General features: G+C 68.4%; 37 protein-coding genes and 6 pseudogenes. 23 read left to right on the top strand and 20 right to left on the bottom strand.

Translation table 11 applies throughout. The features are described 5' to 3' along the window. The coding region (locus ACFWSK_RS30585; protein WP_383793177.1) for an aminoglycoside phosphotransferase family protein at positions 1–418 on the bottom strand (418 nt) is incomplete at its 3' end. A gap of 746 nt (positions 419–1,164) precedes the next feature. Here ACFWSK_RS30585 and ACFWSK_RS30580 point away from each other — a divergent pair. The 3 genes from ACFWSK_RS30580 to ACFWSK_RS30570 all read left to right on the top strand — a co-directional run bounded on the left by ACFWSK_RS30580 (position 1,165) and on the right by ACFWSK_RS30570 (position 4,497). Then, positions 1,165–2,205, top strand: coding sequence for a transposase family protein (locus ACFWSK_RS30580; protein ID WP_383793174.1), 1,041 nt, complete (start codon positions 1,165–1,167; stop codon positions 2,203–2,205). A 245-nt stretch (positions 2,206–2,450) separates the two neighbouring features. Continuing rightward, positions 2,451–3,449, top strand: coding sequence for a hypothetical protein (locus tag ACFWSK_RS30575; RefSeq protein WP_383793171.1), 999 nt, complete (start codon positions 2,451–2,453; stop codon positions 3,447–3,449). Between the two features lie 43 nt (positions 3,450–3,492). After that, positions 3,493–4,497, top strand: coding sequence for a TauD/TfdA family dioxygenase (locus tag ACFWSK_RS30570; protein WP_383793169.1), 1,005 nt, complete (start codon positions 3,493–3,495; stop codon positions 4,495–4,497). A gap of 343 nt (positions 4,498–4,840) precedes the next feature. On the opposite strand, the gene ACFWSK_RS30565 is transcribed toward ACFWSK_RS30570, so the two are convergent. After that, positions 4,841–7,027 carry an IPT/TIG domain-containing protein gene (locus ACFWSK_RS30565; RefSeq protein WP_383793166.1) on the bottom strand — a complete coding sequence of 729 codons (2,187 nt, stop codon included), beginning with the start codon at positions 7,025–7,027 and terminating at the stop codon, positions 4,841–4,843. Positions 7,028–7,437: 410 nt separating this feature from the next. On the opposite strand from ACFWSK_RS30565, the gene ACFWSK_RS30560 reads away from it, so the two are divergent. From ACFWSK_RS30560 to ACFWSK_RS30550, 3 genes are all read left to right on the top strand, one after another. Continuing rightward, the gene (locus ACFWSK_RS30560; protein ID WP_383793163.1) at positions 7,438–7,710 is read left to right on the top strand and encodes a hypothetical protein; all 273 of its coding nucleotides are present in this window, start codon (positions 7,438–7,440) and stop codon (positions 7,708–7,710) included. A gap of 521 nt (positions 7,711–8,231) precedes the next feature. Continuing rightward, entirely contained in the window at positions 8,232–8,615 is a 384-nt protein-coding gene (locus tag ACFWSK_RS30555; protein WP_383793160.1) for a hypothetical protein, read from the top strand. 362 nt (positions 8,616–8,977) lie between these two features. Continuing rightward, on the top strand, positions 8,978–9,748 hold the full coding sequence (locus tag ACFWSK_RS30550; protein WP_383793159.1) for an ATP-grasp domain-containing protein: 771 nt from the start codon (positions 8,978–8,980) through the stop codon (positions 9,746–9,748). 139 nt (positions 9,749–9,887) lie between these two features. Here the strand turns inward: ACFWSK_RS30550 and ACFWSK_RS30545 are convergent, their stop codons facing one another. Both ACFWSK_RS30545 and ACFWSK_RS30540 read right to left on the bottom strand, forming a co-directional pair. Continuing rightward, positions 9,888–10,082 carry a hypothetical protein gene (locus tag ACFWSK_RS30545; RefSeq protein WP_383793191.1) on the bottom strand — a complete coding sequence of 65 codons (195 nt, stop codon included), beginning with the start codon at positions 10,080–10,082 and terminating at the stop codon, positions 9,888–9,890. Positions 10,083–10,100: 18 nt separating this feature from the next. Further along, a pseudogene (locus tag ACFWSK_RS30540) lies at positions 10,101–10,204 on the bottom strand (transposase); the annotation flags it as partial. A gap of 9 nt (positions 10,205–10,213) precedes the next feature. Between ACFWSK_RS30540 and ACFWSK_RS30535 the strand changes: the two are divergent. Then, positions 10,214–10,348: pseudogene (locus ACFWSK_RS30535) on the top strand (Tn3 family transposase); the annotation flags it as partial. A gap of 990 nt (positions 10,349–11,338) precedes the next feature. On the opposite strand, the gene ACFWSK_RS30530 reads toward ACFWSK_RS30535, so the two are convergent. The 3 genes and pseudogenes from ACFWSK_RS30530 to ACFWSK_RS30520 form a co-directional block, all read right to left on the bottom strand. Beyond that, complete coding sequence (locus ACFWSK_RS30530; RefSeq protein WP_383793156.1) at positions 11,339–12,034, bottom strand: transcriptional regulator; 696 nt, start codon at positions 12,032–12,034, stop codon at positions 11,339–11,341. Next, a complete protein-coding gene (locus ACFWSK_RS30525; RefSeq protein ID WP_383793153.1) occupies positions 12,031–13,209 on the bottom strand; it encodes a pyridoxal-phosphate dependent enzyme in 1,179 nt (392 codons plus the stop codon). The genes ACFWSK_RS30530 and ACFWSK_RS30525 overlap by 4 nt, the downstream gene beginning before the upstream one ends. Positions 13,210–13,587: 378 nt before the next feature. After that, positions 13,588–13,713 (bottom strand): annotated as a pseudogene (locus ACFWSK_RS30520) (IS5/IS1182 family transposase); the annotation flags it as partial. A 38-nt stretch (positions 13,714–13,751) separates the two neighbouring features. Here ACFWSK_RS30520 and ACFWSK_RS30515 point away from each other — a divergent pair. Then, positions 13,752–14,138 carry a transposase gene (locus ACFWSK_RS30515; protein ID WP_383793189.1) on the top strand — a complete coding sequence of 129 codons (387 nt, stop codon included), beginning with the start codon at positions 13,752–13,754 and terminating at the stop codon, positions 14,136–14,138. Positions 14,139–14,159: 21 nt separating this feature from the next. Here ACFWSK_RS30515 and ACFWSK_RS30510 read toward each other — a convergent pair whose 3' ends face one another. Continuing rightward, positions 14,160–14,609 (bottom strand): nuclear transport factor 2 family protein, encoded by a 450-nt coding sequence (locus ACFWSK_RS30510; protein ID WP_383793151.1) that lies wholly within the window; start codon positions 14,607–14,609, stop codon positions 14,160–14,162. Positions 14,610–14,721: 112 nt separating this feature from the next. Next, a protein-coding gene (locus ACFWSK_RS30505) for an IS5 family transposase (protein ID WP_383793186.1) occupies positions 14,722–15,592 on the bottom strand; the annotation gives its coding sequence in 2 pieces (ribosomal slippage) (positions 14,722–15,253 and positions 15,252–15,592; 873 coding nt in all). 577 nt (positions 15,593–16,169) lie between these two features. Between ACFWSK_RS30505 and ACFWSK_RS30500 the strand changes: the two genes are divergently transcribed. From ACFWSK_RS30500 to ACFWSK_RS30485, 4 genes are all read left to right on the top strand, one after another. Next, complete coding sequence (locus ACFWSK_RS30500) at positions 16,170–17,348, top strand: acetyl-CoA carboxylase biotin carboxylase subunit family protein (RefSeq protein ID WP_383793149.1); 1,179 nt, start codon at positions 16,170–16,172, stop codon at positions 17,346–17,348. Between the two features lie 15 nt (positions 17,349–17,363). Next, positions 17,364–18,605, top strand: a complete 1,242-nt coding sequence (locus ACFWSK_RS30495; protein WP_383793146.1) for an ATP-grasp domain-containing protein — start codon at positions 17,364–17,366, stop codon at positions 18,603–18,605. A 97-nt stretch (positions 18,606–18,702) separates the two neighbouring features. Next, positions 18,703–19,911, top strand: coding sequence for an MFS transporter (locus ACFWSK_RS30490; RefSeq protein WP_383793143.1), 1,209 nt, complete (start codon positions 18,703–18,705; stop codon positions 19,909–19,911). 153 nt (positions 19,912–20,064) lie between these two features. Continuing rightward, a complete protein-coding gene (locus tag ACFWSK_RS30485; RefSeq protein WP_383793141.1) occupies positions 20,065–21,144 on the top strand; it encodes a glycerophosphodiester phosphodiesterase family protein in 1,080 nt (359 codons plus the stop codon). Positions 21,145–21,299: 155 nt separating this feature from the next. On the opposite strand, the pseudogene ACFWSK_RS30480 reads toward ACFWSK_RS30485, so the two are convergent. After that, positions 21,300–21,518, bottom strand: a pseudogene (locus ACFWSK_RS30480) (2'-5' RNA ligase family protein); the annotation flags it as partial. A 703-nt stretch (positions 21,519–22,221) separates the two neighbouring features. On the opposite strand from ACFWSK_RS30480, the gene ACFWSK_RS30475 reads away from it, so the two are divergent. Together ACFWSK_RS30475 and ACFWSK_RS30470 are read left to right on the top strand one after the other, a co-directional pair. Continuing rightward, positions 22,222–24,282, top strand: coding sequence for a discoidin domain-containing protein (locus ACFWSK_RS30475; RefSeq protein WP_383793138.1), 2,061 nt, complete (start codon positions 22,222–22,224; stop codon positions 24,280–24,282). A gap of 67 nt (positions 24,283–24,349) precedes the next feature. After that, positions 24,350–24,634, top strand: a complete 285-nt coding sequence (locus tag ACFWSK_RS30470) for a hypothetical protein (RefSeq protein WP_383793135.1) — start codon at positions 24,350–24,352, stop codon at positions 24,632–24,634. 436 nt (positions 24,635–25,070) lie between these two features. On the opposite strand, the pseudogene ACFWSK_RS30465 reads toward ACFWSK_RS30470, so the two are convergent. Next, a pseudogene (locus ACFWSK_RS30465) lies at positions 25,071–25,487 on the bottom strand (transposase); the annotation flags it as partial. A gap of 621 nt (positions 25,488–26,108) precedes the next feature. On the opposite strand from ACFWSK_RS30465, the gene ACFWSK_RS30460 reads away from it, so the two are divergent. Both ACFWSK_RS30460 and ACFWSK_RS30455 read left to right on the top strand, forming a co-directional pair. Next, positions 26,109–27,167, top strand: coding sequence for a polyprenyl synthetase family protein (locus ACFWSK_RS30460; protein WP_383793133.1), 1,059 nt, complete (start codon positions 26,109–26,111; stop codon positions 27,165–27,167). A 117-nt stretch (positions 27,168–27,284) separates the two neighbouring features. Beyond that, a complete protein-coding gene (locus ACFWSK_RS30455; RefSeq protein ID WP_383793130.1) occupies positions 27,285–28,373 on the top strand; it encodes a polyprenyl synthetase family protein in 1,089 nt (362 codons plus the stop codon). Here ACFWSK_RS30455 and ACFWSK_RS30450 read toward each other — a convergent pair whose 3' ends face one another. From ACFWSK_RS30450 to ACFWSK_RS30435, 4 genes are all read right to left on the bottom strand, one after another. Next, positions 28,374–29,702: a wax ester/triacylglycerol synthase domain-containing protein gene (locus ACFWSK_RS30450; RefSeq protein WP_383793127.1), complete on the bottom strand. Its 1,329-nt coding sequence runs from the start codon at positions 29,700–29,702 to the stop codon at positions 28,374–28,376. It lies immediately after the preceding gene. Beyond that, on the bottom strand, positions 29,699–30,226 hold the full coding sequence (locus tag ACFWSK_RS30445; protein WP_383793124.1) for a hypothetical protein: 528 nt from the start codon (positions 30,224–30,226) through the stop codon (positions 29,699–29,701). Before ACFWSK_RS30445 ends, ACFWSK_RS30450 begins: the two co-directional genes overlap by 4 nt. 197 nt (positions 30,227–30,423) lie before the next feature. After that, positions 30,424–31,230 carry an ABC transporter permease gene (locus tag ACFWSK_RS30440; protein WP_383793121.1) on the bottom strand — a complete coding sequence of 269 codons (807 nt, stop codon included), beginning with the start codon at positions 31,228–31,230 and terminating at the stop codon, positions 30,424–30,426. Next, positions 31,227–31,865, bottom strand: a complete 639-nt coding sequence (locus ACFWSK_RS30435) for an ABC transporter ATP-binding protein (protein WP_383793183.1) — start codon at positions 31,863–31,865, stop codon at positions 31,227–31,229. Before ACFWSK_RS30435 ends, ACFWSK_RS30440 begins: the two co-directional genes overlap by 4 nt. A 188-nt stretch (positions 31,866–32,053) precedes the next feature. Between ACFWSK_RS30435 and ACFWSK_RS30430 the strand changes: the two genes are divergently transcribed. Continuing rightward, the gene (locus ACFWSK_RS30430) at positions 32,054–32,266 is read left to right on the top strand and encodes a hypothetical protein (protein WP_383793119.1); all 213 of its coding nucleotides are present in this window, start codon (positions 32,054–32,056) and stop codon (positions 32,264–32,266) included. 638 nt (positions 32,267–32,904) lie between these two features. On the opposite strand, the gene ACFWSK_RS30425 is transcribed toward ACFWSK_RS30430, so the two are convergent. The 3 genes from ACFWSK_RS30425 to ACFWSK_RS30415 form a co-directional block, all read right to left on the bottom strand. Beyond that, positions 32,905–33,312 carry a transposase gene (locus ACFWSK_RS30425; RefSeq protein WP_383793117.1) on the bottom strand — a complete coding sequence of 136 codons (408 nt, stop codon included), beginning with the start codon at positions 33,310–33,312 and terminating at the stop codon, positions 32,905–32,907. A 207-nt stretch (positions 33,313–33,519) separates the two neighbouring features. Further along, complete coding sequence (locus ACFWSK_RS30420; protein WP_383793180.1) at positions 33,520–34,233, bottom strand: class E sortase; 714 nt, start codon at positions 34,231–34,233, stop codon at positions 33,520–33,522. 231 nt (positions 34,234–34,464) lie between these two features. Beyond that, positions 34,465–34,689: a hypothetical protein gene (locus ACFWSK_RS30415; RefSeq protein WP_267047436.1), complete on the bottom strand. Its 225-nt coding sequence runs from the start codon at positions 34,687–34,689 to the stop codon at positions 34,465–34,467. Positions 34,690–35,106: 417 nt separating this feature from the next. Here ACFWSK_RS30415 and ACFWSK_RS30410 point away from each other — a divergent pair, with 417 nt between their 5' ends. From ACFWSK_RS30410 to ACFWSK_RS30395, 4 genes are all read left to right on the top strand, one after another. Continuing rightward, positions 35,107–35,784 carry a hypothetical protein gene (locus ACFWSK_RS30410; RefSeq protein ID WP_383793114.1) on the top strand — a complete coding sequence of 226 codons (678 nt, stop codon included), beginning with the start codon at positions 35,107–35,109 and terminating at the stop codon, positions 35,782–35,784. Positions 35,785–36,415: 631 nt separating this feature from the next. Further along, entirely contained in the window at positions 36,416–36,583 is a 168-nt protein-coding gene (locus ACFWSK_RS30405; protein ID WP_383793112.1) for a hypothetical protein, read from the top strand. 5 nt (positions 36,584–36,588) lie between these two features. After that, positions 36,589–37,221: a hypothetical protein gene (locus tag ACFWSK_RS30400; protein WP_383793110.1), complete on the top strand. Its 633-nt coding sequence runs from the start codon at positions 36,589–36,591 to the stop codon at positions 37,219–37,221. Next, positions 37,212–37,376: a hypothetical protein gene (locus ACFWSK_RS30395; RefSeq protein WP_383793107.1), complete on the top strand. Its 165-nt coding sequence runs from the start codon at positions 37,212–37,214 to the stop codon at positions 37,374–37,376. The genes ACFWSK_RS30400 and ACFWSK_RS30395 overlap by 10 nt, the downstream gene beginning before the upstream one ends. A gap of 17 nt (positions 37,377–37,393) precedes the next feature. Here ACFWSK_RS30395 and ACFWSK_RS30390 read toward each other — a convergent pair whose 3' ends face one another. Further along, on the bottom strand, positions 37,394–37,657 hold the full coding sequence (locus ACFWSK_RS30390; protein ID WP_383793105.1) for a DUF6225 family protein: 264 nt from the start codon (positions 37,655–37,657) through the stop codon (positions 37,394–37,396). 278 nt (positions 37,658–37,935) lie between these two features. Further along, positions 37,936–38,769 (bottom strand): annotated as a pseudogene (locus tag ACFWSK_RS30385) (IS5 family transposase). A 283-nt stretch (positions 38,770–39,052) separates the two neighbouring features. Here ACFWSK_RS30385 and ACFWSK_RS30380 point away from each other — a divergent pair. Next, on the top strand, positions 39,053–41,515 hold the full coding sequence (locus ACFWSK_RS30380) for a SpoIIE family protein phosphatase (protein WP_383793103.1): 2,463 nt from the start codon (positions 39,053–39,055) through the stop codon (positions 41,513–41,515). A gap of 371 nt (positions 41,516–41,886) precedes the next feature. Then, positions 41,887–42,147: a hypothetical protein gene (locus ACFWSK_RS30375; protein ID WP_383793100.1), complete on the top strand. Its 261-nt coding sequence runs from the start codon at positions 41,887–41,889 to the stop codon at positions 42,145–42,147. Positions 42,148–42,340: the final 193 nt, after the last annotated feature.

The following is a 42,340-nucleotide window of genomic DNA, read 5'->3' as shown; positions in this document are numbered from 1 at the left end:
GCCGCGCGTGAAGCTCGGCGAGGATGCTCAGCGCCACGTCGTCGTCGTTGATCGAGGCCAGCGTGCGGGCTCCGTCCAGGCGCTCCAGGAGCATGGTGCTGCTCACAGGGTCGTGATCGAGCAGCCGTACCATCCCCTTACCGTTCCAGGTACGAAGGCCGATCAGTGCGGCGGTGGTCTCCTGTCTCGGCATCTGGAGTCTGAGGACCGCGGGCGTGCCATCGGGGCGCAGCACCGGCAGTACCAGTGAGGCTTCTCCGGCTCCTGCAGTGCCGTCCCGTTCCAGCTCCCAGCGTTCCAGAATTTCCGCCGCGAGAGCCGGCAGTCCGGCGATCCAGGCTCTCCCTTCCTCACCGAAGCCCGTGGCGTACGACGCCGCCAGGTGTTGCGGGACCTCGTCTGCTTCTAACGTGCTCACATCGGATCTCCTTCACGGGGAATCGGGTTCGCGCCGCAACCTACCGGAGGTCAACGGACAGCCTGCCGTCGCGGCGCACCGCCGTACGGCGGGAGCCCCGGTAGCGGGCGCACAGGTTGCCGTTGTCCATCAGATCAGGCGGCCGGGGACCGATGGAGGCGATGAGCTGACCGTCGCGGCGGTGGGCGGTGGGCGGTGATCGTGTAGGAGTGACCGCCGGGCTCGGTGATGTACACCGTGGCGCGCGTGCGGTCACGGGGCGGGTTGGTCCAGGAGGTCCACACCGTGCCGGGAACCGCTGACGCGGTCGCCGGCGGGGCCTTGCTGGGGCGGCGGTGCCGGCGGGTCGCGCAGCCGCTGTGAGCGCAGCGCATGCTCTGGCGGCCAGCACACACACGATGTCCCACCGCCTGAGGGGAGCTGACATGGAGGACGGTGATGCTGGCCGGGCAGCTGGCGGGCTGCCCGTGGCGTCGAGGACGGCACGGCGTGGCCCTGCGGTGCGGCTGCTGCTCGCCCTGCGGGCCGGGGAAAGCTGACAGCAGGTCATGTACGGTCGGCTGCGGACGCGCTGGGGGGCGTCGGAGCGCACGGTGTGGCGCCGGCTGACGGCTGCTCACAGCGAGATGACCGCAGCTGCATACCCTGGCGCACGGTCCCAAGGCAGTGCGAGGTTCACGATCACGCCCGAAGTCCGTGGCCTGCTGGCGTTGTGGAAGGGCAGTGTGCGGGCGGTCCATCGTGAGATGGTCCTCCGTGCCGCTCGGCAGTCTCCGCTTGCAGACGCACCGTCGCTGACGACGCTGCACCGCGCGATCCGCCGGTACCTGACGCCGGGGGAGCGGGCCGGGCTTTCGGGAGGGGAGCGGGCGGCGCGTAAGCACGATGTGTTCCTGGCCCGGCCACGGGGCTGGCGTAACCAGGTGTGGGAGACCGACCACATGCAGGCCCCCGTCCTGGTCGATGTCGAGGGCACGGCCCGCAGGCCGTGGATCACGTGGTTCACCGATTGCGCGACGAACGCGATCACCGGTCTCGCCGTCACGCCCGTGCATCCGTCGCGGGAGTCGGTGCTGGCCGCGCTGCGCTCCGCGGTCCTGCGCGAGGAACCCTACGGTCCGTTCGGCGGTCTGCCCGAGAAGGTACGGGTGGACCGCGGCAAGGACTTCTTGTCCCGGACGGTGACCGCCGCCTTCGATCTTCTGGACGTGACGGTGGAGGATCTGCCCGCCTACACCCCCCACCTCAAGGGCGCCGTGGAGGGCCTGAACCGGGCGGTGGAGAGCACGTTCCTGGCCGCGCTGCCCGGCTATTCCCGTCAGCCGCGCCCCGGCAAACGGGCCTCCCGCCCGAAGGCCGAGGTGCTGCTCGCCTTCGAGGCCGCCCGGCTGCTGTCCTGGACGCTGTGGTGGAACACCGAGCATTGCCCCGCACCGCTGCGGGGCAAGACTCCGCTTGAGGCGTGGCAGGACGATCCCACCCTGCTGCGGGACGTGCCCGCAACAGATCTGTGGACGTTCACCCTGGAAGACGCCGGTACCCGCACGCTGACCACCCGCGGTGTCCGCTTCAGGAAACGCGAACTCGTCCGTCCAGCCGGTCACCTCGATCAGCTGCCCGTCCAGCGGCCCGCCGGTCAGCTCGCGATACGTGTGGCCGGGCTGCGGCCCGGTCGCAGGACTGTCGTGCAGGTGCAGTTCCCGCCCTCGTACAGCTCCTCGTCGCACTCCTCCTCATGTTCCCGTACTTCGGCGCCGGCAGGGAGCTGGGCGCGATGCGCACGATGAAGTGCGGGTTACCTCGTCGCCGTCCCCGGGCGTCCGGGCAATCCGCACGTCCTCCCGTGCGCTGCACGGGATTGGTCTCCTAGACCAGGGTTTCGGGTGGAGCGTTCTTGGCGAAGTACCTGTCCATGGGCTTATCACCGGTTGCCGGTCATCCCGCTGTCGCTGTCTTCCGTGAGCCCCGAGGCGGGCGCCCCGTCCCAGGGCTGGGCCCGCGGGTTGAGGCTGAGGCGCAGCGAACCGCACGCGTGCTGGCCGGGGTGGCGTCGCATGCCAGACCTTCCGAGCGGACCTTCACGCTGCGGCAGTCCGCCGCAGTCGCTGACGAGCTGGTGGCCTCGCTGTCGGATCTGGCGCCGGCCGTGGCCGGAGAGAAACTGCCGGCGGAGTCGATCAGCCAGTCCTACTTCCGGGTCCGTGAGGGAGAGCTGTCAGATCAGCAGGCCGCCCTGCACGGCCTCCTGGTCATCTATCGCGGCCTGGAAGACCTGTGTGAGGCGCCGCTATCGGGCGCCGACCTCGCACTGGAGGTGGCCGGGATGCGTCAGTCGGTGCTCGACCTCACCGGCGCAGCGTCGGGCGCCGACCGTGACGTGGTCCCGTCGGCAACGGTCCCCGAGCCTGGGGCGGGGGTGTCGTTGGAGGACGTGTGGAGTGCTCGGTGGCTGATCGGTCACCAGGTCCATGTCCTGTTCAACGTCTGCGCCGCGGTCGCCGTGGCCGATGCTGTCGGTCGTCTGCGGCACGGTGACAGTGATGCCGCGCTGGTGCGGCTGGCGGATGCGACGGTGTATGTGCGTGGTTTTCCGGCGGCCATGACGCATGCCAGTACGATCCCAGCCGATTACTACATGGCGGCGATACGCCAGACCATGGCGCCTCCGTCGGTGGACGTCCCGTTGAGCGGGCGCCAGCATCGCGGATACAAGCTGTTCCGGGCGGCGATGAAGGACCTCCTGGCGGTCGTTCCCGACTCCTACGAGCACCTGGCGGCCCGCGCCCCGGAGCTGGCCGAGGCGCGGGGCGCTCTCCTGGAAGCCGACATCATCGACGGTGAACGCCACGTCACCCTCGCGTACTCGATGGTGCATCTGCATCGCTCCATTGCCCAGAAACCCGAAGGCCCTGACAATGCCGTCGCCGAACTGCGGCTCATGCGCCACCGCCGGGCTGCCCAGTACGCCCCCCTGATCCGATTCGGGGACCACTACATCGCCGACGCCGTGGCCGGCCTGCGCCACTCGTGAATCCGCGCGACCGCCGCCCACACCACCCCGGCAGGAGACACTGATGCCCGAGACGACGCCCGACACCGCCCAGAGCACCTTCGTCGACCGGGAACTGGATCCGACCGATGCCGCCGCGTGCGAGCGGGTGGCACACGCCCTGTGCACCGGCGGGGAGGACCAGGTCAACAGTCCCGAGTGGGTGGCACAGGCCCGGGACGCCTGGGAGGACCTTCCGCTCCTGCTGCGCCGCGAGATACGCCGGTTTCGAAGGCATTCCGGCCCGCACGGCACGTTGGTGATCGGCGGCCTGCCGGTCGACCAGGCGGCCCTGCCCCCGACCCCGGCCGTCCCCGGCTCGGTCCAGCGCCAGGCCACCATCCCGGCCGCGGTGCTCACCATGGTGGCCTGCGGGCTCGGGGAGCCTCTCGCCTACCTGGCTGAGAAATCCGGCGCCCTCGTGCAGGACGTCGTGCCCGTGCCCGGACAGGAGACCTTCCACGGCAACGCCGGATCAGTACGGCTGTCCTTCCACACCGAGAACGGCTTTCACCCCCACCCACCCGACTACGTGGTCTTCCTGTGCCTGCGCGCCGACCACGACCAGATCGCCGGGATGCGCGTCGCCGGCATCCGCCAAGCTCTACCGCACCTCACCCCAGAGGCCTGCCAGACCCTGTTCGCACCGGAGTTCCTCACCACACCACCCCCCTCCTTCGCCTCCGAGACCGGTGCGAGTCAGCCGGATGCCGAGCCCCGGCCGGTGCTGTCCGGAGCTGTCGAGGACCCCGACATACGCATGGCCCAACTCGTCACCACCCCGCTCACCCCCCGGGCCACCACCGCCCTTGCGGAATTCGGCCGCGCCTGCGAGGCGAGTGCCCGCACCCTGCACCTGACACCAGGCGACCTCGTCATCATCGACAACCGCGTCACCGTCCACGGCCGCACCGCCTTCCACCCCCGATACGACGGAGCAGACCGCTGGCTCCAACGCACCTACGTCACCACCGACCTGCGTCGCTCCCGCGACCACCGCCCCCACGACGGCCACATACTCACCCGCTGACCAGCCCGCGAGAAGAGCCGGATCCGCTGCCGCCGCCCGTTCACGCCGTCGCGCTCATCCCGGCCGAACACGCGGAGCTTGGCCGGGCCCGGCCAGTCGGGACGGGCCACGCGAGCGTTGAACGAGGCGGTGGGGGGCGACCCCGGTCACCCAGCAACAGCCCGGTACCGGACCCAACCAGCAGTGGAGCCTCACCGGGCCCCTGCAGCCATCGCCGAAGATCCAAGAGGAACCCCCTGAGCGAGCTCCTCAGCACGTGGCGGAGGCCGACGTACACGCCGCCCCCGGCCCCTGTGAAAGGGGGCCGGGGGCGGCGTGTTCAGAGTGGTGGGTCAGCTGGTGGTCAGCAGCTGGTGGTGGTGTCGCCGGTGTCGGCGGTGCAGGTGTCGGAGCCCAGGCCGCCTGCTGCGGTGTCGCCGCCGGCGCCGTCCGACACGTTGATACTGTCGTTGCCCAGGGCGCCGCTCATGGTGTCGGTGCCGGAGGTGTCGGACAGGACGTCGTTGCCGTTCTGCCCGTCCAGGTCGTCGTTCCCGGGACCGCCGTAGATGTGGTCGTTGCCGTTGTCGAACAGGTACAACAGGCTGCCCAGGAGCGTCTCGCCGTAGTTCGTGTCGTTCCCGGCTTCGCCGTAGAGGTAGTCGGCGCCGTTTCCGCCGCCCATGATGTCGTCACCGGCACCTCCGTAGAGGGTGTCGTCGGCGTTCCCGCCGTCCACGTTGTCGTTGCCCGTGCCGGCATAGACGGTGTCCTCACCGCCGTTGCCCTTGATCGTGTCGGCGCCGCCCAGCCCGCAGATGACGTCCGGGCCGTTGGTGCCGGTCAGGGTGTCGTTGCCGGGGGTGCCGGTGATGGTGCAGCCGAGGGAGTTGGTGACGGTGGTGGTCTCGGTGGCGTCGGTGTTGCCGGCCACCGGGTCGCTCTGGGTGGCGTTGGTGGTGGCGGAGGCGGTGACGGAGCCCGCCGCCTGGGGTTCGGCGGTGATGCCGACGGTGGCGGAGGCGCCGTTCGCGATCGAGCCGAGCGCGCAGGTGACCGCGGTCCCGCTGGTGGAGCACGTGCCCTGGCTGGTGGTCACGCCCTGCACGGAGAGAGCGCTGCCGGTGAAGGCTACGACGGTGGTCGTGGATGTGGCGGTGGTGGGCCCGTTGTTGGTGACGGTGACGGTGTCGGTGAACGTCTCGCCCAGGGCGACCGGATCAGGCGAATCGGTGATCGTGGTGGCCAGATCCGCGCCGGGGGCTATGTAGGTGTACTGGCCGGCCGGGGTGGCGGGGCTGGTGCCGCCGGGGGTGGTGACCTTGACGTCAACGGTGCCCGCGGCGTGTGCGGGGGAGGTGGCGGTGCAGGATGTCGCGGTGCAGGAGACTCCGGTTGCCGGGGTGCCGCCGAAGGTGATCGCGGTGGTGCTGTTCAGGTCGGTGCCGGTGATGGTCACTGCGGTGCCGCCCGCGACGGGACCGCTGTTCGGTGTGACGGCGGTGATCTCAGGTGCGGGGACGGTGTGCAGGGAGAGGCGGCTGGGGCTGTTCAGGCCGGTGGCGGCGGTGGTCACCGTGTTGGTGGCGGTGTCGATGGCGTAGAGGTTGCCGGGCACCGTCCCGCTGGGGCTGACCGGGTCGACGGCGTAGGCGGTGGTGCCGGTGGAGTTGACCTGGACGTCCTGGATGTTGCCGAGGCCGCCGACGAACGTGGTGACCGTATTGGTGGCGGTGTCGACGACGTAGACGCCGTGGTTGCCAGGGCTGCTGCCGTACAGGGTGCCGCCGTCGGGGCTGATCGACAGGGCCGTGGTGTTGGCGGCGGTGATGCTCGCGGTGAGGGTGTTGGTGGCGGTGTCGATCTTGGCAATGGTGCTGCCGCTGCCGAGGGCGACGTAGGCGGCGGTGCCCGCCGGGTTGACGACGGCGCCGTACGGCGTGCCGGCGACCGGCACGGTGGCGGTCACCGCGGCGGTCGCGGTGTCGATCACGACCAGGGCGTTCGGATTGAACGTGGTGACGTAGGCGGTGGCGCCGGACGGGGAGAGAGCCAGGCTCGTGTGGTTGCCCGCCACCGGCACGCTCGCGCTGATGGTGTTGGTGGCGGTGTCGATGATCTCGACGGCGTGCGCGCCGCTGTCGGCGACGTAGACGGCGGTGCCGGCGTTGTTCACGGCGACCGCGACGGGGGTCCCGGCCAGCGGGACCGTCGCGGCGACGGTGCTGGTGGCGGTGTCGATTACCGCGACGGTGTTCGCGAACGCGGTCGCCGCGTACGCGGTGGTGCCCGCCCGGTTGACGACCACGTCCTGGGCGTAGCCGGCGACCGGGATCGACGCGGTGGTCGCGCCGGTGGTGGTGCCGACCACCGAGACGGCCTGGCCGACATTGTTGGTGACGTAGGCGGTGGTGCGGCCGGGCTGGACCGCGTGCGCGGACGGCGCGGCCACGGCGACCAGACCGGTCGTGATCAGCAGGGACGCTGCGGTGGCCGTGACCCGGCGCCGCAGGCGGGCACGCGACGGGCGTAACAGGGTGTTCGAGGGCATCGCGGAGGTTCCTCCTTGGATCACGCGGCTCGGCGGAAGGAGCTGGCAGCCCCCGCGGGCCGCCGACGCGGACACGCAAAGACCCCCACCAGCCCTGCGGACACGGTCGCCGAGAGCTGGTGGGGCGTCAGGGAAACCGTGGCCGACCAGAACCACCTCAGCTGCCGGAAAGGGCGGGCGCGTCCGGAAAGACCCCGTCAACGTCCGGATCCGGACACGACACGTCCCCCACCCGGCCAGGCCCTGCGGGCGGGCCGCAGCGTCGCATGCACCTCATCCCGCTCGCCACCGGCCAAGATCATGTGGCAATCGGTCAAGATTGCTGTCAGAGGACACTCGTGCACGGCTTGGGCGAAAGCCCTCCCACCTCTGCGGCTGCAGGCCCGGTGGGAGATGGAAGGCTCGTCGGCATGAACGGCGACGAGGCGGAGCAGCGGCGCGCCCGGGTCTACGGCGCCGACCCCTACGATCCCGGCCCACGCGAGGGGCGCATCTACGCCGAGCTGACCGGCGGGCCGCTGGACGGGCTGCTCCTGGACGTCACAGGCTGGACGCGGGAAGAGATCGACACCGGGGCTGCCCTGATCACCGGGCTGGGGCGTTTCGGGCCCGGCGGGCGGGCGCTGTACGACCTGCGCCCCGGCGATCCGGGGCACTTCGACTGGGTCTCCGACATGCCATGAGCTCACCCGCTCCGGGTGAGGCATCGCCGGGGGATGGGTTCGTGGGGTGGGGCGTGGCCCACGAGCCTCCCCAGGCGCGCCATCGGACCCAGCCCGACCCCTGCCCCCGTACAGAGGGGACTCGCCATGATCACACCTGGTCGGTGACACGTACAGGGCGCCTGCCCGGCCCACCTGCCGGAGCCTGCGGGTGACCAGGAGCCGGGCAGGGGCCGCGGCTGGTTCCGTCGGCCGCCCTGACGAAGGAGTGCACGAAACTGCGGCCTCGACCGGGAGTGCCGGTGGGCGGGACGGGTTCCGAACTCACCGTGCGGCCGGGCGGGACATCGCGGCCGGGGCGAGGGTTCATGCCCCGGCCGCGGCGTAGACAAGACCCCTCACGGAAGTGTCATCGACCGAAAGAGGATCCGTCTTGAGGCGCAGCAAGCAGGAGAACAGGGAAGTGCCGGCCGAGTTCGTCGGCCGGCCGGGGAGAGATGTGGCAGGCCATGGCGAGCCTCCACGCTTCTCATCGTGAACCGGTGGGCCACGGCCTCCCCTTCCAGGAGCCGCGGGCGCTGCTGTCCTTCGTCGAGCCGAGGGATGTCGCCTTCACCGCCCGGGTGGAGGTGGACGGGCGCGAGACGGTCGAGGAGGTCCACCGGCTGGTCCAGGACGTCATGGGCTTCATGGACGTGCAACTGGGGGAACGCGAGGCGGGCACCGCCCTGGAGATCACGCTCGGCCGACGACACCAACTGGCCCTGCACTCCGATCACGTCCTAGGCCTCACCCGGCTGCTGTACGACGCCACGCACGTCATCGACTCCGCCGGCCCGCCCGGAGAGGGCCGATGCCTCCACTGCCACGGCACGGGAACCGCCCGCCCGCTGTGGGAACCGAGAAGCACGAACCTCCCGGGATGACCGGAGGCCGGGGGTGGTGCAGGCGTGCTTCTGTGCGCCTGCACCACCTCACGGCGCGAGCCGGATGCCCGGTCCTCGCCCTGTGACTGTCACAGGGCATATCCGCAGGTGAAACGACAGACGGCCGGAAGCGAGGCTGAGACAGTCACAGCCTGCTCATCGGGGACCCAGTGCCCTCTGGCAGGCGATCTTGACCGTTTGCCAAGTGATCTTGACCAATGCCGGGTTTCTACCACTTGATCTTGAGCTGTGGCTCACCGTTCCCGGCTCGCCTTGGGGCCTGCGGCGGGGGATTCTCGGCGGCGGTGGTGGGCACGGTGGGGCTAGCGTGGCGGTTTTGCGGAGTGCGGGAGGGATTCGCGATGCTGGTCATGCCTGGGCGGCGGACGTCGACGATGGAACTGTTGGCCGTCGAGGCGGCGGGCCGAGGGATGTCGGTCAGAGCGGCGGAGGAGCCCGGCCTGGCAGGCCCTGCGTACTGGTACGGCGGACCGGTCGTGGGTGCGCGGCTGGCAGGCCGGCTCGGGTTCGCGTTGCTGGAGCCGGCAGACGGCTGGCTCGCCGAGTTGCCGGAAGAGTTCACCGGCCGCCAGGTACGGATGGGGACCATCGCGGACGCATGGGCGATCGACCAGCCGACGTTCGTCAAGCCGCCCCGTGACAAGTCCTTCCCGGCCGATGTGTACACCGACGGCTCCCGGCTGCCCTCCGCCCTGGACCCGGCAACGCCGGTGCTGCTGTCCGCCGTGGTGACCTTCGCGGCCGAGTACCGGCTGTTCCTGCTGGACGGCCGGATCGCCACGGCGAGCCGGTACGCGGTGTTCGGCCGGCTCGACCCCCGCCCGCTCGGTACGGACCGCGCGGACCGGGCCACCGCCGCGCAGATCACGGAGTTCGCCGACCGGCTGGCCGCCGCAGCCGGGCACGCGCTGCCGAGTGCCGTCGTCGTGGACGTCGGGCAACTGCTAGACCCATACCGCCCAGGCCACCGCTGGGCCGTGGTGGAGGCCAACATGGCGTGGTTCTCGCATGCCTACGCGGCCGACCCGGCACGGATGCTGGACGTGGTTCTGCGGGCGGCGGGGCCACGCGAGCACGTGCGGCCGCGAGATCTGGCGTTCGAACGGCACTGATCCGCACTGCGCGAACCGGGCTTCCCGGCGGCCGGCCTGGCCCGGCCGCAATCCAAGAACTGACGCTGCCAGTTCGGTCAAGATCACCTGTCAATCGGTCAAGATCGCGTGTCAGGGGACGCCGGGCACCGTCCGCACATCAACTGTGTTCGGCGGCCATGGCGTCGAAGGTCTCCCGCATCATCCGGTCGATGGCGCCGGGCCGTTCGGCCATGGAGTCGAAGAGATCGGCGAGCAGCCACAGCACGAAGCTGTGCACCAGGGCCTCGTTCGGCGGGATCTGTCCGAACTGGTCGCGCCACGCCACGGTGTCCATACCCATCGCCGCGGCCATGAGGACGCCACTCAGGAATATCCCGAAGCACGGCGGCAGTGCCCGCCAGGCGCATCCGCTGGCCAGCACGTAGATGCCGCGAACAGCGTCTCATCAGGCGTGTCCTGCGTCCCGCCGCTTTCGGCCGCGAGGGCCATCCCACCCCACTGCGGCAGGCGTTCGCCGAGTACGGGCGGATCGCCAAGACCGAGCACCTGCTGCGGATGGTCGACCCGGTCGACCACACCTACCGCCGGCAGATGAACCGCCAGCTCACCGTGCAGGAGCAACTGGGCTGCACCACCGCCGTCGCCGTCGCAACCGCTCTGTTCCTCACCGGAACCTTTCCGGCGGAACGCGCCCTGCAGCTCTACGTCATCTACAGCGCCGCCCTGCTTCTCAACATGGTGCGGACACTGACCTCACACCGCTGGACCGGGCAGGGGCAGCCGGTGAGCCTGGTCGAGCAGATGACCGACAGCGTCAATCATCCGCGTCGCCCGCACCTGACCGAGCTGTAGGCCCCGTCGGCTTTCGCCTGCATGCGCTGCACCACCTGTTCCAGGGCCTTCCCTACCACGCCCTGCCCGAGGCACACCGCCGCCTGACCACTGCCCTTCCCCCTGACTCGATCTACCACCTGACCGCCAGCAACGGCCTGCTCGCCTCCCTGACCGTCTTCTGGAAATCGGCCAGCGAAACGCAAGGAAATTCCTCCGCGGTGAACAGCCAAGTTGGGCCAGCAGACCGGGCCCGCCCAGGTTCGTATGACTCGCCACCAGCAGGGTGAATGCGTGCCGCTCCCTACACAGTGCGGATGGGATGGGCGCGTCCTAGGTGCCCTCGACGCGTCCGCCCAGGCCCCGGGACCGCTGCACACGAGACACGCTGGTCAAACCTCAGTCCCAAGTGTTCCGACCGGAACACTTGCGTTCGTTAGGACTGGAAACGATTCGGCCGAAGCGTTTGGTACTCCGTTCGCTGTTTGTTGGCGCATCCATGAAGCGGTCAGCTGAATCACACCCTCGGGCACCCTGCGCGCGGCTCCATGCCCTGCTGAGCGTCAAGGAGGTGGCTACAGGGGCGGGAGCGGGTTCCGGTCGCGGCGTCCGCTCAGGTCCGTGTAGCTGGGGCTGGCACAGACCTCATGTGCCGAATGTGCCTCAAAACCCCTCAGACATTCGTGAGGCACGTACCGATTCCGGGCCGTGCCTTATGTGCCTCATGGTCTCCAAGCCGCCCTAGATAACCGCGGCGTCGAGCACGTGACGGTACGGCTACTTCGTGTAGTTGTAGACGGTCGCCCGGGAGACGCCGAGCTGGTCGGCGATGAGTTGTGCGGAACTCCGGGTCTCGAAGAAGCCCTCGCGATGCAGCCGCCGCACCAGCTCGCGCTTCTGGTCACGGTTGAGACCACGCGGGGTGCTGGAGCGCTCCGCCGCGAAGGAGTCGATGGCCGACCGGAGTTCGCGTCCCGTGCGGTCGCGCAGCGTCTCCAGGGCCTCACCTTGGTGTTCGGCATCTGTGGCGACGAGGTTGGCCAGGGCGAGGGCTAGCGGGGACAGCGTACTGACGTCCAGGTTCAGGCACAGGGCCGCGACGTAACGTCCCTCGGCGTTCTTGATGCCGATCGAGGTGCTCTTGGCCGGGCGTCCGTCGGGGAACTGGTTGCTGTAGTTCTGGATGACGCTGGGGTAGTCGGGGTCCGCGATGCGGCGCAGGCCCAGTTCGGTAGCGGAGTCGCCGACCTGCCGTCCGGACAGGTTGTTCTCGATGGTGCGGATGGCGCTGTCGGGTCGGCGCAGATCGTGCAGGACGACCTCGCACAGACCTGGGAACATGCGCCCGACGGCGACAGCGATGCGCTCGGCTTCCCGTACGAGGTGCTCGTCATCCGATACGTAGCGCTCGTCGTCCGGTACGGCGGGCTGGTCGGCGCGTTTGTCATCCGGTCGGCTGACGGGGTGTGTCATCGGGCGCCGCTCGATTCCTGAGCGCCGTTACAGTGCCTGGCGAACACCGAGGCCATCTTCTCGGCGGACTTCAGCCCCGCACCGGTGAGCACGACCACGGTCGTCTCATCCGGAGCGATCTCTCCGGTCGCGATGAAGTGATCGAAGGTCGCCGCGGCGACGCTGCTGGTCGGCTCGGCGTACAAGCCTCTCGCGCTCAGTGCGCGGACCGCGGCGTGGATCTCCGCCTCGGGGACGGCGTAGGCGGCGCCGTCGGCGCGGCGGATGGCCTCCACTGCCTCGGGCAGCCGGACCGGGTGGGCGATGGACGCGCCCTCGGCGATCGTCGGCACCCGCTCGCCGCGGCCGGCCGGGTCGATGCCGTTGAACGTGTCGGCGATGGTCGCCCAGTGCTCGGGCTGCCCGACGAACAGGCGCGGGCGCCTGTCGATCTGGCCGGCGTCGAGTAGTTCACCGAACGCGAGGTCGCACCCGATGATGTTGCTGCCGGCCCCGGCCACGAGGACTACGTTGTCGGGCGCGGTGAAGCCGAGGGACTCCCACATCTCGTAGGCGATGGTCTTGGTGCCCTGGATGAACATGGGGTGCCAGTTGTGGCTGGCGTAGGGGATCTGCTCCGACTGCCGGATCGCCTCGTCCGAGACCTCGTCGCGGGTGCCGCCCACGAGCTCGATCTCGGCTCCGTAGGCGCGGGCCTGGAGGATCTTGGCTGCCGAGGTGGCGGCGGGAACGATGATCTTGGCGCGGATACCGGCGGCGGCGGCGTAGGCGGCCACCGCGGAACCGCCGTTGCCCGAACTGTCCTCGAGTACGCGCTCGACGCCGTGCGCCGCAAGGTGGGACATCATCACCGATACGCCCCGGTCCTTGAAGCTGGAGGTCGGGTTGAACCACTCCAGCTTGAAGTGGACGCGTCGGCCGGCCCAGTCGACCGGGACCATCGGCGTACACCCTTCGCCCAGGCTCACCCGGCTGGCGGCCGGGACGGGCAGGGCCGCGTGATAGCGCCACAGGGACCGTTCGGCGGTGTCGATCTGCTCGGGACGCAGGCCCGGCAGTGCACTGACGGCGAGGGGGCTGCCGTCCTCGCCCCGCCAGCGGGGGTCGTCCAGGGAGTAGCGCTTTCCCGACCGGTCATAGAGGTCGGCGACGGCTGAGTGATGTTCGGCGTTCACGGGCGGTTCCGGCTTCTACTCGCTCGACGTGCTGTCGCTGCGGTCTCGCGGCCAGCGGGCACCCTGCTATCCCCATGTTAGATGTCTTATCCAGATTTGAACAGCAAGTCTAATCGCTAGTCGATGCGCCGCAATGCGCCGACCGGGCGCCGGCCCGGCGCAGACCGAAGCGGCGAGGCCAGCAGAGTGATCCAGGCTGGGGTGGTGAGCAGCTCCGACTGTGCTGGCTGCGGGGCCCCTCCCGTGTGCCAACCTCCTTGGGGTCGGCCATCCGCATCAGCTCGACCGGCGGCGTCATGCGCAGCCCGAGGAATTGAAGCGAATCGCCGACGCCATCGTCGTCGGCGAGCTCACCGTGGCGCGCACTATGACCGTGTCCTATGTGGTGAGTCGGGCGAGTCGTTTGTAGCAGCAGATGGCGGCGGCGAGTCCGAGGAAGGCCAGGTAGTTGCGGGGTTGACGTTCGTATCGGTGGTTGAGGCGGCGGTATCCGGTCAGCCAGGATCCACCTGGCAGTCGGGCAAGGGCAGAAGCCCCTGTTGGTGGTGATCACGGCCGGTCAGCGGGGTGATTCCCCGCAGTTCGAATCGGTCCTGGTAGCAATCCGGGTCCCGCGGTTGGGCCTGGGACGGCCGCGCAAGCGCCCGTACCGAGTGCGTGCCGACAAGGCGTACGACTCTCGTAGCAACCGGGCCTACCTGCGCAGACGCGGGATCAAGGCGACGACCCCAGTGCCCTCGGACCGGGTCCGCAACCGCCAGAAACTCGGCTCCCGGGGCGGCCGGCCACCGAAGTTCGACAAGACCGACTACCGCGAGCGGCATGCCGTGGAGTGCGGAAGAATCAACCGTCTCAAGCGCCACAGGGCCATGGCGACGAGGTACGACAAACCTGCCGTCCGCTACGAGGCGACTGACGAGTGGTTGTGACCAGCAGGTTTGCGGGCGTTCTCAGTCTGTCGGCGCGGACGCGGCGCAGGCGTCGGCGATAGCTTGAGTGTCCCAGTAGAACGGACGGACCTCGGTGATCTGTCCGTCCTTGACCGTGATCGTTTGCAGGATTGGGAAGCTGAGTTCACGGCCAGTCGCACGAACGCGAGCACGGACCTGAGTGAGCACGACCGCAGTCTCACCGGTGGCGAGAAACTCCTGCTCCACCATGTCGAACATCTCCCAGACCTGTCCCATCGCAAGGAAGAACTGCGTCATTCCGTTGTGCCCACGCCAAGTACCTCCGTATGGCAGAGCATCCGCTTGATGTAGCTCGACATTCGGCGCGAAGAAGGGGGCGAGCAAGTCGAACGAAGCCTCGCCAGGGCCTCCGGCCGCCAGGTACTCCGCCTCGGCTGCATACATGCCGGTGAGCACTGTCACTGAGTCTGTAGTGGATGACATCGTCATGCCGCCAGCATGATCAGCAACGACGCGTCTTGCTCGCGGAAATCAGACGTCGTTGTGCGGCACGGTCAGCCCTTAGCGGCCTTTCGGTAACCCTCCGGTTCTACACGGCGGATCATCGTCGGAGCCAGAGTCGGATCGATGCGACGGTGACGGTGCCGTGGAAACCGTAGGCGCGCTTGTCGTATCTAGTGGCGGCGGCTCGGAAGCCCTTGAGCCGGTGGATCGTGCGCTCGACTTCGTTACGGCGTTTGTAGGTCTCTTTGTCGAAGCCGGTGGGTCGGCTGCCTTGGCTGCCTCGTCTCAGGCGGTTGGCCCGCTGGTTGCGGGGTTCCGGGATGGCGTGGCTGATCCCGCGTCCACGCAGGTAGAAGCGGATCCGCTGCGTGCTGTGGGCCTTGTCCGCGCTCACGTGGTCCGGCCTGGTGCGTGGTCGGCCGCTGCCCGGTCGCGGGACCCTTATCCGCTCCATGACGGCCTCGAACTGGGTGGAGTCGCCGGCCTGGCCCGGCGTGATGAGCAGCGCAAGTGGGTGGCGGCTGCCCTCGCAGGCCAGATGGATCTTGCTGGTCAGTCCTCCGCGCGAGCGGCCGAGGCCTTCGTCAGTCCAGTGCTGCTTCGGGATCCCCCTATTTCGGCGGATCCTTGCGAGCTCCAGCGGCGTGCTGGTGGGCCCGGCAGGATGTCGAGTCGATGCTCGCCAGGCTCCAGTCGAGGCGAACCTCGGCGTCGGCCGCGGCCTGTGGAACTGTCAGGATCCGGTCCCAAGTGCCGTCAGCACACCAGCGTCGGTGCCGGTCGTAGACCGTCGTCCATGGCCCGAAACGCGTCGGGAGGTCCCGCCACGGAACCCCCGCGCGCGCCCGGTAAAGGATCCCGCTTATCACCCGTCGATGGCTGGCCCACCGGCCGCCCTGTCGCCCGTTCACCGGCAGGTGCGGCCTCAGCCGTGCCCACTCGTCCTTGCTCAGATCTCCCCGCCCCATGGCCGACACAACGATCCGATCATGGGACGGTAACAAGATCCGCCGTACAGAACCTAGTCTTCGTTCGCGCGTCCGACCCTGAGCGAGAAGCCTCGCCGCGCACATCGGATCTTGTCTTTTCGGGGACGCCGATGGAGTGCTAGCTTGCCCACGCAACCACACGGAGAGCGTCGCCCGATGCGGGCGGCCGCAACGTTGCGTGGCCAGGGGGGACTTCAGTGTGTCGTCAAGCTGCTTCTCAGCAGCTTCGTGTCGCCGCACCGGCGATCATCGAGGCGCACCGGGCGGCGTCGGGTCGGCTCGGCAGCCCGCCGGTCTGCCGCAAGGGCCCTGGCGGCAGTGCCGTCGAGCACTGAGCGCTGACGTGACCGTCCGCTGTGGCACAGACGTGGTCGGGTCCGAGTGGCGTTTTCGGGACTGACGACGACGTGTGAGAGTCATCGTTCTTCGTAGGGTTTAGGATTTCGTGTCCGGAATTCTGTGCGCTCGCAACTAGAAAATATGAGCGCGACCCGCACTGGCATGAAGTCCTCATCCTCCACTGACTTCCCGCTCGGCGGGTCCAAAGGTGCGTGCCATGAATATTCTTTTGCTCCACCCCGTTACGCGGTGGTCGCTGAACCGTATCGCGTACATCTGTCGTCGCGAGGGCTGGAAACTCACGATCATGACGATTGAGAGTTCGAACGTGGAGGACAGCACCGCAGGTCTGCACGAGTGGATCAGAGTCCCGGCATTGTCGGAATCCCGTGAGGAGATGCTCGCGCAGATCGGTGCGCGGCCATGTGATGCTGTGGTCGCAGGCAGTGAATTCGCTGTAGTTGCCGCGGACGTACTGGCAGAAGGATTGGGTCTGTACCACAATAACGTCGCCAAAATACGTGCCTCGCGGAACAAGGCGCTCATGAGGAAAGCCTTTGCCCAGCAAAACGTGCCCCAGCCGAGAGTGGTCACCAGGCTCTCCTCGCTTGATGAGAGCCGCGCTTTCGACTGGGGGAGCGTGACCTTCCCGGTGATCGTGAAGCCGCTTGATATGACCATGAGTCTCTTCGTGCGCAGGTGCAACTCGCGCAACGAGGTCGAGGCCACACTGGCGGAGATGCTGTCCTTCAAGAAGGCCCGGTTGACCAATTATGAATTTGCCGCAGGAGCCCTCGTCGAGGAGTTCGTCGACGGCCCGGAATTCAGTCTTGAATGCGTCGTTCAGGACGCGAAGGTTCTGACGCACGCATTGACGCGCAAGTTCGTGTCGCCGCTTCCCGTGTGTCACGAGGTCGGTCATGTTTCCGGCAGCGACATACCGGCGCAGCACCGGCAAACGCTGTTGGACACGGCCGAGCGCATCGCGTTGAGCTGGGGCATGGCGCAAGGAGTGATGCACATGGAGTTCAAGATGAATGCTGAGCGGATCAGCGTCATTGAGGCCGCGGCTCGCCCCATCGGTGGCCATGTGACGGAGATGGTCGAACTGCAGCACGGCCTGCACCTTGAGGAGGCCTACCTCCACGCCAGGGCCGGCGTTGACTGGCAGGCCCCCGTGCGCGAGCCGCAGGGCCTCTGGCACGGGATTCGCTTTCACTTCGACGAGCGCACCGAGGTGGCGCGGCCCGCGAACGTCGATGAAGTGCGTGTCATCCGCAGTGAAGAGAATGTCGTCGTCGATGCCGAACCTTTCTCGGGGAACCGGCGTACTGGCTATTCCATACTGCGGAGTGAATCGTTGAACGACCTGAGTGAGTATGTGGGAAGGCTGTAGGCGTCTCCTCGTTCCATGATTCCCATTGATAAGGATGTGCTGGGTATGGAAGACCCGAAACAGGTCGTTGTCCTGGGCAGTAGCCCCGGACTCTGTGACCGCCTGCGCCTGGCAGGTGCGGATATTACGCTGGTCGAAGCACCGGAACGGTTCGACAAGGCGCTGGCTTCGTTTGTCAAGCGCAGTGTGCTGACCGAGTACGACGACCCCTCCCTGATCCCGCTGCTGCGGGGGATACACGGTCACACTCCCTTCACCGCGGTGATCTCACTCACGGAGCAGGGATTGATGCCTGCTGCGCGGATCGCCGAAACCCTCGGTATTCGTGGCCTTTCTCAAGACGTCGTCGCGCGTACACGGGACAAGTTCGCGATGCGGACCTGGTTGCGGGACAAGGGGTTCTCCTCCGTGCCCTGCGCGGTCGTGCGGGACGTCGCTGGCATCCAGGGGTTCGCGGCCAGGCATGGGTTTCCGGTGATCGTGAAGCCGCGGCATGGCCAGGGGAGCCAGAACGTCTCATGTTTCCGGACAGCCGATGAAGTGGTTCTGCCGCCCGCGAGTACGGACGATTACATTGCCGAGCCGTTCCATCTGGGGCCGGAATTCTCGGTCGAAGCGTTCAGTTGTGCCGGCGAGCACCACGTGCTTGCCATCACGGGCAAGTTCACGCACGAGGACGATCCGGCGAACCCCTTTGTGGAAGTGGGACACGTCGTCCCGGCGGACATCGCCCCAGAGGTCGTGGATGCGATCACGGAGTACGTGGTCGAGTTCCTTGACGTCATGGGAATCGCCGATGGCTGCAGCCATACAGAGCTGCGCATGACGTCTGCGGGCCCGGAGGTCATCGAGACGCACACGCGTGTCGGCGGGGACTCCATACCCGTCCTCGTCAGGCAAGCCACCGGGCATGACCTGTTGGACCTGACCGTCCAGTGGGCCCTTGACCGGATCGGACCGCCCAGGACGACACCCTCGGCGCACGGCGCTGCCGCCATCCGCTTCTTCACGCCGCCACAGGGATGGGTCGTCGGTGTCGCGGGGGTGCAACGGTGGCAAGGGCTGCCCGGTGTCCTGCAGTTGAACCTTCCCGTGAAGGTCGGAGACAGGATCCACCCCGTCCAGAACTCCCGTACCCGAGTCGGCTATGTACTGGCCACGGCTCCGACACCCGCACGCGCGATCGAGATTTGCCGCAAGGTCACCTCCGGGGTGCGGATCGACGTCAGCCCGGAGCCACCGCGGGGAAGGCGATGACGGGACCGTGGAGGGCCCCCATGACCCCACCGGAGCATCCGACCCAGGCAGTCGCTGTCGAGGAGTGGCCGGCTCGTTTCGATCGTAGGCGTGTCACGTGACCACCTACCGTGAGATCTTCGGGATACGCGAGTTCCGCGTCCTCTTCGTGGTCCGCTTGTTCGCCATGACGGGTGTCGTCGTCTCGAGCCTCGCCCTGGGCACGGTGACGTACCACGAGACGCGGTCACCGTTCTTGACCGCGGTCTCCCTTTTCGGGGGGCCGCTGGTGCAACTCGTCACCGCGCGGTACCTGTTGGCCTCCTCGGATCTGTTGCGCCCCCGCACCGCGATGGTCTTCATGGCGGGCGTCGCCATGCTGACCGCCGCGTTGCAGATGCTGCCCGACCTGAGCTGGTGGATGCGCTTGCTGATCCTCGCCGGTGGATACGTGGTGTTGGCCGCCACGTCGGGCAGTGTCTTCGCTCTGTTGTCGGACATCGTGCCGAAGGACGCGTACGTACTGGCCCGCGCCACGATGAACATCACGGTCGGGGGCATGCAGATCATCGGCAATGCCGTCGGCGCGCTCCTGCTCGCCGTACTGTCGCCGACCTGGTTGTTCGGAATCGCCGCGATGGTGAGTGTCACCGCGGGGGTCACGGCGCGGATCGGACTCTCCGATCGTCCTCCGCGAGCGGAAGGGAAGGTTGTCGAACGCAGCCGCCAGATCAACCGTGAACTTCTCACGTCGCCCGGCGTCCGGCCCCTCTATCTGATGATGTGGGTGCCCAACGGCCTGGTCGTGGGGTGCGAGGCCCTGTTCATCCCGTACTCCTCGGGCCATGCCGGATACCTGTTGGCCGCCGGTGCGGGCGGCATGCTCCTGGGGGACATCGTGATGGGGCGATTCGTCCCCGAGATACTGCGCGACAGGCTGATCCTGCCGTTGCGCGTGCTGTTGGCGGCGCCGTTCCTGGCGTTCCCACTCTCGCTCCCAGTGCCAGTGGCGGCGACGCTGGTGGGGGTCTCCTCCTTCGGCTTCGCGGCCTCGCTGCCTCTGCAGGAGCGGCTGGTGCGCCACACCCGCGCGGACGTACGGGGTCAGGCGTTCGGCCTGACCGGAACGGGTTTGATGATGGGTCAGGCAATCGGTGCGCTGCTGGCCGGGGGCCTAGCCCAGTTGTTGGGTGCCACGCGCGCGGTGGGCTGGACGATGGCCATGATGGCCGTGTTGTCGCTGCTGGTCACCGCGCAGCTGCGAAAGTCCCTGGAGCGCACCGGCGCCACGAGCCCCGTCGGCAGCGGCCACCCGGCCGTGCGCTGAGCCAGGGCCGCGGGCACCAGGGCGTGAGTACCCCGTCCAGCGAGTACCCAGGTTCCATCCGCGTTCACCTGGTGCTCGGGCTCCGTCCTGGTGCCGGTCGGCCGTGCCTGCTTGGCTTGGCGGCACCTACTTCGACGAACAGGTGAGGCTCACATGGTCCCGAGGCACGTGGTCGCCGGCCTGGTCCTTTTCCCCGTCCTTGCCTTCCCTGCGACCGGACAGGCGGTCGCGGCGGGCCAGGACCACCCCGGCCCACCCTCGCATCAGGTCGCCTTCGATCTGCAGGCCCACCGCGGAGGCCTCGGCCTCACCACCGAGTCCTCCCTCGACGGCTTCCGAAAGGCGATACGCCTCGGCGTCAGCACGCTGGAACTGGATACCCAGATCACCAAGGACCGGAAGGTGGTCGTCAACCACGACCGGCAGATCAGCGTCCACAAGTGCCAGGACTCCGGTCCGCTCGTACCCGGCGATCCCCTGTACCCGTACGTCGGCAAGTACATCAAGGACCTGACCCTCGCCCAGATCAAGACCTTGGACTGCGGGTATCAACAGCTCCCGGGTTTCCCGGAACAGGAACAGATCAAGGGCTTCCGGCTGGTCGAACTCAAGGACGTCCTGAATCTCGTGAAGGATTTCGGGGCGAAGCGGCTCAAGCTGAACATCGAGACCAAGGTGGAGGCCGGGGCGCCCGAGCAGACCGCGCCACGCGGGTTGTTCGTCCGTCGCGTCTTCGAGGAGATCCACCGCTCCGGCATCGAGAGGCAGGTCTCCATCCAGTCCTTCGACTGGGGGGCGCTGAAGGAGATGCACAAGATCGCGCCGCGTTACCCCCTGGTGGCACTCACTAACTACGACTTCCTTCAGGTGGGCAAGCCCGGAGCCTCCCCTTGGCTCGGAGGGATCGACGCCGACGACTACGGCGGCGACTTCGTGCGGGCTGCCGCCGCTGTGCCCGGCGTTGCCGCTCTGTCCCCCAACTACGGCTTCCCGCAGAACGGCACGATCGCCGACCCGGACTTCCGGTTCTACCCGGGCGAAGCGATGATCCGTGAGGCGCATCGGCGTGGGCTCAAGCTGATCCCGTGGACCTGTGACGACCCGGCCACCGTGGAGGCACTCATGGACATGGGTGTCGACGGCGTCATCACTGACTATCCCGACCGGGTGCGGGAGATCATGGCGGCTCGCGGCATGCGCCTGCCCACCGCGTACCGGGAACCGCGTCGCTGAAGTGGAGGCCGGCCGCACCACAGGTCGAGCGGCTGGGGGCGCGCGCCGTACCCCAGCACGGAGAGGCGTGCCCCGGACGCTCCATTGGCGGGCACAAGCGCCATGAGCTGCTGCCTTGGTCAGGGGCCCGTCGTCATCCCAGAGGGCCGCCCAGGTCAGTTACCGCTGCTGAAGGCCCAGGCGGCGACGTCTCGGTAAGGGATGGGTCCGGGGCTTCGGCCGAAGTCGCTGCCGACGAGGTGGAGCCGCTCGGCAGTCCATCGGCAGCCGGTGAACCCGGCGATCCCGTCGGCGATCTCCGCCGTCGAGGTGAGATCGCCCCTCCGGGCACGGGCCAGCGTGAGGTGGGGGCGCAGCGGCCGGTCCGCGAAGGCATCTTCTCGGCGGCGTCCTGACGAGACTGGAAGGCCTGGTCGGAGTTCCCAGTGGGGATCTTCTCGACACCCGCCTGGGTCAGCGGCCGCTTCAGGGCCGCGACGAGGGCCGTCCGCAGCCGCTTGGCGCTGTGGGGGGTGTTGTCGACCGCCCAGAAGAACTATCCGACCCACCCGATGCTGCGGCCGGGCCGCGCGGTGCTCGCCAGCCACAGGGCCCGATGGAGGATGAGGGGCCGGATCGTGGCGGAGTCGGGCTCGAGCCGGACCGAGGACCTGGGGAGCCAGCCCTGTTGCTGCCAGCGCTCCACCTGCGTCGTGGTGGCCTTGCCCCCCTGCTCCTCAATCCCCGGACCAGGGCTTCGTGGGCGGGGGACGGCTTCGTGCGGGGCATGGTCAATTCATCAGGTCCTGGCTGCCGACGGTCAAGGCGGAGTACGGGGCGACCGCAGTTCCCAGAGCGCTCGCCCATGCCTCGCTGTGCGCGGATGTAACGGGGTGGCGTCACCCGGGACGATCTGATCGGCTGCCGACGCATCCACGTCCTCGGTCACGCCTCGTGTCTCGCCCCTGGGCACAGGTTCCTCAGAACTGAGGAGTCATCAGGTCTGGCGTCCCGGGCCATTGACTCTCCTACCAGCTGCCGCGATCCTCAACTCACCAGTAACCTGAATGGACATGTCAATTAAGGTGAGTGGCAGCCATGGTTCAACCTCCGCGCCGCAGGCTCAGATCCCTCACGGTGGTGTCACTGCTCCTCACCGTGATGGCCCTGGCACTCGGTCCGATACCCAGCTCCGCGGCGGAGCCCGGCTGGTGGACCCCCGCCGCGCGGCCCACGCCCGACTCGCAGATCAACGTCACGGGCGAGCCCTTCAAGGGCACCGACGCCCTGGGGCGCGTAAGGGGCTTCGTCGACGCCCACGACCACATCATGTCCAACGAGGGCTTCGGCGGCCGGCTGATCTGCGGCAAGCCCTTCTCGGAGCAGGGCATTGCTGACGCGCTGAGGGACTGCCCCGAGCACTACCCCGACGGCACACTGGCCATCTTCGACCTCATCACGAAGGGCGGCGACGGCAAGCACGACCCCAACGGGTGGCCAACATTCAAGGACTGGCCCGCCCACGACTCGCTGACCCACCAGCAGAACTACTACGCCTGGATCGAGCGGGCCTGGCGCGGCGGCCAGCGGGTTCTCGTCAACGACCTGGTCACCAACGGGGTTATCTGCTCGGTCTACTTCTTCAAGGACCGCGGCTGCGACGAGATGACCGCCATCCGTCTCGAGGCGCAGAAGTCGTACGACATGCAGGCCTTCATCGACAGGATGTACGGCGGCCTCGGCAAGGGCTGGTTCCGCATCGTCACCGACAGCGCCCAGGCCCGCCAGGTCATCGAGCAGGGCAAGCTGGCCGTCGTCCTGGGCGTCGAGACTTCCGAGCCGTTCGGCTGCAAGCAGATTCTGGACATCGCGCAGTGCTCCAAGGAGGACATAGACCGGGGCCTGGACGAGCTGCATAAACTGGGCGTGCGCAGCATGTTCCTGTGCCATAAGTTCGACAACGCCCTGTGCGGGGTGCGCTTCGACTCCGGCGCACTCGGTACGGCGATCAACGTGGGGCAGTTCCTGTCGACCGGCACCTTCTGGAAGGTGGAGACCTGCCGGGGGCCGCAGCACGACAATCCCATCGGCAACGCGGTGGCGGCGGAGGCGGAGAAGCAGCTGCCGACCGGGGTGGCCGTCCCCTCGTACGCCTCGGACATGCGGTGCAACACCCGCGGGCTTACCGACCTAGGCGAGTACGCGGTGCGCGGCATGATGAAGCGCAAGATGATGCTGGAGATCGACCACATGAGCGTGAAGGCCGCGGGTCAGGCCTTCGACATCCTCGAATCCGAGTCGTACCCGGGCATCATCTCCTCGCACAGCTGGATGGATCTGGGCTGGACCGAGCGGCTCTACAGGCTCGGCGGGTTCATCGGCCAGTACATGAGCGGCTCAGAGGCGTTCAGCGCGGAGGCCAAGCGCACGGACGCGTTACGCGAGAAGTACAGGGTCGGCTACGGCTACGGCACCGACATGAACGGTGTCGGCGGCTGGCCGGGCCCGCGGGGTGGGGACACCCCGAACCCGGTGAAGTACCCCTTCCGCAGCACGGACGGCGGCTCGGTGATCGATAAGCAGACTACCGGCGAGCGCACTTGGGACTTCAACACCAATGGCGCGGCGCACTACGGCATGGTCCCGGACTGGATCGAGGACATCCGGATCGTCGGCGGCCAGGATGTCGTGGACGACCTCTTCGCGGGCGCCGAGTCCTACCTCCGCACCTGGGGGAAGTCCGAGAAACACAAGTCCGGGGTGAACCTGGCCTCGGATGCGGCCGCCTCGGCGTCCACGTCGGAATGGTGGAACCCGTTCGTCAGCTTCGCACCCGGCCGGGCCGTGGACGGCGACGAGGGCACCCGCTGGGCCAGCGAGTGGAACGACGACCAGTGGCTGCGGATCGACCTCGGATCCGCGAACCTGATCAAGCGCGTCACCCTCGACTGGGAGGCGGCGTACGGGAAGTCGTACCGCGTCGAGCTGTCGGCCGACGGCACGAACTGGGAGACGGCGTGGTCCACGACCGCTGGTGACGGCGGCCTGGACACGGCGCGCTTCGCCGGAACTCCGGCACGCTACGTACGGGTTCAGGGGCTGGAGCGCGGCACTCGGTGGGGCTACTCACTCTCCGAGGTCGGCGTCTACAGCGACTGACGGCACCGGAGGGCGGTGTCCTTCTGATCCGCCGGCCCCGGCAATGACAGTGACCACCGTCGCCACCATGAACAGGGCCACCAGTGTCCTGGCCGAGGGGAACGCCCGCGTCGAAGCCAGCCCGGTCGCGGCACTCGGGCGGCAGCGCGGCCACGAGCTCACCGAGCTCCGGCAGCGGCTCCGCAAGAGCAATGAGGACCGCCGCAGACTTCAGGAACAAGTCGACGCCGCCGCCAGCGTGACCGCCGCCCTCCTGGCCGAGAACGCCACCCTCCGCGAACAGGCGGCTCGACGGTCCGCCGTCATCATGCCGATCACCCGCACCCATGGAGGTCCACCACCAGCTCAGTAGCGTGGCCGACTGCACGCGGGAAGGCGATGTGCTCCGGGGTGCGGCAATAGGCGCATGCCTGGCTCCGGGCCGGCGCCCCGTGGACGGGTCCGCGGTACCAGTCCTGCTCACGCCTCTGGCCGGACTTGAGGACATGACGGGCTCACGCATGTTCGTGCCCGGCCGGCCGGAGTAGACCGACTGCTGGTAGGTCATGTCCGGTGCGTACATGTACTCCTGCCGCTTGGCAGGAGCGTGCACGAACGTTCTTGCACGGAACGAGTATCCGCCCCAGGTATGCCATGCGCTCAGCCACTCGTTGGCCAGGCGGGGTTCGAGGTCACTGTAGAAGTGGTTCGTGGTGACCGCGTACTGCCGCTTGTACGTCGTCATGGCAGGCTCGGCGGGCAGAGAGCCTTCGAAGGCGAGGGGCCCTAGGGCGTGTATCGAGTCGTGATCAATCAGCGGTCAGGGTGAGGTCTTTGATCCAGATCATCGAGGCGCGTAGTTGCAGGCCGGCGAGGTAGCTCTCGGGGGTCTTGTCGTAGCGGGTGGCGATGCCGCGCCAGGCCTTGAGCTTGTTGATCAGGCGCTCGACGGTGTTCCGTTCCTTGTACAGGTCGGTGTCGTGGGTGAGGGGTCGGCCGCCCCGGCGGCCCCTCTTCTTCCGGTTGGCAGTCTGGTCCTTCTTCTCCGGGATGACGGCCTTGATGTTTCGTGTGCGCAGGTAGGCGCGGTTACGGCGGGAGGAGTACGTCTTGTCGCCGGCGACTGCGTCGGGCCGGGTGCGGAGTCGGCCGACCGGGCCGCGGACCCGCAGCTTGTCCAGGACCGGGATGAACTGCGGACTTCCTGCGGCCTGTCCCGCGGTCACCTCGCCGCGTTGTCGGAACGCCCGAATACATCCAGTATGCGGACGTCCCTCCGCCTTGCGATGCACCGCATCTGACGCCGCGCGCTGATCCCCCAGGGATTACGGGACAGCCAGATGCGCCCTTCGGGCTGAAAGGTCGCGGTCGCCGCGTTCGCGGATACTGGCGCGGTTTCGGCGAATGCCCAGCCTCCCTTTCTCGGGTACCAAGTCGGGCGGATCGGTGTCAGCTGGCTTGGCCGCCGACGCAGCGGTGGATGCTGAGGGCGGCGTCGGCCGCCGCGACGGCGCGGCCCGCGGTGGCGGTGCTGACGGTCATCAGCCGTGATGATGGGGTCGGCGCTTGGACCTGGTCACCGACAGTCTCAACAACCGGCCTGTCTCGCCCCTGCCGCGTGATTTCAGGTGGCTCCGGCCGCGTCGATGGTCGTGCGTGTTCCGGGACTGTCTGGGTCGTTGAGAGAGCATGGAGATCAAATGGCGGGCCCGACCTCGTGAACGGACCGGGTGCGGAGAGACTCAGCCTTCGCCGGTCCGCGTCGGCAACCGCGTCCTTTCGTCCTCAATGCACGGCCGTTCGCCCGTGGATATGGCCGGGAGGGCTGGCCTGTGACCTCAGGTGTGATGGACGTTCAGGAGATCGACCTGGGGGCGGTGCGGGAGCAGGTTGATGCGGTGCTGGAGGACTTCCTCACCAGCAGGGCCCGGGTGGCTGCCGGACGGGGTCATCCCATCGAGGTGGTGAACACCGTGCGGGACTTCTTGGCTGCCGGCGGCAAGCGCATTCGAGCCCTGTTGTGCGTGGTCGGCTGGCATGCCGCCGGCGGGAGCGAGGACAGGGCGGCCGTCTTGAGGGTGGCGGCGTCGCTGGAGCTGTTCGTGGCATTCGCGCTCATCCACGACGACATCATGGACGACTCGGCCACGCGCCGGGGCCGCCCCGCGGTCCACCGCACTCTGCGTGCGCGGCTTGGTCCGTCCCCGCGGGCGGAACGGCTCGGTGCCGGCGGTGCCCTCCTGGTGGGCAATCTCGCCCTGATCTGGGCCCAGGAGCTGCTGCACACCGCCGCACTGTCCGTCCAGCGGCGCCGTACGGTGCACGCTCTGTTCGACGCGATGCTGGAGGAGGTGATGTACGGCCAGTACCTGGACGTGATGGGCACCGGCGCCGATGACGACATCGACGCGGCTCTGCAGATCGTGCGCTACAAGACCGCCACCGCGACGGTCGAGCGTCCCCTGCAGCTGGGAGCCGCCGTCGCCGGCGCCGACGACACCACCCTGGGCCTGTTCACGGAACTGGGTCTGCCCCTGGGGGAAGCGTTCCAGATCAGGGACGACCTGCTGGACGTCTTCGGCAGCGCGGACGGTGCGTGCGCGCCCGGCCTGGGCGACCTCCGCGAGGGCAAGCACACGGTTATCCTCGCTCGGGGCCTGCGGGCGGCCTCCGCGGCGCAGCAGCGTCGTCTGCGTCACCTGGTTGGACGGGACGACTTGGACGAACGCGGAGCAGGTGAGGTGCGGGCCATCCTGGAGGAGACCGGCGCGCGGGAGCACACCGAGCACATGATCACCTCACGGTATGAGCAGGTCCTGCGAGTCCTGGATGCGTCCGCGCTGCCGCCGGCCGCGTCCCGGGCGCTGCACGGGCTGGCCGTCACCGCTACCCAGTACACCTCCTGACGTGCCAGTAACTTCTGGGCACACCCCCGTCAGGACACAGCCCCTCAACGCCATCAGACCCCTCGCGCGCGCCACAGTCCTGTGGACCACCTTGGCCTTGACGAATGGAGCCCCCACGTGACCGAGACCGCCCTTCCCACCGACCAGGTCAAAGAGCGCTTCGCCGCTTACGAAGGCCGCTTCAACGCACAGTTCGAACAGTACTTCCGCGACCTGGCAGACGGCTTCGACGCCCCGTCGCCCAGCCGTTTCACTCCTGAGTGCCTCGACCTGCTGCGAGATATGTCCGTGCGGGGCGGCAAGCGGCTACGGGTGGCACTCATCTACGAGGCGGCCCGCCTGGTGACCCCCGATCCGGTGCCCGGCTTGGAGGAGGCCGCGCTGAGCATCGAACTGCTGCAGACGCATGCGCTGATCCACGACGACATCATCGATGACGGCGCCATCCGCCGGGGCGGGCCCTCGACCTACTACGCCTACCGGCAGAAGTTCCCCCAGCGCCTTCAGGACGCCCTCGGGCTCACCATCCTCGCCGGTGACCTCGCACTGGCCCTGTCCTTGCAGGTCCTCCTCGATTCCCCGGCCGCGCTCGCGGTGCGCCATGCGATGGCCGGTGTACAGACCGCGGCGGCCTCCGCCATGATCGTGGGCCAGATCACCGATATCGAACGGGACTTCACCGACATTCCGTCCGAGGAACTTTTGCACGCGGTGTCCGCCTACAAGTCCGCCCACTACTCGATCCTCGCCCCCCTACAGCTCGGTCTGCTGGCTGCGGGCGAGGACCCGGCACGCTTCGATGCGGAACTGCGCCGCTACGCGCGGCTGGTCGGTATCTACGAGCAGATGCGCGACGACTACCTCGACCTGTTCGGCAACCCGCAGACCATGGGAAAGCCCACCGGCAGCGACCTGCGCGACGGCAAGCGCAGCTACACCATCAGCGCCCTGCTGGCAGCTGTGAGCGGCCCGGAGCGGGCGGTGGTGGAATCCGCCCTCGGCGACTCCTCCTGCACCCCGCAGACCGTGGCCGCCGTCCGGGAGATCGCCTCGAGCTGCGGTGTCGAGCAGAAGCTGCGGGCGGATATCCAGCGGTATGCGGAACTGGCCTCGGCCGAAGCCGCCGGTTGGCGGCCGCGCTGGCGCGAGGAGGCAGTCACCCTCTTCGAGCACCTGCCGCTGTGGCGCGTCGATCCGGCGCTGTGATCACTCCGTAGACGGCCCTGGGACAGCCGGTGCTACCGCGGCAGTCCCAGGGTCGGTCGGCGGCCGGCCTTCGGCTGCCGCCAGGGCTTCCAGGGCCTGGCGCCATCGGGCGGGGAGGCTCTCTGCGCCGGGGAGAGCTGCGTCGATGCGGAAGCACGCACTCGCCTCGTCTCCGTAGAGGAGCACGACGACCGCTAGGGGCGCCCCGGGCGGACAGCACATGACGGGATCGGCCCGGTTCACCACCGCGTCGCCATAGCGGAGGCGCTTGCGCAACACCAGGAAGGAAGCGGCGAGGGTGAGCCGTCCCGGGGCGGTGCTCGCGGCCACGAGGCGCCTGAGAAGCCCGGCGGGCAGGCGGGTGAGAGCAGCACGGAGTACGGCTCGGTGTCCGGGCAGTTTGAACGCAGCGGTGACCGCGCTGGTGCCGGCGAGCCGCTGGGTGAGGGGCGGGAGGCCGCCCGGAAGGTCGACCCGCGTCAGGAAGAGGCGATTGCCAGGGACCGCCCGCTCGTCGGCCGTGCGCAGGCTGACGGGAACCATGACGGGAATCGGGGCCCGGGCGGCCCGCGGCCAAGCTGTGCTCGCCCACCCGGCGATCGCGTGGCCCAAGGCGGTGAGGTAGACGTCGTTGATGCTGGCGCCACCGGCGCGGGCCGCAGCCTTGAGCAACGACACAGGCACCCGGACCCACGAAGTGCGACGGCGACTGGAAAGCGGCCGCGAGGACGAGGTCCACACATGGTGCTTGCGGGCATGCCGTAGCAGGACGGCGGCACTTCGCAGGACCTGCCGCAGCCGGGGCCGCGGCTCGGCGGACGGTGTCCGCGGTACCGGCGCAGGCCCGGTGGTTGCATCCGGCCCGAAGAGGTCCTCCAAGACCGCGACGATGGCGACGCCGTCCTGGACGGCGTGATGGGTCAGGTAGAGCAGCGCAAACCCGTCGGGGACGTGTCCGTGCAACAGGACCAGGCGCCAGGCCGGGACGCCCTCGGGCCAAGGGGCGCGCATCAGATCCTGCACCGCGGCTTCGAGAGCTTCCGGCCCCCTGGGCACGCGACGTGCGACGACGTGATGCGCTGGGTCGGGAACGGCAGGTACCCACTGAGCCCGCCGGCCGTCCCCGCGCAGAAGGTGCGTCATGCACGGAATATGGGGCAGGCGCGCGGCCACGTACGCCTGCAGGTCAAGCAGCTCGGGAACGGCGCCGGACAGATGCAGCACCGTACCGATGGTCGAGGCGGCGTCCGGATGCTCGGCGCGTTGCTCCAAGTCGCGCAGGAAGAGATCGGCGGCGCTGGGAGGGAGGAACGTTCGCATCTGATTCATCTCCCTAATCGCAGGAGAGCGAAGGCCGCGCCGCTGACGACCGCGCCCACGCACGCTCCGACGGCCACCTGGGCGACGGTGTGGCACCGCAGCCGCACCCGTGACCAGCCGATCAATGCCACCAGCGGCGCGGAAAGGAGCCACCACGGCCCGTAGAGCGAGGCGAGGACCGTCAGGGCACCGGCCGCGACCGCGGAGTGCACCGACACCTTCCAGAAGAAGGTGATCAGCATCAGCATCAGCAGCACGGCCAGCATCGCGGCCACCAGCGTACGGACGGCAGGCGTGGCTTCCAGCCCGTACAGCAGCCCTGTGCCGGTGATGACCGAGACCAGGACGACGGGGCCGGCCACCAAACGCTCCCGGCGCTGCCGTACGTGCCGGTCGCTCCAGTAGTTCCGGCGTTCGCCCAGGCAGAGGATCACAAAGGGCAGCACGCTGGTGAACAGGGTCGCGAACAGGCCCCACCCAAACCCCTCGGCGCCGTCGGTGTGCCATCCGAGCAACGGCGCCAGGGCCAGCATCCAGTTCCTCGGCTCGAAGCCGTCACTGACGAGCCACGCAACGCGCGCGTCAACGGGGCAAGCGGCACGAAGGAGCGGGCCTACTTCCCGCTCTGTCACTACCGCAACGTCTTGCTCGGACACCCAAGTCCCCCTGCCCTCGCCACACCTGTCGAGCCGATACGGTCCACCGGCTCAACGACACCGAACAGCCCTGGTCACTGCGCCGAGGCGGTCTCCTCGACGCCCGGCACCGATGCTCGGGCCGGCCGGCGGGTGCGGGTGCGCACGGCGAAGGCGGCCATACCGAGTCCCGCCATGCCCAGCGCCCATCCGAAGCCCAGCAGCAGGCAGCTCCAAGGCATCACGTGCAGGCCGGCGGCCGTCACCGCGGTCTGCACCGCGGCGTGGGCCGGCAGGTACCGCACCAGGGCACTGTCCGACTGCGGGTTGATCAAGGGGTTCTGGAGCAGCAGATCGATGGAGCTGACCATGATGGCCAGGAACATTCCGGCCAGCTCACTGCGCACCACGGCCGCGAGCGCGATGCCGATGCTGCCGTAGATCAGCGCCCCGGTGAACATCCCGGCAGCGAACACCACCGGCTGCTCCGGCCGCCAGAACAGGTGCATCCACGCGGTGGCATAGACGGCGACCGCGGCCGCCACCAGGACGAGGGAGGCGCACTTCGCCAGGGCCAGACAGGAGCGCGGGAAGCCGGCCTGCACCAGGCGCCCGTCGAAGACGGCGGAGCGGGCCGTGGCGACGAACATCATGAACGCGATGACCAGCGCGAGAGCCTGCAGCGCCCCGACCACCTGGGTCAGAACACTGCCGTCCATGACCACGAAACGCCCGACCGGACGGACGTAGAACCGCAGCGGTGTCTGCGCCACCACGGTGTAGGCCAAAGTGGTCCACAGCGGAACGAACAGGAGCACGATGAGCAGAGCCAGCCGGTTACGGGCCTGTTCGATCAGCGCGAACCGCAGCGCCGTACCGAAGCAGGTCTGCCAGCGCTTCACGAGGCCACCGCGATCGTGTCGGTCCGCTCGGCCTCCCGCAGCACCCCGCCGTCCAAGCGGTACAGGATGTCCAAGCGGGAGACGTCGTAGGCGAGGTGAGAGACCACCAGCACCGCGCAGCCCCGGTCCCGCAAGGCCGCGGCCAAGTCCCAGAACCGTAGATACGTCTCCCAGTCGAAGCCCTGATACGGCTCATCCAGGAGCAGCACCTGCGGATCGTGCATCAAGGCCAGGACCAAGTTGAGCTTCTGGCGTGTGCCGCCACTGAGCGTCTCCACCCGCTCGTACCGGTAGCCGCTGAAGTTCAGCTCCTCCAGCAGCTCATAGGCCCGGGACAGACGGCTGATGCCATAGGCGGCTTGGAAGAACTGGAGATGCTGCTCGACGGTGAACGCCTGGTGGAGCACGGTCTCCTGCGGGCAACAGCCCAGCCGGCCCGACCGCTCCACCACACCGCTGTCTGCGGTGAGATCGCCGGCCAGGATCCGCAGCAGCGTGCTCTTGCCAGCCCCATTCTCGCCGACGATGCCCACCAACTGGCCCGCGTGGAGGTCCAGCGACATCCCGCGCAGGACCGGACGGTTGCGGTAGCTCTTGAACACACCTCGCATACGCAACACCGGACCGCCCGCCATCACAGCCTTGCCATCGAGCTCGCGCCGAGTTCGCTCCACAAAGGCCACCATCCCGTCCTGATGCACACAACGATCGACAAGATCCACAACGACACGGAGTAGCCCAGGTGACGGGCCAGAAGCCCCGAGACTTGCCCCAGTCGCATCCCGTCACCCGTCAAGGTCACGAATAGGTCGAGGCGAAGCTCATGTCCTTCGGAGCCCCTGCGCCCACGGCCGGCTGCGACCCTGCCCTGTGGCTGCGCGAGGCTCTCTATGCCATTGGCGCCCGGATCCTTCGCCATCGCGGAGCGCACCGTTATATATTCCGGCTCGGCAAGAACCAGCGTGAGCGCGACCGGGTCACCCTCGGATACCCGGACCTGAAGCCCTATCCCAAGGGCGCCGACTCCTGCGACTGACCAGGATCAGCGAGTACGGCTCGCCCTCGGCGCCCTCGGGGACGCCGGGCAGTAACCAGTAGTTGTGCCCCTTGCTGCGCCCAACCCGTAGCTTGTCGTTTATCGTCCCGGTGTCGAACGGTCCTCGAACTTAAGTCGTGTTTTCGCAGCTCAGCGGACACGCGGGCGGCCTTCGCCCGATCCTGTGCTCCGACCAAGGAGCGCACGTGACCGTAACGAAGGCCGTGGAGTCGAGTCTGCTGGGCGAGGATGTCCCCCTGATGGGGATCTCTGAAATCGGCTCTGACCGGAGTTTCGTGATGGTCAACCTCAGGGCTGATGGGGCTGCGTGGGTTGGAGGCGCCTGGGCCTCCGTGGCATTGGAGTCGGGATCTTCCAGCCGTACATCAGGGCCAGCGTGATGCATCTCGCGTCGCGTCGGCCGTATCCGGTCGCCTCGCCGAATCTCTGTGATTGCTTCTTGCCATCTTTGCTGCTCAACGAGGTTGCGGGCTCGGTCCTGAGCTGTTCTTGGGACGTGCATCCCAAGGCCTCGGATGATGTCGGGATCCCAGCTCTGCCTGCGGGCACGCCGGATTCGCGCCCATGCTGCTACCGACCCTGTCATTGCGCCCCCAACACCAATCGCTCCGCCTGCACTACGGCTGAGTGAGGATACGTGTCCGCAGTAACCCGAAGGATGCCCGGCCGTACATGGCTCGCTTGAGCGTTTTGACCCTGTTGACGTGGCCTTCGACGACGCCTGAGCTCCAGTGGAGGGTGAGTCCGGCGGTGACGGCGTCGAGATCCTGGCGGAGGAAGCCTGCGAAGCCGCTCATCGGTTTCGGGGCGTCTTGCTCGGCTTGCCGGATCCATTCGAGCAGGAAGGACCCGCGGCGGTTACGGACCAGGTCGGTGAAGGCTCGGGCGAGATCGCAGGCCCGGGTGATGTCCGGACAGGCAAGCCGGACTTCGAGGAGGCGCTCTTCCTGCTGGTCGGTGAGGGTTTCGCGGGGGCTCATAATCCAGCCGGTGATCTTCCGGGGGCTGGGGATGTCCGCCCGCACGGGCTCGGCGTTGCCCGCGCGGAGGGCGGCGAGGTGTTTGCGGACGGCCTGGCGGCTGCCGCGGTAGCCGCGTTCCCGGATTTCGAGGAAGAGTCGGCTGCCGCTGACCTGGCCCCTCGTGCGACGCCCGGCGAGCCCGGCTCTCGGAGGGGAGCGCGTCCAGCAGACTCCTGCTCTTCGGCATGAGGGCCTCGCTCCTGTGAAACGTCATGACGGCCGCGAGGCCACCAGTACGCCGATCCTGTCGATGCGATGTTCGGGATTGCCCCTGTCGTCCCGCCAGAAGTTGCCCGCCGCGTCATCCTCGGGCGTGGCGCAGGTAGAGAGGGTGATCATCGCCTTGGTCGGATTCTCCCCCGGGGAACCGGGAACCTCGGCGCGCTGCTCGGCGAGGGAGCGCTCGGACCGGAAGGAGGTCGTCCTGGACTCGGTGATCCGGTACTCGTACACCGTGCCGCCCTCCGTGACGAAGACGGAGTCGCCCTTCTCGACGGACGGGAGCTCGCGCAGCGGGCCGCCCGCGGAGAGCCGGTGGGCCGTCACGAGATAGTTGCCGACCTCGCCCGGACCCACGCCGCCGTCCCTGCCGTACGGGCTGGCCGCGACGCCGCGGTTCTGGATACGGGTCCCCGGCCAGTCGTCCGTCGTCCCCTCGTACGGAACCACCCGCAGATCACTGAGGCCGATCGACGGGATGGACAGCGTCGCGGTCTCGGTCCGCGGATCGGCCCGGTCGGCCGGTGGCTGCGCTGGGCCTGTGGCCGGTGCCGGTGCGGCCGGTGCGGCCGGTGCGGCCGGTGGTGTGGCCAGGACGGGGGCCGGTGCTGTGGTCTGCCCGGCCGTCGCTGCCGAGCAGCCTGCGGCCAGGGCCACGAGTATCGCGCCCGCGAGCGCCCGGGGAACTCTTCGGAGACTGTGCATGGGCAGATCCGGATCGGTTGTCGGCAGGTGCCGGAGCGGACCGCGGTCCACGGCCCACTCCTCCCAGTACACCACCGCTTCCCGGCCGGGCGCTCCCCTGCCGGGTCCCGCTCAGCCGGGTTCCGGGGCCGCTGACGGGGATCTCTGGAATCGGCTCTGGCCGGAGTTTCGTGAAGGGCCAGGTCGTCGGAGTGGAGGTGGCTGGGATCCAGCGGCCCCCTTCGTAGGTCGCTACCCAGCAGCCACAACCATGCCGGCCGTGACCTGAGGACGGTTGGGGAGCAGCGACGCGAGGTTGTCCCTTACGAAGTCCGCCGCCCGCTCGATCGACTCTTCGGCCCCGGACTGGTCTTCAAAGACGCTGGTAGAGACCATCACTCCGTCCCCGGCGTCCACCCAGTAGTAGGCCACGAAGCCGGGGACTCGGCGGAGGAGAGGCACGAATCCCTCATCCACGCGGCGTCCCGCCTCGGCAGAGTCAGTCACTCCTTCGTAACGCCGAATTACTGCGTACACAGCTGATCTCCCAACGGATCCCAAGGTCACCTTGCGCGAAGCGACCTACCCCTACCGAGCGTCTTTCGCTCGGGGGACGCCCGGAAGTGACCCGTATAGGCGCACCGGTGATCCAAACCGGGGGTCTGCTGTGGCCAGGGCTGGGCGAACCGGGACATCACGGAAGTCCGGTCAGAGCCCTGAAATCGGCCAGGGCCGCTCGTCGCCTCACTCGGTCCGACGTTCAACGGGTTGAGGAACTTCAGCGAGCACCCTCGCGTGTCTCTGGCCGGGGCACCAGGTCGTGGATTGAGGGGGTCGTGTGGGGCGGCCAGGGGTACCACCGGGGCCCAGTCAGCAGCCGTCTACGCTCTCGCCGTGCAGCGCAGCGATGTCACGAGGGACGACGGCACGTGGATGGGCATGTCCCTGGACGTACAGGACCGCCACCAGCCGGGGCTGTGCGTGCTCAGTGCCGGGCCGCAACTGCAGGTCTCCCAGCTGTCGCGGCCCGTGTTGCTCGCCGTTGTCGACGAGCAACTCCAGGGCGTGGACTTCTGGCGCACCGATGAGTACCGCTCCTTCGTTCCGCTGTTGCGCGCCGATGCCGGGCGTGCCCTGGCAGGCAGCCCGGAACGCTGGGCTCACCGCTTTGCTCAGTACCTCGTCGACTGGCCGGACAGCCCTCTGCATGAGGGCCGGTGGCTGCTCTCGTGCGACAGTCCGTTCCGGCGTTGGCGCCACGCCGAGACCTCGCATGCCGATTACTGGAGCTCGATGCTCGTCGAAGGGCATCCGGACGGATACATCGACTGGTTCCTCCATTCTCATTCGTGGGAGGTCCTTCCGCTGCGGCCAATGCCCAATGCTGACGACAGCCGGGTCAAGGCGTACCGCAAGCAGGCCCGTGGGGGGACGCTCCCACCTGTCCTGTTGGACGGTCACGCGCGGCTCGCCGCGGCGATCGCCGAATCCGTCGAGCCTCCGCTGCTGCAGTTGCACCGCACGGTGCCGCCACCGCCGGCCCACAGCTCGTCCGCCTCCTTCACGACCTGAACACCGCGGAACAGCCGACCTGGGCATGGCCCCTGCCCGGGGGAAAGGACCAGTGGCGTCGTATCGCACGCGAGGTGACAGCAAGCCAGGACTGGCCACATATCTGAGCCCTGCTGAAAGTCGCCCACTGACCGCCGTACCGCCAAGAGCGCGGGCACCACGATGAAGGACCACCTCCGAGGTGCGAGCTCTCACGCTTACGCGGACTCTGGTGCAAGCCGCCGTCAGCAGGCAGTCCGCGGCCGAGGCCCGCCCTGCCCCTGGAGCCAGCTGGCTATCAGGCAATGTGGGGAGATCCATTGATCAGGCCTGGAGGCACCGCCGAGCAGGAGATGGCCGATTTCAAAGAGCGCCATCACCGCGAGCAGGTCGACCCGCCACCACCCCTCGCGGGCCCACCCCATCCCCGGCCCACAGCGAAGGCCCCTCAGCCCGTCCGCGATCCCGCCTCATCCACGGCCGCGCCCACTCCTCCGCCATGCGGGCCAGCACTGGTCCCGCCCCACAGAACGCGCGCCTGGCCCACCTCCCCCACCCCGGGACAGACCTCAGCCATCGACGCAGCGTGGCCCGACCAGCGGCCCTATGCTGCCTCTTCACGGCACCACAACCACCGGCCGCAGGAGGACCCTTGGACATCACCATGCTGCGCCACCCCATGGTTGTGCAGACCGTCCAGGCCCTCGTCGCCGACGGCGGCGGCGGCCTCATCGCCTACGACCAGGGCATGGGCGGACGGGAGACACTCGTGGCCGCGGCCGCGGCCACGGCCGCCGCCCCCGCAGCCGCTCACCGCTGACCATCGTGGAGGCGCCAGTCCTGCACGACGACATCAGCGCGACCGTCGCCAAGCTCCAGCCCGACGTGCAGTGCACCGTGATCTCCCCCAAGGACGCCGCGCGCCAGCCGTTGCCCGCCCCCGGGAGCGTTCTGGCTGTCCACGCCGACATGCTGAGAGATCCCACCGTCCGCCAGCCCGTGTTGGAGCTGGCACGCGCCGTCGACCACCTGCTGGTGGCCCGCCACGACTCCAGCGACCCCACCCTCGACAGCCTCGCCGGCAGCGCCCACCGCTTGGACTACCAGGCCTACACCGCCGCCGCGAACGAGAGCTTCGAGGGCCTGGCCCAGTCGTTCGCCCCCAACTGTTCGTTCACCCCCAACTACGTCCCGCCGCCGATGGAACAGCGCGAGGGACGAGTCGCGCGGCAGGGGGCCGCCGAGAGCCCGAGCCCCGACATGTGGGCCGCGGCCTTCGCGCGCAAAAGGCGGTTGATAGACGAGCTGAACCAGCGGCCCACCGACGGGCCGGCCCCGGACAGCGCCGAGTACATCAACCTCGCCGACCTCGACGCAGCCCCGCACCCCGACATCGATTTCGGCCAGCTCGCCGCCGATGAGGAGGGCGCGGATGGAAGCGGCCGCCGATGCCGCTGAGCAGCGCGCAGCAGAGCTGCGCGACCGGCTCCGTGCAGGAGCCCAAGGACCGTGCCGCGGCCTCACGCCAGCCGCACGCACCCCATCAGCTCGACCAGGCCCAGTCGGCCGCCCACCAGCACAACATGCCCGGCGGGCGCGCGCCCGGCCAGTAATCGAGCGGCCGACGCTGTCAGTCCTCGTCGAGGTAGTACGCGCCCGCTTCTGCGTCGGCGAAGAGCGTGAAGCGGACCTGCTGCGGAACGGTCTTGGTCTTGTCTGCCTGCTCCGCAGGCTCGGCGTGGACCAGGACGAACTCGTCGTAGCCGTCGGTGAAGTTGCCCGGCCCATCGGCCACGCCGACGTGGATGAGGGTCTCGTCGGGAACTGCGGTGAGAGCGGACCGCAGCTGCCCTGCCGTCCATACCTGCGGCGCGTGCTCGAACGTGTCAGCCATGAGGCCAGAGGCTAGGGGGCGCGGCAGGCCGCAGGGCCGCGCCGCGCCGGTGAGAGCGCTCGGCTGCGAAGCCCGGGCCGCGTCGGCGCCCGCCGGGAGCGGACCGTACGCTGGTGAAGCCGATGGCCAGGGCTTTCTGGTCCCGTGGGGCCCGCTGAGTGAGATCCGGGCCCCACAGTCGTCTTTGCTGACCGCAGACAGCCCTGCAGCTCGCCCGCGTTCGCATGGCCGCGGCGATGAATCGAAGGGGTGTCACCCCGAGGCGGGGGTAAGAGGTCCTAACAAAGGCGTTGGACGTGGCGGTGGGTGATGAGGCAGGTGGCGAGCCGAGGAAGGCTTCGTGGATGTCATCACGTCTCTCCCAGCGGACGCGGAGACGTCGGAAGCCGTGGAACCAGGCGATCGTGCGCTCGACAACCCAGCGGTGAGCTCCGAGGCCAGAACCGTGCAGAACACCGCGGCGGGCGATGACCGGTTTGATGCCCCGAGCCCAGACCAAGCGGCTGTACTTGTCGTGGTCGTAGCCGCGGTCACCGAGCAGGATGTCGGGCCGTCGACGTGGCCGTCCCACGAGCCCTGGGACCGACGGGATCTTGGCAAGCAACGGCATCAGCTGGGTGACGTCGTTGCGGTTTCCGCCGGTCAGGGACACTGCGAGCGGGACGCCCTGACCGTCGACGAGGATGTGGTGCTTGCTGCCCGGCCGTGCGCGGTCGACCGGGCTGGGACCGCTTTTGGGCCCCGCCGAGCAGCCCGGACGTGGGAGGAGTCGATCACCGCCCGCGACCAGTCCAACTGATAGCCGCACGCAGCCTGGCCAGCAGCACGACATGGAGCCGGTCCCAGACGCCGGCCTCGTTCCAGGCAGCGAGCCGGCGCCAGCACGTCATGCCCGAACCGAAGCCCAGCTCCTGCGGCAGATACTCCCACTGGATCCCGGTATGCAGCACGAACAGGATCCCGCATAGTGCCTGCCGGTCAGGCACCCTCGGCCGACCGGCTACCAGCTTCGGTCCCGGAACAGGTAGCAACGGCTCGACCAGCGACCACAGTGCGTCCGAGACGATCCACGGACGCGACTCTCTCTTCCCCACTAACAGCCCAACGAGCATCCAAGCCGACAGTCACACCATCAGAGGCTTCTGTTAGGACCTCTAAGGCACTTTCTGCCGCACTACCGGGTCGCGTCCCAAGCTCGTCGTCTCTGCCGACGGTCGCGGAGTGGTCAGCCACGCAGGATCCCGCCTGCTGGCCGATCTCGCCGACGGAGGGCGGGGATACTTGGGCTTCCCCACTGGTGCTCACGCGCGGGAGCTGCGATCTGCGAGCGGTGCGTCACCCTGGGTTGCCGCTGCGGTCGGGCTGACCTGTGCTGGACCTGCGCACACTGGAAGCATGCACGGAATGACCGTCGGCGAGACGGCGGAGCGTGAGGATCTACTTGCTGCAGCCGTCGTCGAAGCCGTCGAAGGAACCAGCGCCTACGCGGGGAGCGTCTTTCTCCGCTCCCGCGATCGCCGGTCGGTCGTGCTGGCCGCGACGTGTGGGGTGCCGCCCTCCCTGCTCGGTGGCTGGCGCCTCATTCCGGTGAACAGTCCCATCCCGATTGCCGCGGCGTACAGCTCCGGGCGCACTGTCCACCTGGCCGACGCAGAGGAGACGATGCGCCGGTATCCCCAGCTCGCGGTGGCTCTCCCGTACGCCTTCGGCTCCTGCTCTGTGCCGGTGGGCACAGGCAGGGAGACCTTCGGATCCCTGGCGATCGTCTGGGCGGCATCCTCCGGCAGCGAAGGGCTGTCCAAGGCCCAGCGCCGCCACCTGCGGAGCGTCGCCAACCGACTTGGTGACTCCCTGTCCGCACTCTGCGCCCGTACCGGCAAGCCTGTGGAATGCGACCCGGAAACGATTGCCGTCGAGACCCCGGCTCCCTCGGCAGCGGCCGTGCGGGTCGGCTTGTTCCAATGGGACTTTGCCTCTGGCGCCTTCATCGTGGACGACGAGCTCTGCGCGATCTTCGGCCTCGACCCGCGTGCTTTCGACGGACGAGCCGAAACGCTTGCTTCCCGCCTCCACCCCGGCGATCTTGCCGCTTTCCGGTCCTGCGCCCGAGAGGCAGCCGTGGAAGGCCGGATCACCAGCAGACGCCTGCGGTTGCGGGACTACGAGCACGGCGGCGAGGGGTACCGCACCGTCGAGTTGTGGGGCCGCGTACCAAAGGCCGATGACATGCGGGCACGTACCCACCTGGTCGGCGCGGTGGTGGACGCCCGCGCCGGCCAGGTGGCCGTCGCAGCGGTCGAGCGGCTGCGGGACGGACTGTTCTCCCTCGCCCCCGACGGGCGGGTCACCTACGTCAACCACAGCGCCCTGCAGCTGTTGGGGGTTTCCGCCGACGAATTGCTGGGCCATTTCCTCTGGGACGTACTGCCGTGGCTGTCCGATCCCGACATCGAGTACCGGCACCGGTCCGCGATGATCTCCCAGGCGCCGGCCTCTTTCGTGGCCTGCCGCTCACCCGACCGGTGGCTCGCCTTCTCCCTCCACCCGGAGGCGGACGGGGTGACCGCCCGGGTCGTGCCTGTCGGTCAGCCGCCCCCGGCATCGACACCATCCGCCTCCCCGCCCGAGACAGCGACCGCACCGGCGCGTCTGGGCGTCATGTATCACGTCCTGCAGCTGGGCAGCGCGCTGACCGAGGCGGTCACCGCCCACCAAGTCTGTGAAGTCGTCGCCGACCAGCTCCTGCCTGCCTTCGGAGGCCAGCGGCTGGCAATCTATGTGGTCCGCGACGGAACGATGCACCTGCTCTTTCACACCGGCGGCCACGAAGACTTCCTCGAATGGCTGGAGGGCGTACCGCTGCACGCCCGCCTGCCCGGTACGGAGACCCTGACGTCCGGCACCCCGCTCTTCATCGAGTCGCAACAGGCTCTTTCCCGGGGCTACCCGGGCATCCCAACGGGCGAGGTGAGTTCCTGGGCATATCTGCCACTGATCGCCTCCAGCCACCCTGTCGGCACCTGCGTCCTCGGCTTCGACGAGATCCATCCGTTCACGGAGAAGGACCGCGGCGTCCTGACCGCTCTCGCCGGGCTGATCGCCCAGGCTCTGGAACGAGCGCGGCTCTACGACTCGGAGTTCGCCCTCGCGCGCGGCCTGCAGCAGGCGCTCCTGCCGCACCGGCTCCCGATAGTCCCGGGCATCCATACCGTGGTGCGCTATCTGCCCGGCACCAGCGGAATGGACATCGGCGGCGACTGGTACGACGTCATCCCCACCGACAGCGGAGTCTGTCTCGTCATCGGAGACGTGGAGGGGCACAGCATCGCCGCCGCGGCCACCATGGCCCAGTTGCGCAGCGCGGTACGGGCCTTCGCAGCCGTAGGGCATACGCCCGGCGATGCGATGGCGGGCGTCAACCGAACCCTATTCGACCTCGACCCCGGGCTGCTGGCCACCTGCTGCTACATCCACCTCGAAGCACACAGCCACCACGCCTACGCCGTCACCGCCGGCCACCCCCCACCCCTGCTCCGCCGTCCCGACGGGACGACCGATGCCCTTGACCTGGACATCGGACCGGTCCTCGGCGTGGAGCGCGCGAGCACCTATCCCGAAACCCGGATCGCCCTCCCGCCGGGGTCCGTCCTCGCCCTCTACACCGACGGCCTGGTCGAGGAACCCGGAACCGACATCGACGTGGGCATCGACCGCCTGCGAACATCCCTGGCCCACGCCCGTGCGGACTCACTGGACGAACTCGCCGACCGGCTTCTGCACAACGCCCGTGGCTCCTCCTACCGGGCCGACGACATCGCCCTGCTGCTCACCGCGATCAGGTCACCACACCCTGGATGACACAACGGGCAGATCCATCCAGGTTCTCAGTTCCTCCTTGGCTACAAAGTCGGGGCACTCGCCGTTTCGGTTGAGATGAGGCCGGAAGCGGGGAGGAAAGACGAAAGTGCCTTCCTGAGCTGGGACGATGAACCTTGTCGAGGGGTTCTGTCGGTCCAAGCGGAAGGCACTCTCTGCGTGCAGGGTATCGGTTCTCGTCCCAAGCTCCACGTCTCCACTGACGGTTCGGGGGTGGTCGGGCACGCGGGCGCACGTCTGATGGCGGATCTTGCCGATGCCACCGGTCTGACCACCGCCTACTCCACTGCGCTCAGGCCGCTGCGCCCGCGTGGCACCGGGCACGATCCAGGTCGGACCGCCACGATCTCGCGGTGATGCTCGCCGACGGCGGTGAGGCGATAGCGGATCTGGCCGTGCTGCTGGACCAGGGCGAGGTATTCGGACCGGTCGCCTCCACGCCCACCGCCTGGCGGTTGCTCGCCGACACCGACGGGGTAGTACTCGCTTCGCTGCGAGCGGCCCGCGCCCAGCCCGGGAAATCGCCTGGATGCAGGCCGCCGAGACCGGCCAGGGCATACCCGCCGTCCAGGCCGGCGGGCCCTTCCTGGTCCTGGACCTCGACGCCACGCTGATCACCTCCCACTCGGAAAGGAACAGGCCGCGCCCGCTTACAAAGGCGGCTTCGGCTTTCATCCGCTGCTGTGTTTCCTCGCGAACACCGGCGAGGCCATGAGCCTTTTCCATCTTGATCAGGTGGCGAGTTCGAGGGCGACGACGGCACGGACGGCGGCTGTGATCCGGGTGGTGCTGCAGCGGAGCTTCCGC

The sequence above is a fragment of the Streptomyces sp. NPDC058620 genome, assembly GCF_042717135.1.
Lineage (GTDB): Bacteria > Actinomycetota > Actinomycetes > Streptomycetales > Streptomycetaceae > Streptomyces.
This window is presented reverse-complemented; position numbering and strand designations above follow the sequence as displayed.

Excerpts from the sequence above, each read along its gene's own strand:
- ACFWSK_RS30580 (WP_383793174.1), top strand. The coding sequence starts at position 1,165 with ATGGTCCTCCGTGCCGCTCGGCAGTCTCCGCTTGCAGACGCACCGTCG.
- ACFWSK_RS30570 (WP_383793169.1), top strand. The coding sequence starts at position 3,493 with ATGCCCGAGACGACGCCCGACACCGCCCAGAGCACCTTCGTCGACCGG.
- ACFWSK_RS30565 (WP_383793166.1), bottom strand. The coding sequence starts at position 7,027 with ATGCCCTCGAACACCCTGTTACGCCCGTCGCGTGCCCGCCTGCGGCGC.
- ACFWSK_RS30560 (WP_383793163.1), top strand. The coding sequence starts at position 7,438 with ATGAACGGCGACGAGGCGGAGCAGCGGCGCGCCCGGGTCTACGGCGCC.
- ACFWSK_RS30550 (WP_383793159.1), top strand. The coding sequence starts at position 8,978 with ATGCTGGTCATGCCTGGGCGGCGGACGTCGACGATGGAACTGTTGGCC.
- ACFWSK_RS30545 (WP_383793191.1), bottom strand. The coding sequence starts at position 10,082 with ATGGCCGCGGCGATGGGTATGGACACCGTGGCGTGGCGCGACCAGTTC.
- ACFWSK_RS30530 (WP_383793156.1), bottom strand. The coding sequence starts at position 12,034 with ATGACACACCCCGTCAGCCGACCGGATGACAAACGCGCCGACCAGCCC.
- ACFWSK_RS30510 (WP_383793151.1), bottom strand. The coding sequence starts at position 14,609 with ATGACGATGTCATCCACTACAGACTCAGTGACAGTGCTCACCGGCATG.
- ACFWSK_RS30500 (WP_383793149.1), top strand. The coding sequence starts at position 16,170 with ATGAATATTCTTTTGCTCCACCCCGTTACGCGGTGGTCGCTGAACCGT.
- ACFWSK_RS30495 (WP_383793146.1), top strand. The coding sequence starts at position 17,364 with ATGATTCCCATTGATAAGGATGTGCTGGGTATGGAAGACCCGAAACAG.
- ACFWSK_RS30485 (WP_383793141.1), top strand. The coding sequence starts at position 20,065 with ATGGTCCCGAGGCACGTGGTCGCCGGCCTGGTCCTTTTCCCCGTCCTT.
- ACFWSK_RS30475 (WP_383793138.1), top strand. The coding sequence starts at position 22,222 with ATGGTTCAACCTCCGCGCCGCAGGCTCAGATCCCTCACGGTGGTGTCA.
- ACFWSK_RS30470 (WP_383793135.1), top strand. The coding sequence starts at position 24,350 with ATGAACAGGGCCACCAGTGTCCTGGCCGAGGGGAACGCCCGCGTCGAA.
- ACFWSK_RS30460 (WP_383793133.1), top strand. The coding sequence starts at position 26,109 with ATGGACGTTCAGGAGATCGACCTGGGGGCGGTGCGGGAGCAGGTTGAT.
- ACFWSK_RS30450 (WP_383793127.1), bottom strand. The coding sequence starts at position 29,702 with ATGAATCAGATGCGAACGTTCCTCCCTCCCAGCGCCGCCGATCTCTTC.
- ACFWSK_RS30445 (WP_383793124.1), bottom strand. The coding sequence starts at position 30,226 with ATGCTGGCCCTGGCGCCGTTGCTCGGATGGCACACCGACGGCGCCGAG.
- ACFWSK_RS30435 (WP_383793183.1), bottom strand. The coding sequence starts at position 31,865 with ATGGCGGGCGGTCCGGTGTTGCGTATGCGAGGTGTGTTCAAGAGCTAC.
- ACFWSK_RS30430 (WP_383793119.1), top strand. The coding sequence starts at position 32,054 with ATGTCCTTCGGAGCCCCTGCGCCCACGGCCGGCTGCGACCCTGCCCTG.
- ACFWSK_RS30420 (WP_383793180.1), bottom strand. The coding sequence starts at position 34,233 with ATGCACAGTCTCCGAAGAGTTCCCCGGGCGCTCGCGGGCGCGATACTC.
- ACFWSK_RS30395 (WP_383793107.1), top strand. The coding sequence starts at position 37,212 with ATGCCGCTGAGCAGCGCGCAGCAGAGCTGCGCGACCGGCTCCGTGCAG.
- ACFWSK_RS30390 (WP_383793105.1), bottom strand. The coding sequence starts at position 37,657 with ATGGCTGACACGTTCGAGCACGCGCCGCAGGTATGGACGGCAGGGCAG.
- ACFWSK_RS30380 (WP_383793103.1), top strand. The coding sequence starts at position 39,053 with ATGCACGGAATGACCGTCGGCGAGACGGCGGAGCGTGAGGATCTACTT.